The sequence below is a fragment of the Micromonospora sp. C97 genome (assembly GCF_018070385.1).
GTDB lineage: Bacteria > Actinomycetota > Actinomycetes > Mycobacteriales > Micromonosporaceae > Micromonospora > Micromonospora parva.
The window spans coordinates 1-57,531 of the sequence record NZ_JAGPXU010000029.1 but is presented as its reverse complement, the minus strand read 5'-3'; the positions used below and the strand labels follow the sequence as shown (position 1 = coordinate 57,531).

Annotated in this window: 48 protein-coding genes (1 of these 48 only partly in view); 27 read left to right on the top strand and 21 right to left on the bottom strand. The window is 71.5% G+C overall.

Annotation, left to right across the window (positions count from 1 at the left end):
• Positions 1-1,102: the 3' portion of a multiple monosaccharide ABC transporter ATP-binding protein gene (gene mmsA / locus KBX26_RS27250; protein ID WP_030336025.1), read on the top strand. Its footprint begins 437 nt before the window's first position; 1,102 of the gene's 1,539 nt are visible here — the last part of the coding sequence; its start codon lies beyond the left edge, outside the window; its stop codon occupies positions 1,100-1,102.
• Positions 1,099-2,349, top strand: coding sequence for a multiple monosaccharide ABC transporter permease (gene mmsB, locus KBX26_RS27245; RefSeq protein WP_030336023.1), 1,251 nt, complete (start codon positions 1,099-1,101; stop codon positions 2,347-2,349). The genes mmsA (KBX26_RS27250) and mmsB (KBX26_RS27245) overlap by 4 nt, the downstream gene beginning before the upstream one ends.
• Positions 2,350-2,631: 282 nt before the next feature.
• On the opposite strand, the gene KBX26_RS27240 is transcribed toward mmsB (KBX26_RS27245), so the two are convergent.
• Positions 2,632-4,011: a DNRLRE domain-containing protein gene (locus tag KBX26_RS27240; protein WP_210866703.1), complete on the bottom strand. Its 1,380-nt coding sequence runs from the start codon at positions 4,009-4,011 to the stop codon at positions 2,632-2,634.
• 220 nt (positions 4,012-4,231) lie between these two features.
• Here KBX26_RS27240 and KBX26_RS27235 point away from each other — a divergent pair, with 220 nt between their 5' ends.
• Entirely contained in the window at positions 4,232-5,527 is a 1,296-nt protein-coding gene (locus KBX26_RS27235) for an MFS transporter (protein WP_307857918.1), read from the top strand.
• Positions 5,524-6,507: a PD40 domain-containing protein gene (locus KBX26_RS27230; RefSeq protein WP_210866701.1), complete on the top strand. Its 984-nt coding sequence runs from the start codon at positions 5,524-5,526 to the stop codon at positions 6,505-6,507. The genes KBX26_RS27235 and KBX26_RS27230 overlap by 4 nt, the downstream gene beginning before the upstream one ends.
• A 57-nt stretch (positions 6,508-6,564) precedes the next feature.
• On the opposite strand, the gene KBX26_RS27225 is transcribed toward KBX26_RS27230, so the two are convergent.
• The 3 genes from KBX26_RS27225 to KBX26_RS27215 form a co-directional block, all read right to left on the bottom strand.
• Entirely contained in the window at positions 6,565-7,461 is an 897-nt protein-coding gene (locus tag KBX26_RS27225) for an ABC transporter ATP-binding protein (RefSeq protein ID WP_210866700.1), read from the bottom strand.
• Positions 7,458-10,496 (bottom strand): FtsX-like permease family protein, encoded by a 3,039-nt coding sequence (locus KBX26_RS27220; RefSeq protein WP_210866699.1) that lies wholly within the window; start codon positions 10,494-10,496, stop codon positions 7,458-7,460. The genes KBX26_RS27225 and KBX26_RS27220 overlap by 4 nt, the downstream gene beginning before the upstream one ends.
• A gap of 80 nt (positions 10,497-10,576) precedes the next feature.
• On the bottom strand, positions 10,577-11,224 hold the full coding sequence (locus tag KBX26_RS27215) for an ABC transporter ATP-binding protein (protein WP_210866698.1): 648 nt from the start codon (positions 11,222-11,224) through the stop codon (positions 10,577-10,579).
• A gap of 279 nt (positions 11,225-11,503) precedes the next feature.
• On the opposite strand from KBX26_RS27215, the gene KBX26_RS27210 reads away from it, so the two are divergent.
• Both KBX26_RS27210 and KBX26_RS27205 read left to right on the top strand, forming a co-directional pair.
• Positions 11,504-12,670 carry a peptidoglycan DD-metalloendopeptidase family protein gene (locus tag KBX26_RS27210; RefSeq protein ID WP_030336008.1) on the top strand — a complete coding sequence of 389 codons (1,167 nt, stop codon included), beginning with the start codon at positions 11,504-11,506 and terminating at the stop codon, positions 12,668-12,670.
• Positions 12,671-12,732: 62 nt separating this feature from the next.
• Positions 12,733-14,097, top strand: a complete 1,365-nt coding sequence (locus KBX26_RS27205; RefSeq protein ID WP_247681117.1) for an N-acetylmuramoyl-L-alanine amidase — start codon at positions 12,733-12,735, stop codon at positions 14,095-14,097.
• 23 nt (positions 14,098-14,120) lie between these two features.
• On the opposite strand, the gene KBX26_RS27200 is transcribed toward KBX26_RS27205, so the two are convergent.
• From KBX26_RS27200 to KBX26_RS27190, 3 genes are read right to left on the bottom strand one after another with little or no spacing between them, the layout of a single operon-like run.
• Positions 14,121-14,702: a TetR family transcriptional regulator gene (locus KBX26_RS27200; protein WP_030336004.1), complete on the bottom strand. Its 582-nt coding sequence runs from the start codon at positions 14,700-14,702 to the stop codon at positions 14,121-14,123.
• Positions 14,703-14,754: 52 nt separating this feature from the next.
• The gene (locus KBX26_RS27195; protein ID WP_210866697.1) at positions 14,755-15,420 is read right to left on the bottom strand and encodes a hypothetical protein; all 666 of its coding nucleotides are present in this window, start codon (positions 15,418-15,420) and stop codon (positions 14,755-14,757) included.
• 29 nt (positions 15,421-15,449) lie between these two features.
• A complete protein-coding gene (locus tag KBX26_RS27190) occupies positions 15,450-17,855 on the bottom strand; it encodes a PEP/pyruvate-binding domain-containing protein (RefSeq protein ID WP_210866696.1) in 2,406 nt (801 codons plus the stop codon).
• A 150-nt stretch (positions 17,856-18,005) separates the two neighbouring features.
• On the opposite strand from KBX26_RS27190, the gene KBX26_RS27185 reads away from it, so the two are divergent.
• The 3 genes from KBX26_RS27185 (at position 18,006) to KBX26_RS27175 (ending at position 22,139) form a co-directional block, all read left to right on the top strand.
• Positions 18,006-18,653 (top strand): M23 family metallopeptidase, encoded by a 648-nt coding sequence (locus KBX26_RS27185; protein WP_374224334.1) that lies wholly within the window; start codon positions 18,006-18,008, stop codon positions 18,651-18,653.
• A gap of 72 nt (positions 18,654-18,725) precedes the next feature.
• Positions 18,726-18,956 carry a DUF2188 domain-containing protein gene (locus KBX26_RS27180; RefSeq protein ID WP_030335996.1) on the top strand — a complete coding sequence of 77 codons (231 nt, stop codon included), beginning with the start codon at positions 18,726-18,728 and terminating at the stop codon, positions 18,954-18,956.
• 174 nt (positions 18,957-19,130) lie between these two features.
• Positions 19,131-22,139, top strand: a complete 3,009-nt coding sequence (locus KBX26_RS27175) for a fibronectin type III domain-containing protein (RefSeq protein ID WP_210866694.1) — start codon at positions 19,131-19,133, stop codon at positions 22,137-22,139.
• A 77-nt stretch (positions 22,140-22,216) separates the two neighbouring features.
• Here the strand turns inward: KBX26_RS27175 and KBX26_RS27170 are convergent, their stop codons facing one another.
• The 4 genes from KBX26_RS27170 to KBX26_RS27155 form a co-directional block, all read right to left on the bottom strand.
• Positions 22,217-23,200, bottom strand: coding sequence for a hypothetical protein (locus tag KBX26_RS27170; RefSeq protein WP_210859045.1), 984 nt, complete (start codon positions 23,198-23,200; stop codon positions 22,217-22,219).
• A gap of 16 nt (positions 23,201-23,216) precedes the next feature.
• On the bottom strand, positions 23,217-23,762 hold the full coding sequence (locus KBX26_RS27165; RefSeq protein WP_210859043.1) for a hypothetical protein: 546 nt from the start codon (positions 23,760-23,762) through the stop codon (positions 23,217-23,219).
• A gap of 168 nt (positions 23,763-23,930) precedes the next feature.
• Entirely contained in the window at positions 23,931-24,953 is a 1,023-nt protein-coding gene (locus KBX26_RS27160) for a DUF4331 family protein (protein WP_030335988.1), read from the bottom strand.
• 160 nt (positions 24,954-25,113) lie between these two features.
• Complete coding sequence (locus KBX26_RS27155; RefSeq protein WP_210859041.1) at positions 25,114-26,370, bottom strand: glycoside hydrolase family 16 protein; 1,257 nt, start codon at positions 26,368-26,370, stop codon at positions 25,114-25,116.
• A 380-nt stretch (positions 26,371-26,750) separates the two neighbouring features.
• Here KBX26_RS27155 and KBX26_RS27150 point away from each other — a divergent pair, with 380 nt between their 5' ends.
• On the top strand, positions 26,751-27,149 hold the full coding sequence (locus tag KBX26_RS27150) for a hypothetical protein (protein ID WP_210863986.1): 399 nt from the start codon (positions 26,751-26,753) through the stop codon (positions 27,147-27,149).
• Positions 27,150-27,162: 13 nt separating this feature from the next.
• Here KBX26_RS27150 and KBX26_RS27145 read toward each other — a convergent pair whose 3' ends face one another.
• The 4 genes from KBX26_RS27145 to KBX26_RS27130 all read right to left on the bottom strand — a co-directional run bounded on the left by KBX26_RS27145 (position 27,163) and on the right by KBX26_RS27130 (position 31,937).
• Positions 27,163-28,620 (bottom strand): aminotransferase class V-fold PLP-dependent enzyme, encoded by a 1,458-nt coding sequence (locus KBX26_RS27145; protein WP_210866693.1) that lies wholly within the window; start codon positions 28,618-28,620, stop codon positions 27,163-27,165.
• A complete protein-coding gene (locus KBX26_RS27140) occupies positions 28,613-30,343 on the bottom strand; it encodes an ATP-binding cassette domain-containing protein (protein ID WP_210866692.1) in 1,731 nt (576 codons plus the stop codon). The genes KBX26_RS27145 and KBX26_RS27140 overlap by 8 nt, the downstream gene beginning before the upstream one ends.
• A 179-nt stretch (positions 30,344-30,522) precedes the next feature.
• Positions 30,523-31,356 (bottom strand): alpha/beta fold hydrolase, encoded by an 834-nt coding sequence (locus KBX26_RS27135; protein WP_210866691.1) that lies wholly within the window; start codon positions 31,354-31,356, stop codon positions 30,523-30,525.
• Complete coding sequence (locus tag KBX26_RS27130) at positions 31,353-31,937, bottom strand: TetR/AcrR family transcriptional regulator (RefSeq protein WP_030335976.1); 585 nt, start codon at positions 31,935-31,937, stop codon at positions 31,353-31,355. The genes KBX26_RS27135 and KBX26_RS27130 overlap by 4 nt, the downstream gene beginning before the upstream one ends.
• 137 nt (positions 31,938-32,074) lie before the next feature.
• Between KBX26_RS27130 and KBX26_RS27125 the strand changes: the two genes are divergently transcribed.
• The 8 genes from KBX26_RS27125 to KBX26_RS27090 all read left to right on the top strand — a co-directional run bounded on the left by KBX26_RS27125 (position 32,075) and on the right by KBX26_RS27090 (position 42,269).
• On the top strand, positions 32,075-33,253 hold the full coding sequence (locus KBX26_RS27125; RefSeq protein WP_030335975.1) for an alcohol dehydrogenase catalytic domain-containing protein: 1,179 nt from the start codon (positions 32,075-32,077) through the stop codon (positions 33,251-33,253).
• A 546-nt stretch (positions 33,254-33,799) separates the two neighbouring features.
• On the top strand, positions 33,800-35,347 hold the full coding sequence (mmsA, locus tag KBX26_RS27120; protein WP_030335974.1) for a multiple monosaccharide ABC transporter ATP-binding protein: 1,548 nt from the start codon (positions 33,800-33,802) through the stop codon (positions 35,345-35,347).
• On the top strand, positions 35,344-36,642 hold the full coding sequence (gene mmsB / locus KBX26_RS27115) for a multiple monosaccharide ABC transporter permease (RefSeq protein WP_030335973.1): 1,299 nt from the start codon (positions 35,344-35,346) through the stop codon (positions 36,640-36,642). Before mmsA (KBX26_RS27120) ends, mmsB (KBX26_RS27115) begins: the two co-directional genes overlap by 4 nt.
• A 52-nt stretch (positions 36,643-36,694) precedes the next feature.
• On the top strand, positions 36,695-37,798 hold the full coding sequence (locus tag KBX26_RS27110; RefSeq protein WP_210857992.1) for a sugar-binding protein: 1,104 nt from the start codon (positions 36,695-36,697) through the stop codon (positions 37,796-37,798).
• A gap of 112 nt (positions 37,799-37,910) precedes the next feature.
• Complete coding sequence (locus KBX26_RS27105; protein WP_210866690.1) at positions 37,911-39,173, top strand: ROK family transcriptional regulator; 1,263 nt, start codon at positions 37,911-37,913, stop codon at positions 39,171-39,173.
• Positions 39,174-39,314: 141 nt separating this feature from the next.
• Complete coding sequence (locus KBX26_RS27100; protein ID WP_210866689.1) at positions 39,315-40,283, top strand: ATP-binding cassette domain-containing protein; 969 nt, start codon at positions 39,315-39,317, stop codon at positions 40,281-40,283.
• Complete coding sequence (locus tag KBX26_RS27095) at positions 40,280-41,110, top strand: ABC transporter permease (RefSeq protein ID WP_210866688.1); 831 nt, start codon at positions 40,280-40,282, stop codon at positions 41,108-41,110. Before KBX26_RS27100 ends, KBX26_RS27095 begins: the two co-directional genes overlap by 4 nt.
• A 70-nt stretch (positions 41,111-41,180) precedes the next feature.
• Positions 41,181-42,269, top strand: coding sequence for a DNA glycosylase AlkZ-like family protein (locus KBX26_RS27090; RefSeq protein ID WP_030335963.1), 1,089 nt, complete (start codon positions 41,181-41,183; stop codon positions 42,267-42,269).
• Positions 42,270-42,318: 49 nt separating this feature from the next.
• Here KBX26_RS27090 and KBX26_RS27085 read toward each other — a convergent pair whose 3' ends face one another.
• Genes KBX26_RS27085 through KBX26_RS27075 form a run of 3 tightly spaced genes read right to left on the bottom strand, consistent with a single transcriptional unit; the run spans position 42,319 to position 44,623 of the window.
• Positions 42,319-43,308 carry an ABC transporter permease gene (locus KBX26_RS27085; RefSeq protein ID WP_030335961.1) on the bottom strand — a complete coding sequence of 330 codons (990 nt, stop codon included), beginning with the start codon at positions 43,306-43,308 and terminating at the stop codon, positions 42,319-42,321.
• Positions 43,305-44,195, bottom strand: coding sequence for an ABC transporter ATP-binding protein (locus tag KBX26_RS27080; RefSeq protein WP_030335959.1), 891 nt, complete (start codon positions 44,193-44,195; stop codon positions 43,305-43,307). The genes KBX26_RS27085 and KBX26_RS27080 overlap by 4 nt, the downstream gene beginning before the upstream one ends.
• 20 nt (positions 44,196-44,215) lie before the next feature.
• Positions 44,216-44,623, bottom strand: a complete 408-nt coding sequence (locus KBX26_RS27075) for a GntR family transcriptional regulator (protein WP_030335957.1) — start codon at positions 44,621-44,623, stop codon at positions 44,216-44,218.
• A 225-nt stretch (positions 44,624-44,848) separates the two neighbouring features.
• On the opposite strand from KBX26_RS27075, the gene KBX26_RS27070 reads away from it, so the two are divergent.
• Positions 44,849-46,117: an Nramp family divalent metal transporter gene (locus tag KBX26_RS27070; RefSeq protein WP_210866687.1), complete on the top strand. Its 1,269-nt coding sequence runs from the start codon at positions 44,849-44,851 to the stop codon at positions 46,115-46,117.
• A gap of 178 nt (positions 46,118-46,295) precedes the next feature.
• Here KBX26_RS27070 and KBX26_RS27065 read toward each other — a convergent pair whose 3' ends face one another.
• Entirely contained in the window at positions 46,296-46,568 is a 273-nt protein-coding gene (locus tag KBX26_RS27065; RefSeq protein WP_051708766.1) for a hypothetical protein, read from the bottom strand.
• Positions 46,569-46,868: 300 nt separating this feature from the next.
• Between KBX26_RS27065 and KBX26_RS27060 the strand changes: the two genes are divergently transcribed.
• Positions 46,869-47,978: a ricin-type beta-trefoil lectin domain protein gene (locus tag KBX26_RS27060; protein ID WP_210866686.1), complete on the top strand. Its 1,110-nt coding sequence runs from the start codon at positions 46,869-46,871 to the stop codon at positions 47,976-47,978.
• 76 nt (positions 47,979-48,054) lie between these two features.
• Here the strand turns inward: KBX26_RS27060 and KBX26_RS27055 are convergent, their stop codons facing one another.
• Positions 48,055-49,020 (bottom strand): hypothetical protein, encoded by a 966-nt coding sequence (locus KBX26_RS27055; RefSeq protein ID WP_210866685.1) that lies wholly within the window; start codon positions 49,018-49,020, stop codon positions 48,055-48,057.
• Positions 49,021-49,165: 145 nt separating this feature from the next.
• Between KBX26_RS27055 and KBX26_RS27050 the strand changes: the two genes are divergently transcribed.
• From KBX26_RS27050 to KBX26_RS27035, 4 genes are all read left to right on the top strand, one after another.
• Entirely contained in the window at positions 49,166-50,275 is a 1,110-nt protein-coding gene (locus KBX26_RS27050) for an esterase-like activity of phytase family protein (RefSeq protein ID WP_247681116.1), read from the top strand.
• Positions 50,276-50,304: 29 nt separating this feature from the next.
• Positions 50,305-51,354 carry a nitronate monooxygenase family protein gene (locus tag KBX26_RS27045; protein WP_210866684.1) on the top strand — a complete coding sequence of 350 codons (1,050 nt, stop codon included), beginning with the start codon at positions 50,305-50,307 and terminating at the stop codon, positions 51,352-51,354.
• A 67-nt stretch (positions 51,355-51,421) separates the two neighbouring features.
• Positions 51,422-52,513, top strand: a complete 1,092-nt coding sequence (locus tag KBX26_RS27040; protein WP_030335942.1) for an SRPBCC domain-containing protein — start codon at positions 51,422-51,424, stop codon at positions 52,511-52,513.
• Positions 52,514-52,526: 13 nt separating this feature from the next.
• A complete protein-coding gene (locus KBX26_RS27035) occupies positions 52,527-53,162 on the top strand; it encodes a hypothetical protein (protein ID WP_210866683.1) in 636 nt (211 codons plus the stop codon).
• A 55-nt stretch (positions 53,163-53,217) separates the two neighbouring features.
• On the opposite strand, the gene KBX26_RS27030 is transcribed toward KBX26_RS27035, so the two are convergent.
• Positions 53,218-55,245 (bottom strand): glycosyl hydrolase family 28-related protein, encoded by a 2,028-nt coding sequence (locus KBX26_RS27030; RefSeq protein WP_210866682.1) that lies wholly within the window; start codon positions 55,243-55,245, stop codon positions 53,218-53,220.
• A 217-nt stretch (positions 55,246-55,462) separates the two neighbouring features.
• Between KBX26_RS27030 and KBX26_RS27025 the strand changes: the two genes are divergently transcribed.
• The 3 genes from KBX26_RS27025 (at position 55,463) to KBX26_RS27015 (ending at position 57,408) form a co-directional block, all read left to right on the top strand.
• The gene (locus tag KBX26_RS27025; protein WP_030335936.1) at positions 55,463-56,545 is read left to right on the top strand and encodes a PIN domain-containing protein; all 1,083 of its coding nucleotides are present in this window, start codon (positions 55,463-55,465) and stop codon (positions 56,543-56,545) included.
• A 279-nt stretch (positions 56,546-56,824) separates the two neighbouring features.
• A complete protein-coding gene (locus KBX26_RS27020; protein WP_030335934.1) occupies positions 56,825-57,046 on the top strand; it encodes a hypothetical protein in 222 nt (73 codons plus the stop codon).
• Positions 57,047-57,249: 203 nt separating this feature from the next.
• On the top strand, positions 57,250-57,408 hold the full coding sequence (locus KBX26_RS27015) for a hypothetical protein (protein WP_210861615.1): 159 nt from the start codon (positions 57,250-57,252) through the stop codon (positions 57,406-57,408).
• Positions 57,409-57,531 lie beyond the last annotated feature (123 nt).

Below are 57,531 nucleotides of genomic sequence, written 5' to 3'. Positions count from 1 at the left end.
CGTCGGCAAGCAGCAGCTGGTGGAGATCGCCAAGGCGCTGTCGAAGAAGGTGCGCCTGCTCATCCTGGACGAGCCGACGGCCGCGCTCAACGACATCGACTCGGCGCACCTGCTCGACCTGCTGCGGGCCCTCAAGGAGCAGGGCATCACCTGCATCATGATCTCGCACAAGCTCAACGAGATCACCGCCATCGCCGACTCCACCACGGTGATCCGCGACGGGCGCGCGGTGGAGACCCTCGACATGACGGCCGACGACGTGAACCAGCAGCGGATCATCCGGGGCATGGTCGGGCGCGACCTGGACAGCTTCTACCCCGACCGCGAGTCGTCCCCCGGTGACGAGGTCCTGCGCATCGAGGACTGGACGGTGCGGCACCCGGTCCAGGACCGGATGGTCGTCGAGGGCGTCGGCCTGTCCGTACGCGCCGGTGAGGTCGTCGGCATCGCGGGCCTCATGGGAGCCGGTCGCACCGAGCTGGCGATGAGCGTGTTCGGTCGGTCCTACGGGCGCGACATCCGGGGCCGGCTCTTCGTCCACGGGCGGGAGGTACAGGCCCGCACGGTCGCCGAGGCGATCGACAACGGCATCGCCTACGTCACCGAGGACCGCAAGCGCTACGGGCTCAACCTCATCGACGACGTGCGGCGCAACGTGTCCGCCGCCGCGTTGGACCGGCTGTCCCGCCTGGGCTGGGTGAACGGCAACGAAGAGATCAAGGTTGCCGAGACGAGCCGCAAGGAGATGAACATCCGTACGCCGAGCGTCATGGCGGTGGTCGGCAAGCTCTCCGGCGGCAACCAGCAGAAGGTGGTGCTGTCGAAGTGGCTGTTCACCGACCCGGACGTGTTGATCCTCGACGAACCGACCCGCGGTATCGACGTCGGCGCCAAGTACGAGATCTACACGATCATCAACCGGCTGGTGGCGGCCGGTAAGGCGGTGATCGTCATCTCCTCCGAGCTTCCGGAGCTGCTCGGAATGTGCGACCGCATCTACACCCTCGCCGCCGGCCGGATCACCGGCGAGATGCCGGTGGCCGAGGCGACTCAGGAGAGCCTCATGGAGCTGATGACCAAGGACAAGGAGCTCGTCGGATGACCAGCATCAAGACCCCTTCGACGGAGCGCCCCACGCCGCCGGACAGCACACCCACCGCAGCCCTGCACAGCGGGACGAACGACCTGCGCGCGCTGGTGTTGAACAACCTGCGGCAGAGCGGCATCTACGTCGCCCTGGTCGTCATCGTCGCGCTCTTCGCGGTCCTGACCGACGGGGTGTTGCTGAGCCCCGGCAACATCACCAACATCGTTCTCCAGTACTCGTACATCCTGGTCCTCGCGATCGGCATGGTCATCCTGATCATCGGCGGGCACATCGACCTGTCGGTCGGATCGGTCGTCGCGCTCACCGGAGCGGTCTCCGCCGTCCTGGTGATCCAGCAGGGCCATCCCTGGTGGATCGGCGTCGTGGCGGCGCTTGTCGTCGGCGTCGCGGTAGGCGCCTGGCACGGGTTCTGGGTGGCGTACGCCGGCATTCCGGCCTTCATCGTGACCCTGGCCGGCATGCTGCTGTTCCGGGGTCTCACCCTGCGGGTGCTCGACAACATCTCGCTGTCGCCGTTCCCCTCCGAGTACCAGCAGGTCGCGGCGGGCTTCCTCAACGGCCTGCTCGGCGGCGAGGGCTTCGACGCCTTCACGTTGCTGATCGGCGCCATCGCCGTGGCCGGCTACGCGGTCAGCGGCTTCCGCACCCGCGTGGCGCGGATCCGCTACCAGCAGCCGGTCGAGTCGTTCCCGCTGTTCGTCGCCCGGGTCGTGCTGGTCGGCGCGGTCCTCATGTACTTCGCCTGGCAGTTGGCGCACGCCCGAGGCCTGCCGATCGTGCTGATCATTCTGGCGGTCCTGGTGCTGGTCTACGGCCTGCTCACCCGGCGTACCGTCTTCGGCCGCCAGGTCTACGCGATCGGCGGCAACCTGTCGGCGGCGGCGCTGTCCGGGGTGAAGGTCCGCACCGTCAACTTCTGGATGTTCGTCAACATGGGCTTCCTGGCGGCGGTGGCCGGCGTCATCTACTCCTCGCGGTCCAACGGCGCCCAGCCCGCCGCTGGCAACATGTTCGAGCTGGACGCGATCGCCGCGGCCTTCATCGGCGGCGCGGCGGTCACCGGCGGCGTGGGCACCGTGGTGGGCGCGATGGTCGGTGGTCTGATCATGGCGGTGATGAGCAACGGCATGCAGCTCATGGGCATCGACCAGTCGACCCAGTCCGTGGTGAAGGGCCTCGTCCTGCTCGTCGCGGTCGCCTTCGACGTCTACAACAAGCGTCGCGCCGGCACGTCCCGCTGACGCCCTGAGGTACGCCCGTGTGCCCCTGCCCGCGTTCCGGGCGGGGGCACACGTCGTTCGGTCGCGTGCCGTCGGGACTTGACCGGGTCGGCCCTGGCAGCGGATCGCGGCGCCGGACGTGGCGATTTTCGTAGATCTTGGACAGTTTCCGTTCCGGGTGTACGGAAACTGTCCAAGATCTCGCCGTGGAACCGCGCGGGTCGCCGCGATCGAGCGGGCTCCGTCGGCCAGGGGGAGCGAGGGTCCCGCTGCGCCGCTAAACGGCGCAGCGGGACGGCGCGGTCAGTGGCAGGAGGTGGTGCCGGTGTCCGTGTAGGTCTGGCCGGCCACCGGGACGAACTGCCAGTCGTAGCTGTTGGAGTGCAGGGTGAACTTCAGCAGGCCCCACGCCGAGCTGTTACGTGCCTCGCTGTTGGGCTGGATGGTGCCGAAGCCGTAGTGGCCGGCACCGCCCATCCCGGCGACGAAGCTACGCAGCCCCCGACTCGAGTCGGCGGCACCGGCCGGGTTCATCGGGGCGAACCGCTCGTACACGTGGTTGTGCCCCCACACCACGACGTCGGCGTTGTAGTCGTAGAGGGCCTGGTACAGCGGACGCGTCGACGTCGACGGCGCGTGGTTGGAGCTGGACGTGAACAGTGGGTGGTGCCAGTACGCGAGCGTGCACGGCTTGCCGCTGGCGGCCAGGTCCGCACGCAACCACTGCTCCTGCGCCGAGCCGGCCGACATGCTGATGTTCGAGTTCAGCGACACGATGTGCCAGTTGCCGAGGTCGTACGAGTAGTAGCCGCGACCGCTCGGGCCGGCGGACGTACCGAAGTAGTTGTAGTAGCCGGTCGCGCCCGACGTGTTGTAGTCGTGGTTGCCCGGCGACGGGCGGGTACGGGACTTGTGCCGACCCCAGGTGGGCTCGTAGTAGCTGTTGAACTGCGACGCCGTCCCACTGTCGTAGACGTTGTCGCCGGTGGTGAAGACAGTGCCCGGGATGGTGTCGAGCAGCGCCGCCGTGGCACTGTCGCCGGAGCCCGAGTCGGCGATGTCGCCAGCGCCGACGAAGACCGGGTCGCCCGACGGGGGCGGCGTGGTGGTCCCGGTGGTGACCACCAGCTGCGGGGCGTCAGCGCCACTCTCCCGGGTGTCGTAGTAGGCGCCGTCGCCGCTGGCCGAGGTGGCGCCGAAGCTGTACGTACCGTTGCCGGTGACCGCGGCCGTGACATCGACCTCGTACCAGGTGTTGCCGCTGACCGCGCCGATGGTGCCGAGCGTGGCCCCGTCGATGGCCGGCTGGTTGTTCCAGGTGGTGCCGGTCTCCGACCAGGTGGTGTTGGACATCCGGCGGAACGTGCCGCCGGCGTCGCTGCCGCTGTTACCGCTGATCGTGCGCAGTCGCAGCTTGGCGGCGGTCACCGTGCCGCTGACACCGCTCACGGTGAAGCGCAGGAACGAGCGCCGCACCGGTGAGTTGTCCACCACGACCTGCGTGGACGTGCCGTAGTTGGTGGTGGCCGTGTCGCTCTGGACGTAGGTGTCGGCGACCGGCGTGAAGGTCACGCTCGCCGCCGACGCCGCGCCAGCGCCGGTCACGACGACGGCGGCGGTCGCGGCGACGATCACCGTGACCAGCCCCAGCGTCACCGACGGACGGGGGAATCGAATGTCCATCCAGGACTCCTTACCTCGTGGGAAGAGCGCAAGGAATGTAGGAAGGTCGATGAGCCGGCGGGCGACGGGCGGATGAACACTGCGTCCCGGCAGGCGAACACCTCGTTGTTGGAAAGCCGTTCACCCGGCCCTCGCCCGGATGCCACCGACGGTCCGTTGTGTCCACCGCGGCGAGTACGGACGATGGCTGCCCGTCAGCCGTCGATCCGAGGAGATGCGCGTGTACCTGTCGACCGTCTCCCGACCCGTCGCCGACCCGCCCGGACCGGGGCCCCGACGTGGCCGGTTCGCGATGGTCAGCGGCAACGTCATCGCGCTCGGCACGGTCAGCCTGATCACCGACGTGTCGGCCGAGATGGTGGCCGCGGTCCTGCCTCTCTACCTGGTGCTGGGCCTGAACCTCAGCCCGGTGGCCTTCGGCGTGCTGGACGGCGTCCACACCGGCGCCACCGCGCTGTTGCGGGTCGTCGGCGGTTTCGCCGCCGACCGGTTCCGGCGGCGCAAACTGATCGCCGGCCTCGGGTACGCGCTCTCGGCGGTGGCGAAACTCGGACTGCTGCTCGCCGGCCGGTCGATCCCGGCGATCGGTGCCGTCATCGCCGTCGACCGGCTCGGCAAGGGGGTGCGCAGCGCGCCACGCGATGCTCTGATCACCCTCTCCACCCCGCCCGAGGCGCTGGGTCGGGCATTCGGGGTGCACCGGGCGATGGACAGCTTCGGCGCGTTCCTCGGGCCGCTCGCCGCGTTCGCGGTCCTGCTGGTCGTCGGGCAGTCGTACGACGCGGTCTTCGTCACCAGCTTCTGCATCGCGGCACTGGCCGTCGTGGTGCTGGTGCTCTTCGTCCGGGAACGGCCCACCGGCCCGGCAGCCGACGGCCCGGCGGCGGACGGGCCGGACGACCCGAAGGTGTCCGTCCGCGAGGCGGTCGGCCTGCTGCGCGGCGGGCCTGCCCGCCGGCTGGTGCTGGCCGCCGCGATGCTCGGCCTGGCCACCATCGGCGACGGCTTCGTCTACCTGCTGCTGCAACGCCGGATGGACCTCGGCCTGCGCTGGTTCCCGCTGCTCGCGGTGGGAACCAGCCTGGCCTACCTGCTGCTCGCCGCCCCGCTCGGCGCGCTCGCCGACCGGGTCGGTCGCCTGCCCGTGGTGATCGGCGGCTACACCGCCCTCGGTGCGACGTACCTGCTGCTGGCCGGCCCGGTCGACGGCTGGCCACTGATCGCTCTGGCGCTGACGCTGTACGGCGCCTTCTACGCGGCCACCGACGGTGTGCTCATCGCGCTCGCCGGGCCCGTGCTGCCGGCGCGACTGCGGACCACCGGAATCGCGCTGGTGCAGACCGGGCAGGCCCTGGCGTACCTCGTCTCCTCAGTGCTGTTCGGTCTGGCCTGGCAGGCGTGGGGACCGGAGCACGCGGTCCGCGCGGCGGCGGTGGCCGTCGCCGGCGTCCTGGTCGGCACGCTGCTCCTGCTGACCTCCCCGTCCCGACCCACCACCCGGAAGGTGCTCCGATGACCGCGATGTCGACCCGAGTGAAACTCGGCGTGGTGGTCGCCTCGGCCGTGCTGCTGGGCACGGTGGCGGCCGGCTACGCCGCCACGGCCGCGCAGGCTCCCCGGACACCGCCGCCCGTCGGCGGCGAGCAGGCGGTCAGCCTGGCACCCGGGCCGCGTCTGCTGGCGATCACCGACCGGCACGTCTCCACCGTCGCCGCGACCGACCCCGCCGGGCCGCGCACGGTCGGCGGTCTGGAATGCCTGCGGGTCTACGCCGCGGCCGGCACCGGGGTCTGCCTGAAGCCGGAGACCGCGTGGTCGTACCAGGTTGTCGTGCTCGACGCGGAGCTGCGCCAGACCCGGGCGGTCGGTGTACCCGGTCTGCCGAACCGGGCCCGGGTCTCCGCCTCCGGCCGGATGGTCTCCTGGACCACGTTCGTCGGCGGTGACTCGTACACCTCCAGTGGCTTCTCCACCCGCACCGGGATCCTCGACACCGTCACCGGTGCCACTGTGGCGTCGCTCGAAGACTTCGCGATCACGATGGACGGCCGCCGCCACCGCAACCCGGACGTCAACTACTGGGGCGTCACCTTCACCGCCGACGACAACCGCTTCTACGCGACCATGTCCACCGGGGGTCGGCGGTACCTCGTCCGGGGTGACGTCGCCGCCCGCACCGTCGAGACGCTCAAGGAGAACGTCGAGTGCCCGTCGCTGTCACCGGACGGCACCCGGCTCGCGTTCAAGGAGGCGATCGACGCCGACCCGGCGAAGGGCTGGCGGTTGTCGGTCCTCGACCTGTCGAGCATGCGGGTCACCACGACCGCGGAGACCCGCAGCGTCGATGACCAGGCGGCCTGGCTGGACAGCGGAAAGCTGGCCTACACGCTGCGTCGGGACGACGGCCAACCCGACGTGTGGAGCGTCCCGGCGGACGGGTCGGGTACACCGGCGCTGACGATCCCCGGCGCCGAGTCGCCGTCACCGCTCACCTGACCGCGACCGCGGACAACACGGCCCACCGAGCCGAGCGGGGCCGTTCAGACGGCCTGGTCAGGGCGGGTCGCCGACGCTGGTCACCCCGTCGTCTCCGGGGCGGGACGACGGGGTGGTCACGGCGCGCAGGGTGATCGACTGATCGGTGTGCTCGACCTCGAACAACGTCCCGGCGGGGAAGGCCGCCGACGTCTCGGGCGGCAACTGGATCGTGCCGTCACCGGCCACCACGGCGAAGTCCCGGCCGTCACGCCCCTCGGCGCCGACCCGGCCGTCGCGGATGGTGACCGCCCGGCCCAGTCGGGCGCCCACCTCGCCGTCGTGGGTCACCACCACCACTGTGGTGCCCCGCTGGGCGTTGACGGTGGTCAGCGCGGCGAGCACCTCGTCACGACCGGCCACGTCGAGCTGACTGGTCGGCTCGTCGACCAGGAGCAGGCCGGGCCCGGCGGCGAGCCCCTGCGCCAGCGCTGCCCGCTGGCGCTGACCCGGGGTCAGGTCGGCGACCCGCCGCGCGCCGGCACCGCCGAGACCGACCAGCTCCAGGGCCGTGCGCGCCACGGCTCGCTGCGCCAACCAGATGTTGCGCGACAGCGACAGGTACGGCAGCAGGTTGCGTTCGGCGCCCTGGAGCACGGTGCCGACAGTGGTGCCGCGCAGGGCGGCCAGGCCCTTGGCGGGGAGCCGGGACAGCTCGTGGTCGCCCACCTGGACCCGTCCGGCGGAGGGCTGCATGAGCCCACCGAGGATCGCCACCAACGTGGACTTGCCGGAGCCGGACGGACCTACCAGCGCCAGCATCTCACCGGCCGCGATGCTCAGGTCCACGCCGGAGAGAGCGACGACGTCGCCGGTGGCGGTGGGGTAGATGTGGATCAGTCGATGGCAGGTGACGGCCACCCCCTCGGCCGGCTGTGCGGCGGTCACCGGCGCGTCCTGCCGGGCCGCGGTCATCGACCGCTCCGGCGGCGCACCGAGGCGGCGGTGATCCGACCGAGCACGACCGCGGTGAGGGCGAACAGGACGACGGCCGGCACCGCGAACAACAGCAGCCGGTCGACGGTCGGCCAGTCGGGTATCGGGACCGGTGAGCGGCCGTCGCTGAACAGGCGCTGCCCGCCCCGGGTGAGGAGCCAGATCACCAGGGTGACGAGAGCACCCGACCCCACCGCGAACGCGACCGGCCATCCGTAGCCGCCCCGCACGGCGCGTGGCGGCAACCCCTGCCGACGCAGCGCCACCAGCGTGGCCACCCGGGCGCGTTGCTCGGCGGAGGCCGTCGCCACCATGCCGGCCGCCCCGATCAGCACCCCGGCCAGCGCGGCGAAGACGTTGAAGCGCAGCGCCAGGGCCGCTCCCTGTCGATCGAAGTCCGCTCGGACCTGGGTGATCGTCCGGTCGCCCCGCACGACCAGGCCCTGTTCGCGAAGCCGGTCGAGGACGTCGGTGGGAGCCGACCGCGCCAACCAGACCTCCTCGCTGCCGTTCTGACTGGCGACGGCGAGTCGGTCCGCGTACTCCAGGTCGGCGATGAGACCGGACGCGCCGAGCCGCGGCAGGCGGTCGACCAGACCTCGAACCGACCCGTTGGTCGGTGTCCCGTCGACACCGTCGTACGGATGAGACCCGCCGAGGCTCGTCCCCTTCGACCGGGTCAGGTAGATGGGCAGCGGGAACGGCGAATCGAGCACACCGACACCGGCCGGCCTCGCGCGCGGGCCTTCCGCGACTTCGAGGACCAACGCGGCTTTCGTCCCGCTCGCTGTGCTGATGGACGTGTCATCCGTATCGAGCAGCCGCCACCGTTGCAGATCGGCGAGCTGTGCGCCGGTCAGCACGACCGACTCGCCCTCGCCCTCGCCGTCGGCGGTGCTCAGCTCCTCGAACTGGACCGTGAGTGGCCGGGACACCACGGGAGCATCGATCTCGATCTTGACGAGTCGGCATTCCTGCGCGCACTCGGGCACCTGGAGGTCGTAATCCTTCCGGCCGGGCGTGATGTCCTCGCGGGCAAGGGCAACCCGGGTGCCGTTCCGTCCGGAGATCGTGATCGCGAGGCGGACCCGATGCCCGCCGAAGATCTCGGCGTCGAAGTTGGCGGAGAGCGCCATGATGAGCTGCTGACCCCGCAGCCGCACCGGTTGCCCGGGTGCGGGCGGGTGGATGTCTCGGGCGATGTCCGCCAGCGAGGCGCCGTAGGACGGATGCGGCGCGGCCACCGTCGCCAGCCTCTCGGAGTCCACTGCCAGCAGCGGTGTGCCGGCCGCGGCGGGCGTACCCGACACCACGGCGGCCATCGCGAATCTGCCCTCGGGGTCGACCGCCCGCACGGCTGTCAACAGATGTGCACGCGACGTCGCGTCGACCTCGACGACGCGAGGCGCGCCGACCTCGACGACCGACCGGTCGAGGTAGGCGGCCGAGGCGACCTCACTCGTCGCGACGGTGAAGGCGAGCATGGCGACGGCCACGGTGAGCAGGGCGATCAGCGGCCGGAACCGGGGTTGGCGGGCCACCTGCACCAGGGCGAGGCCGACCGCTGTGCGGCCACGCGCGAGCAGCGCCGCGCCCACAGCGGCGCCGGCGAGCATCGCGACCCGCGCCAGCAGCACGCCTGCGGCGAGCGCTCCGGCGATCGGTGCCACCAGCGCCAGACCACTGGGCGATCCGCCGGAGCGCAACTGCACCACGGCGCCCACGGCGATGGACACCGCGACGACGTCGCCGATGGTGGCCCGCCACCCTCGTACCCGGGCCGGCACCCTACGCAGCAGGTCGACGACCGGCGCGGACATCATCCGGGCCTGGGCCAACAGCACCGCGGCGAGCGCGCCGAGGGCGGCGACAGCGGCGAAGACGATCGTCGTCGCGTCCACGGCGACGTCGGCGTGGGCCGGGAGGGTGCGCGCGGCGAGCAGGTCGGCGGCGGCCAGACCCGCCAGGCAGCCGAGGGGGATCGCGACCAGGACGGGCACGGCGTGCTCACCGATCGCCAGCGCCCACAGCCGTCGACGCTGCACGCCACGGAGCAGGAGCAGGCCCTGCTCCGGTCGGCGTTGGTCGGACGCCGAACCGACAGCGACGAAGAGGACCAGCCAGCAGAGCAGGACGAGCAGCCCCGCGCCCAGCACCACGCCGTCGGCCAGCTGCCCGCGTTGCAGTGTGACGCGGTCCAACAGACTCGGCAGGCTGCTGCCGGCCCCGTAACCCTCACGCCCCCCGTCGCGCTCCAGCACCGCGATCGTCTCCCGCAGGTCCGGCACGGATCGGCCGTCCAGCAACCGTTCGGTGGCGTAGAGATCGGCGGTCGACCGGGACAGGATCAGGTCGTCGTCGACGAGGGGTGACGACTCGGCGCTGAAGATGGCGTCCTCGGCGCTACCCGGGATCGACGTGGTGGCCGTGTCCGCGGCGGGCGGCCGGATGAGCTCCTCGCCGAGCCAGTACGGATCCCGCACGTCCAACGGTTGGTAGACGCCGGACACCCGCACCGGCACGGCGCCGAAGGTGAACTGATCCCCGACGCCGACACCGAGCCGCGCCGCGGTGTGCGTACTGACCATGACCTCGGGGACCTGACCTCTCGCTGTGGCCCGGGGGCAGGCGCCGGTCACGGCGACCCGCTCGCAGACCCCCGCCCGATAGGTCAGGTTCGAGGTCACCCTGCCGGCGCGACCGGCGGCGACACCGCCGCTCTGGGCGCCCAGGACGACGTCGAACCCGGCCGGCGTCAACTGACGGACCCTGTCGGCGAACACCGTCCTGGTCGGATCGCCGGGCATCCCCGGATACTCGACGGGCTCGGCGAGTCGCACCCGCCGCTCGTTCGGCTGCGCGGTGGACAGTTCGTAGCGCCACAGGGCCTGCCCGGCCGCGGCGGTGTAACTCGGTGCGGCCGCGGCGGCGGCACTGGCGAGCAACGCGAGCAGGAGCACGGCGGCGGCCTGCGCCCGACGGGCCGCGAGCGCTGCCCAGATGATGGTCAGCATTGACGGCGATGCTATCGGCGGTGCCTTTCGCCCGCCGTCCCGTGCGGATGGACTGAGATCTGCCGGTTATCGCAGGCCCGTCAATCGCGGACGATCTCCGCCCGACCCTCGACGAGATGCAGCTCCGCCTCGCAGGCGGCGGCCACCTCCGGGTCGTGGGTGGCGAACACGACCGCCGCGCCCCGGCGTGCCTCGTCGTGCAGCAGATCCAGCACGCGCTGCCGATTACCCGCGTCCAGCTCGCTGGTCACCTCGTCGGCCAGCAGCACGCCGCCGCGCAGCGCCAGACCGCGAGCGATGGCCGTCCGCTGCTGCTGGCCGCCGGACAGCTCCTCGACCAACTGGTCGGCCTGGCCGGAGAGACCCAGCCGATCCAGCATCGTTGCGGTCTGCTGGCGGGCCTGCGCCGCTGCCACACCGCCGGCGACCAGCGCCACCTGCAGGTTCTCGGTGGCGGTCAGGATCGGGGCCAGACCGTTGTCCTGCGGGACGAGGACGATCCGGTGCTCGACCGCGTGGTCGCGGTCGCGAAGCGCCTGCCCGTCGACTGTCACCGCGCCGTCTCGCGGGCGCAGCAGCCCGGCCATCGCGTGCAGCAGGGTGGTCTTGCCGGCACCCGACGAACCGGTCAACGCCAGCACCCGACCCGGACGGACCGTCACCGACACGTCCCGGAGCACGGTCGGCGCATGGCCGTAGCCGATCGACACCCGTTGAAGAGTCAACATCCGCGCTCGCCCCCTCCGGTAGCGGCGTTCCGCACAGTGCCGCGCCCTACCGCATGGCGCAATTCTCGTTCAGGGGTGGTGCGGCGCGCAGCCCGGCCGAGGCCGGCTCGGGCGCGAATCCAGGGATGTAGAAAACCTTCGATGGGTTCGTTGACTTTTGACGATTTGCTACACAACAATCGGCGTCAATATCGACGGTTGTCTCTCGGTTGTGATCCGGCGGGAGGCATCCGTGGCGGAACTCGACGGTCCGAGAACCCATCCGAAAGTGAGGCCACGATGAGACACGGTCGACGACTGGTCGGCGGCACAGCCGCCGCCCTGTTGATGGTCACGAGCCTGATCGGGGCGGCGCCCAGCGCCGCCGCCGCGGCCGTCACCCCCGCGCTCACCGCCGCGGTGACCGCCAAGCTGCTCGGTTCCGCCGAACTGTCAGTGGCCGGAGCGCGACCGGAGACCCGGGTCACCGTCAGCCGTACCAGCGGCCGGTGGGCGTTCGGCACCGCCGTCGCCCTCGCGCCCCGGCAGGAGGACGCCCACCCCACCGGGTCGATCTTCATCGCCCGGTCCGAGCCCGCCGGGTGGCGGATCGCCTTCGACGGCGAGGCCGCCTTCGGCGCCCTGGCCGCCGAGTCGCCGCTGACGACCGCGCAGGAGAGGGACGTGCTCACCACCACCCCGAGCCCGATGTACGCGGGCGGCGACTACCGGACCGGGATGGCCCTGCCGTTCGGCGTTGGCCAGACGTGGACGCTCACCAGCGGCCCGCACGGCTGGGGTGGAACCGAGTCGCCGTACAGCTCGGTCGACCTGGCCGGCGGCGACCAGGTGGTCCGTGCCGCCCGGGCGGGCGCGGCGTACACGATGTGCCAGGGGTGGATCCGGGTGATCCACGACCGGGGCTACTCGACCGACTACTACCACCTGTGGAACAGCATCTCCGTCAACGGCGCCAGCGTCGGTCAGGGCGCCGTCCTGGGTAACACCGGCACCGACGTCACCTGCGGCGGTGCCGCCTACGGCCGGCACGTCCACTTCGGGCTCCGGCAGAACAGCGCGTACGTGCCGATCGCCGGGCACGACATCGGCAAGTGGGTGCTGGCCAACGGGGCCGCCGCGTACCAGGGCGGGGCACGGCACGGGTCGGCCTGGGCCGGTGCTGGTGGCGGTCTCTACAACTACGGCGCGCTCGGCTTCAACCAGGGGGTGGTCGACGCGAACGGCGGCGGGGCGCTCACCCGACGTGCCGGGCCGGGGACCGGCTACGGCTCACTCGGCTCGGTGGCCGACGGCGCCACTGTCACCATCTCCTGCTCCGCCAACGGCACCTCGCACACCGGCCGGTACGGCACCACGGCGCTCTGGAACCGGTTGAGCGACGGCAGTTGGGTGTCCGACGCCTACCTGTCGACAGGTGTGAACGGTCCGGTCAACGGCTGGTGCTGACGAGCCCGACCCCGAGGTGGGCGGCCCCGCGCCGCCCACCTCCGTCACCGCGAGGAGTGCTGATGTCCGCTCGAACCTCCCACCGAAGCCGCTTCCTGCTCGCCCTGACCACCGCCCTGACCGGGGTCGTCGTGGGTGCCACCCCCGCCGCCGCCGACCCCGGCGGGACACCAGCGACGGCCACCCCGCTGGCCGTCGCGTTCGACACCGCCGCGGCGCGCTACGACGTTCCGCGCGACCTGCTGGTGGCGCTCGGGTACGCCGAGTCGCGGCTGGACATGCACGGCGGCGCGCCGAGCGCGGCCGGCGGTTACGGGCTGATGCACCTGACGAGCAACCCCGAGGTGCGCACACTGGACGAAGCCGCCACGCTCACCCGGCTCAGTCCGGCCGCGCTGCGGACCGACGCTACGGCGAACGTCCTCGGGGCGGCAGCAGTGCTGCGCGCGTACGCCGATCAGGCCGGCCGCACCGCCGCGGACCGCGACGACGTGAACGCCTGGCATCCGGCGCTGGCCCGCTACGGCGGCGCGCACGACCCGTCGGTGGCGCGGCGCTACGCGGACAGCGTCTACGACCTGCTGCGCGCCGGGTTCAGCGAGCGCGGCGAGACGGTGTCGGGCCGACCGGTCGCGCCGCGCCGGGGCACCCTGGAGCGCGCCGGCGGGGTCGGCACGCTCAGCACCGACTACGGGCCGGCCGTCTGGGCGCCGGCCAGCACCAGCAACTACACGGTGGCCAGTCGGCCGGGCAGCCACCCGGTCACCCGCATCGTCATCCACACCGCGCAGGGCTCGTACTCCGGCACCGTCGGCTGGTTCCAGAACCCGGCCGCGCAGGCCAGCGCGCACTACACCTTCCGCTCCTCCGACGGGGCCGTCACCCAGTCGGTGCGGGAGAAGGACATCGCCTGGCACGCCGGCAACTGGACCTACAACACCCAGTCGATCGGCATCGAGCACGAGGGGTACGTCGACAATCCCGCCTGGCTCACCGACGCGATGTACCGCGCGTCCGCCGCACTCACCCGCAGCCTCGCCACCAGGTACGGCATCCCGAAGGACCGGGCGCACATCATCGGGCACAACGAGGTGCCCGGCGCGACGCACACCGACCCGGGCCCGAACTGGAACTGGACCTACTACCTGCAGTTGGTCAACGGCATCACCGGCGTCGGCTCCGGCACGGTGAGCACCAGCGCGAGCACCCTGAACGTCCGCTCCGGCCCCGGTGCCAGTTATCCGATCGTCGGCTCGGTCGCCGACGGCGCCACCGTCGCCGTCTACTGTCAGGCCGTCGGCAGCACTGTCACCGGCCCGTACGGCACGACGTCCGTCTGGAACCGGATCGGCACCAACCGCTACGTCTCCGACGCCTACGTGCTGACCGGCTACGACGGGTACATCCCGAACGTGCCGCGCTGCTGACGGCCCGGTACGACCACTACCGCTCAGGCGGTCGACGACGCGCCGAAGAGCAGGTCCAGCTGGGCGTCCAGCGCGCCCAGCGCCTGCTCGGCGGTGTACTGCCCGCCGAGCAGGTAGACACCCAGCCCTTCCATCAGCGCCAGCAGACCGGCCGCGGCGGCGGCGTCGTGCCGCTCGGGCAGGAGGCCGGCGATGAACTCGGTGAGCTGCCGGGTGCCCTCCCGCAGGCCGGTCGCGGCGGCCGGACGTACCGCCGTGTAGGCGAGGAACGCCAGCGCCACCCGACCGTCGTCGCGGGTGTGCGCGTCGACCGGCAGCAACGCGGCGAGCAGGGTCCGCAGCAGCAGCCGGGGCGGTGGGTCAGCACCCAGCCGGGCCACCGCCTCGGTGACCCGGATCTGGCTGCGCTCGCGGACCACGCTCAACGCGAACGCCATCATCTCGTCCTTGGTCCGGAAGTAGTGCTGGACCATGCCGGCCGACACGCCGGCTGCGGCGGCCACGTGTCGGAGGCTGACCGCTTCCAGCCCCTGAGCCGCGGCGACCCGCATCAACGCGTCCGCGATGAGGGTGCGTCGCTCCTGGTGGTCGACCTTCTTCGGCATGGCCTCGATCGTTTCACAGTGGTTGGCCCGGGTGCCCCGCCAGCGGCGGTGGTTACCGGCTGACGGTGCCGCCCGTGGGGGTGCCCCGGGCGCTGCGCAGCAGGCCGTCGGGGTCGTCGGCGTACAGTCGCAGCTCGTTCGTCGGCGCGGACCCGCCCCTCGGCAGGTCGAAGGTCAGCGGCCGGCGCAGCAGGACGTCGACGCTCGTCTGACTGCCGACGGCGATGGACACCACCCGGCGGTCGCCCTCCTGCTCGACCTGGACCGACCTGCTCGACGGCAGCGAACGGTACCGCTTGCGCAGTGCCTCGACGTCGGTCCACGGGATGAAGATGTCGATGCCCGCGTTGAGCCGCACCCGCAGGCCACTGTCACCCACGACGTGGGGGTGGATGGTCATGCCGGCGTACAGCCCGATCATCCAGAGCAGACCCCAGACGCCGAGGCCGAGCACGATCCAGCGGGCGGGCCGCCAGGGCACCACGTGGGTGACGACGACATCGAAGATCGGGATCTCCACGACCGACAGCCCGATGAAGATGCCCAGGATCGGCTTGACCACGCCGAGGTAACCGAACGGCTCGTCGCCGGGCCCTAGTGGCAGTGCCCGTCGCCGCGCCCACACGTAGAGGCTGCGCCACGTCGCGGCCTCGGCCTCGGCCGCGCGACGCAGCAGCGGGCCCACCCGCGCCCTGGTCGTCGCCGTGGTGTCGCTCATCGTCGTCCTTCTCGGTAGGGGGTGGACGGTCAGTGGACCGTGACGGTGCCGGCGCCGCCGTCGACAGTGACGAGTTGCCCCGTGGTGATCGTCCGGGTGGCGTCCGGCACGCAGATGACGGCGGGAATGCCGTACTCGCGGGCCACCGTCGGGCCGTGCGCCATGATCGCGCCGGTCTCGGTGACCAGCGCCGCGGCGGTGAGGAACAGCGGGGTCCACCCGGGGTCCGTGGTCGCGGCCACCAGGACGTCGCCGGGCTCGACGTGGGCGGTGCCCGGGTCGTGGACGACCCGGGCGGGGCCGGTCACCCGACCCGCCGACGCGCCCACGCCGGCGAGCGTCCCGTCGCCGGCCGCCGTCGCGGGCAGGACCGCCTCGACGTCGGTGCCGTCGGAGAGCAGCGCCACCGGCACCGTCGCGCGGCGTAGCTCGCGGCGGTGCACGGCCCGCCGGGAGGTGACTGTCGCTCGCGGGTCGACACCCTGGTGTACGGCGGCGTGCACCTCGTCGAGGGTCAGGAACATGATGTCGTCGGGTTGGTCCAGCAACCCGGTGCCGTGCAGGTCGGCGCCGATGAGCAGCAGTTGCCGGCGGGTCTCGCGCAGTGGGTACAACCCGGCGAACTTGCCGGCCTCGCGCAGACCGGCCAACGACCGCGCCCGGCGCAGCAGGAAACCGGCGATGGTGCCGCGCACCGGCCGCCGACGGCGGGCTCGCCCGATCAGCTCCGCCAGCGCTCGCTCGGCGGCGACGGCGGCTTGTCGGAAACGTTCGTCGGGGCCCTGGCGTGGATCGGTGACCCGCAGGTAGTTGGCGACAGCGGCGAAGACCGGAGCGGGGTCCTCCTCCCAGCGCGGCACGCCGAGGTCGACTTCGGCGACGCCCCGGTGGCCGTAGGTCTCCAGGAAGGCGGCCATGCCGATGTCGGGCAGGGTTCCGCGCAGGTAGCGCGTGGCCAGCTCGGCCGGCGGGGTGTCGAGCAGGAGTCGGCGGTGCTCGCCCGCGCCCTGGGCCAGCCGCCACAGCGCCAGGTCCATCTCGATGGTGACGTTGTGCGGCATGCCGCCCAGCACGGTGTGGATCTCGTCCGGCCCGGTGAGGCCCTTGAGCAGCGCGGCCGGCAGCGCGGCGGCCAGCATTCCCGCGACGATCGGCCACATGATCGCGTCGGCGCTGTCGTCGGCCTCCTGCGCCGTCTGCACGAAGCGCAGCCGGTCGGCGGCGGTGCGCAGGTCGGCGGGGGCCGCAGACCGGGTCCTCAGCCGCTCGATCGCCTCGAACATCCGAATCCGTGCGGTGTCGGGACGGGCCAGCGCCCGCAGGATCCCGACCATCGCACGCCGGGCCGTCCGCAGCGAGGCGGCCCCCGGGGCCCGGCCGCGGCGGGGGCCGCCGTTGGTCGGGGTGAAGCGGGGGTCGTCCAGCACGTGCTGCATCACCGCCTGGGCGCGCGGCCCGAAGTCGACAGCCATGAGCTTGACCAGCCGTTTGCGCGACGACCGGTCCCGGGCCAGGTCGGTCAGGTCGCCGTAGAGCCGCCCACCGATGTCCACGATCTCCACCCGCACCCCTAGCGCGGCCAGCATGGCGGTGATCTGCGTCCGCAGTGTGGCCATGCCCATCGGGGTGACCGGTCGCAGCATGCCCTGGACGTGACCGAACTCCAGGTAGACCCGGGGGAGGGGCTTGTCGGTGGCCGGCGGCTGCGGAAACATCGTGGTGATCGGCCGGGCCTGCAGCAGCCACTGGACGTCGTGCGCGTCGATCGCCCACTCGATGTCCTGCGGGCAACCGAAGTGGGCCTGCAACCGTTCGCCGGTGGCGCGCAGATCGGCCAGGTGTGCGGAGGTCAGGCAGCCGGTGTCGGCTCGGCTGACGCCGTCGAGGACGTAGTGGTCCACAGTCGCCGCGCCGTCCACCACGGCCGTGCCGAGACCGGGGGCCGCGTCGACGGTCATCTCGTCGCGCCGCCCGCTCAGCGGGTTCGCGGTGAACAGCACCCCGGCCACCGTAGGCGTGATCATGCGTTGCACCACGACGGCCATCCGCACCTGCCGGTTGTCGATCTGTCGGGCGTCGCGGTAGGCGGTCGCCCGGTCGCTGTGCAGCGAGGCCCAGCACTTCTCGACGGCGGCGATCAGCTCGGCGTCGCCGACGACGTCGAGCACGGTGTCGTGTTGCCCGGCGAAGCTCGCGTCGGGCAGGTCCTCCGCCGTGGCGCTGGAGCGCACCGCGACCCGGCCCGCGCCGAGCCGCTGGTACGCGGCGACGACCTCGGCGGCCGGTACCACGCCGAGTCGGTGTGCCTCGGTGGTGACGCAGAAGCCCTCGGGGACCCGTTCGCCGCGCCGGATCAGCTCGCCCAACCCGGCGGCCTTGCCGCCGACCAGGTCGAGCAGGTCGGTGGTCGCCTCGGACAACGGGATCACGTGCATGGGGTCCCACTCTCTTTGCAATACAACTGCATTGAATGCGACGGTACCTCGTTGACGATGCGACTGCAATGTCACCGCTCGCGGTGCGACAGGGCTTTGAGGCGCTGACCCGGCGCCGTGGCGTTGCCGGGATCTGCCATGCTCGGGCCGGTGACGACCGGCCGCCCCGCCAGAGCCCGTACCCACCGCCGTCCCCGACGCCGTGCCATCCGCGTCCTCCTCGCGCTCGTCGCGGTGGCGGCCGTCCTGGGCATCGCGGTGGTGGCGGTGCCGATGCTGCGACCGGCCGGGCCGCGTCCGCTCTTCCAGATGCCGGTGGCCTGTGGGGAGACGTGGCAGCTCAGCACCTATCCCGGCCACGACGACTACGACGTCGACTTCTTTCCCGTCGAGGGCGAGACGTGGGGGCGGCCGGTGCTCGCGTCCTATGCCGGAACTGTCACCGTGGCGGGCGTCAACGGGTCGCTCGGTGGTCGTACCCCGGAGAACCCGGACGGCCCACGGGGACGCGGCGGCGGCTACTGGGTGAAGATCGATCACGGCGGCAAGTGGGAGACGCAGTACCTGCACCTGCTCGAACCGCCGCTGGTCGAGGTGGGTCAGAAGGTCGCCCAGGGCGAACAGATCGGAAAGCTGGGCAGCACCGGCAACTCCGGCGCGCCGCACCTGCACTACGAGCAGCGTCGCGGCTGGGAGAAGGTCGAGACGCACTTCGACGGCGAGCCGTCGGGCATCACCACCGACGAACGCGAACAGATCCTGCGGCGGGTGAGCAACAACTGCCCGGCCGTCTCCTGAGGACGGCGGTTTGCCCGGTGCTTCTCGGGGCACTGATTCGGGGAACAGTTCGGACCCAGGGAGGAGCCGGCCATGGTCAAGGGTGACGTCGACACGTACCACGAGGACGGTCAGTGGAAGAACAAGCCGGAGGGCAACGAGCGGGCCAGCAGCACGCATGACGTGAAGGCCGACGCGCAGGCCCAGGGCCGCGAGATGGCGGCCGACCGCGGCGTCGAACACGTGGTCAAGAAGCAGGACGGCACCATCGGGGAGAAGAACACCTACCCCCGCAGCCGTGACCCCCGCGACATCGAGGGCTGAGCGCCCTCGTCCCGAATCTCGCACGGACCGACCCCCTCGGCAGGAGTGCCGGCGGGGGTCGGTCCGTTTCCGCTGGCGGTCGTCGGCCTGCCGCGGTTATCCGAGTACCGAAATTATGGGTGTTTTGGGGGGTTATAGTCCGAATCGGTGCTGGAGTGAAAGCTGGGAGTGGGCATGTCGTTGTGGAACCGGCGTGGTCCGTCGAGCGCCGGGGCGCTGATCATCGTCGTGCTCGCCGGGATGCTCGTGGTCGGACCACTCCCGGCGTCGGCGGCCGGCTCCGTCCTGTTCGACCAGCCCTTTCACCAGAACACCGCGAACGGCATCGGCGCGGTGTCGCTGCCAGCAGTGCCCGGCACCGGGACTACCAACGCCGCCTGCCTGAGCGCGGCCGGCAACTCCACCACCGGCCCGCTGCTGAGTTGCACCACAGCCACCGACCCGCAGGGTGCGGGCAAACTGCGCCTCACCCCCGCGACCGTCAACCGGCAGGGCGGGGTGTTCGGCGCGGTGAGCGTCCCCACCTCGCAGGGCCTGCACCTGACCTTCAACACCTACCAGTACGGCGGCGGCAACCCGGGCGCGGACGGCCTCGCCTTCGCGCTGGCCGCCGTCGACCCGGCCAACCCGAGGTCGCCGTCCACCCTCGGCCCGTCGGGCGGCTCGCTGGGCTACTCGGCGGCCTTCAACGGCGTGTCGGCGGGACTCTCCAACGGCTACCTGGGCATCGGCCTGGACGTCTTCGGCAACTTCAGCAACAGCACGTACCAGGGCACCGGCTGTACGAACCCGCCGTACATCTCGACCACCAACGCGCGGGTCCCCGGCCAGGTGGTGGTCCGGGGACCGGGCCGCAACGGGGTCGGCTACTGCGCGCTGAACAGCACCGCCGCAAGCACCTCGGCTCCTGCGCTGCCGCTGCGGGCCAGCACCCGAGCGGCGTCGGTGGTGCCGGTCGAGGTCGTCGTCAACACCACCTCGTCGTCGTACACCACCGACACCGGCATCACCGCTCCCGCCGGCCAGTACCGGGTCAGATTCACCCCGGTCGGCGGGCAGGCCCGAACCCTGGAAGGCGCGCTCCCGGTGGTGTCGCCCAGCCTGTACCCGTCGCCGACCTGGCTCAACGCCAACGGCTACCCTCGGCAACTCGCCTTCGGCTGGGTGGGCTCGACCGGCTCGGTCACCGACTTCCACGAGGTCGACGACGCCCGGGCGGTCAGCTTCAACCCGGTACCCGACCTGAACGTGGCGCAGACCAGCGCGGTCGGTGCCACCCCACAGCCCGGTGACCCGGTGACCTACTCGATCACCGCGGGAGTCGACGCCGGCACCGCCGAGACGGCACCGATCTCGGTCGCCCAGACCCTCCCCGCCGGTGTCGTCCCGCGCGGCGCGTTCGGCTCCGGTTGGGTCTGCGGCGCACCCTCCGGTCAGAGCGTCACCTGCACCAACAGCAACGGCCCGTTCGCCGGCGGAACCTTCCTGCCGCCCATCACGGTCACCGCGACCGTCACCGGCACCGGCGTGACGCCGGCACAGATCCAGACCGCGACGGTGGCGACCTCGTCGTCGATCGACGCGAACCCGGGTCTCGCCACCGGCACCACCCCGGTCGCGCCGGCCACCGCACCGAGCGGCGTCACCGTCACCCCGGCGCAGAGCACGGTCTCCGGAGGCATCCCGGTCACCGTCGGCGGCAGCAACCTCACCGCAGCGACAGCGATCACCATCGGTACGGCCGCCGAGCAGCAGGCCGGCACGTCGGTGCTGCTGGTGCCGTGCACCTCCGGCCCGGCCGCCGGCTGCTTCACCGTGAACCCCGACGGCACCCTCGGCATCTCCGCCATGCCCGCCCGGTCCAGCCCGGCGACAGTCACGGTCAGCGTCGTCACCCGAGGCTCCGCCGGATCGGCGAGCTACGTCTACGCGTCCGCCCCCGGCACGCCGAGCACGCCCACCGCTGTCGCTGGTGGCGCCAGCGCCACCGTGAGCTGGACCGCGCCGGCGAACAACGGCAGCCCGATCACCAGTTACCTGATCACCCCGATCCGGGACGGCGTCACCCAACCGACAGTCACCTTCGACGCCTCCACCACCAGTCGCACCCTGACCGGGCTGACCGTCGGCGCGTCGTACACCTTCCGGGTGGCAGCGGTGAACGCCTACGGCACCGGTGCGGCCAGCCCACCCTCGGCGGCGGTGGTCCCGTACACGGTGCCCGCGGCCCCGACGAACACCTCGGCCACCGCGGGCACCAACGCCGCCACGGTGAGCTGGACGGCCCCGGCCAACGGGGGGTCGCCGATCACCGGTTACACGGTGACGCCCTACCTCGGTGCCGTGGCGCAGACCCCCCGGGTCTTCACCGGCACCGCCACGACCCAGATCGTCACCGGGCTGACCGCCGGTGCCTCGTACACCTTCCAGGTGGCCGCGACGAATGCCGCCGGGACCGGTCCACAGTCGCCCGCCTCCGCGTCGGTGACCGTCAACGCGCCACCGACGCTGACCTTCCCACCGCCCCCACCCGGCAAGGCGTACGACCCGTACCAGTACCAGCTGACTGTCACCGGCGGCACGGGCCCGTTCACCTGGGCGGTCAGCGCGGGGAGCCTGCCGGCCGGGCTGACCCTCGACCCGCTCACCGGGCTGCTCTCCGGCACGCCCACCGAGGCCGGGACGTTCCCGTTCACCGTCCGGGTGACCGACTCGTTCGACCAGTCCGCGACCCGACCGGTCGACCTGGTCATCACCCCGCTCGGCGGGCTCTCCATCAGCGTCCCGGCGGTCTCCGCACTCGGCACCGTCACCTCGGGCACGACCGGCGTCTCAGGCCAACTCGGTCCGGTGACCGTCACCGACGACCGGGGGCCGTTCTCCGGAAACTGGGTCAGCGTCGTCTCCAGCACGAGCTTCACCACGGGTTCCGGCTCGGGCGGCGAGACCATCCCCACCAGCAACATCACGTACGCCTCCGGGCCCGCCCTGGCCAGCACCGGGATCGGCACCTTCGTGCCGCAGCCCGGGGCGTCGCTGTCCACCCCGCGTACCGCCGCCGGGTGGTCCGGCCAGGCGGGGGGCCCGAACGCCGCGACATGGAACCCCACCCTGTGGGTGGCCATCCCGTCCGGAGTGGTGGTCGGCGACTACGTGGCGGTCGTGACCCACTCCGTCATCTAGGGTCGCTTCGCTGGCGGGACGCCGCTGCCCGGCCGTTGGAAGGCAACGGCCGGGCAGTCTCTGCGGTGGTGCGGGCGTCAGGCCAACCGGGTCCGGTGCCTGCGGACGAGATGCCAGCCACCAAGGGTGCCCAGCACCAGCAGGGCGATCCCGCCGACCAGGTAGACCAGCCAACTCGGCCCGCTGGAGGCCGAGACCGTCATCGGCGCCGCGACGGGAAGGACGATCTTCCCGGTCGCGGTGCGCTGCACAGTGCCGCTGGCGAGCGTCGCGTGCACGTCCCAGGTCCCCGCGGGCAGCGTCTGGTTGACCTCGATCCGAACCTGACCGCTCTGGCCGGGCAGGATCGTCACCCCGTTGGTCACCTTGAACGGTCCGGCCTGGACCGCGGTCTTGGTCAGCGACAGGGTGCCGGTCATGTCCAGCGCGCGTTCACCGGTGTTGGTGACCTTCGCGGTGACGACGGGGAACTCGCCGGTGCCGGGCTCCGCGGCCAACCCCTCGATCCGGAAGTCCGTTGGCGGCTCACCACCCGGACCGACGTCGAGGTAGACCCGGATGCCCACCCGGTGGATCTGGGTGACGTTGCCGGCGCCTTCCGTCGCGCTGGTGACCTGTGCCCAGATCGCGGCGTACCGCTCGCCCTTCGAGGCCTTCTCCGGCACGGCGACCTCGACCTCGACCGGTCGTCGCTCGCCCGGGTCCAGCCGCATCGCGGCGGTCCTCAGCCGGATCCACCCGCTGAGTTCGTTGCCGGTGCGCCCCTCGGGCACGGTGAAGGCGTTGTTCTCGACCGACGCGGCGCCGGCATAGAACTCGATCTTCTGCGTCTCGGCGGAGGTGTTCTGCACCTCGACCCGGCGGTTGATCGTCGCCCCGGGCTTCAGGTGGTCCACGATGTAGACCCGGGCGCGGGGATCCTGCACCCGACTCGCCGGGATGTCCAGCATCCGGATGCTGATCGCGGCCTCCTCGGCCGGATCGTGTCGCTGCTCCCGCACGGCAACGGCTGGTGCCGCCGAAACCCCGAGCGCCACGAGGGCGACCGAGGTCAGCAGCACCAGCCGGCCGAGCGGCTCAGAACACCGAATGTGTCACCGTCCCGGTGTAGACACCCTGGACGGTGCCGACGGGCACGTTCACCACCAGGGTGGGGTTCCAGGTGGCGAAGTTGTTGCCGGTGCCGCCGGTGTGGGTCATCGCCGTCCGGGGCACGTTGATGACCACCGCGTCGGCGGAGGTCGGCTGGCCCGGTGTGAAGGTGCCGCCGCCGGCGGTCGCCGTCGCGGGGCCGGACCAGTACAGGACGTTGATGTTCGGGATCGTCTCGCCGGAGCTGCCGCCGCCGGTGGTGAAGTCGGTGGAGATGACGTTGGCGGTCCAGTTGGGGGTGAGCGACCCGCGTTGGTCCAGCACGGTGACCGGGCCGAGTTGACCGGAGACGGTCGTGCCCTCCACGCCGTTGCCGATGTTCGCCGTCGACGGCACAGTGATCGACAGACCACCGGCGGCGTCGACGGTGAGGGTGACGACAGTGTTGCCCGTGGTGTCCGCGGCGGCGGGTCCGGCGAGCGCGGCGACGGCGGCAACGCCGGCCAGGCCCGCGAGAATCTTTCTGCGCATCGAGTCTCCTTCGTCCTAGAAAACCTGGGAAGCGCTTCCGAGACTAACTACGCAAAACGCCCATAACGGGCTGAACGACGCGAACGTCACCCGGTCGTCGGCCGGTGGTCGTGTTCGGTCTCGGCGAGGGGCCGGCGCCCTGCTGGCCGCCGAGCCCCGCGAGCAGCCTCAGGCCGGAACCACGTACGGGAACGTGGCGGAACGGGCCGCCTTGGTGACCTCCGAGGTGAGGCCGGAGGTGGTCGCGGTGTTGAGAACCAGGGAGAACATCACCTCGGGCGCGTTGTCGGCCAGGCCCCGTCCGTTGCGGCCCGCGAAGCCGAAGTTCGCTGCCGTGCCGACCGTGTACGACAGCAGGTCGGGGTAGAGCTGCCGGGCGACGCTCCAGCCGTACGCCTGTGGATCCGGCGCGGTGCCGTTCGCCTTGACGACCCCGGCGACCGCGTTCGCGATCTCCTCGCCGCCTTCGGCGAGGTCGCTGCCGGGGTGCCGGAAGTTGGCGGGGTCGGAGAAGTCGGTGTCGTGGGGCCAGAAGATCGGCCACATCATGGGGTGGCCGGCGCGGTTGATCTGGCGCCAGCCGCCGGCGTCGGTGGCCAGCAGGGTGCGACACCACACGCCGATCTCGGTGCCCTCGCGCAGCAGTGGCTCGTCATGGGAGACCTCGAGAACGATCGACTCGACGGTGGTGCCGGCGAAGCTGTTCCTGGCCTGGTCGGCCCGCCACGCGGAACGGTCCACCACTGAGCCGTTCTTGACCGCGCCGTTGATGGTGGCGAGTTCGTCGAGGTCGATGAAGAAGGGGTCGGTGATCCGGCCGGCCCAGACCCGCACGTTGCCGCCGGCCGTGACCTCGCCGGTCCGCCCCTCGACGATGGGGGTGCCCATCGCGGCGTCGTCGCGGGCGTCGGCCCCGGTGAGCTCGTACAACTGGAGGGCCTGCCGGGCGTCGCCGTCCGGTTCGCCGAAGGCGAACCGGTAGGTCAGGTCCTCCGCCTCGGCGCCATTGATGTGAATCTTGATCTCGTAGCGCGCCTCGGCGTGGAAGCCGCGCTTGATGTCCGCCTTGGTCACCGAACTGTTCACGTCCATCACGAAGACAGTGGCGCGGTCACCGTTGAAGACGAACAGGTCGTCGATGTACAGCTGGCCGCCCTGGGCGGCGAGGGGCGTATCGAGGTGGTGCGACATGAGCTCACTCCCGGAACTGGCCAGATTATGGATTAATCCGAACATAGAGGGCGCAAGCCTGGCCGCTGCGTTCATCGCGCCAATCGGTCTGCCGGGAACGCGGACACACACCGGTGGGCCGCCCGAGCTGCGCTCGGACGGCCCACCGGTGAACGGGTGGTCAGATGCGAGACCACTTCTGGTTGGCCGCGCCGAGGCAGTCCCAGAGGTGCAGCTTGCCGCCGTTGTTGGGGTTGGCCTCCCGTACGTCCACGCACTTGTTGGCGTTCAGGTTGACCAGGTCGCCGGCGGCGTTGAGGGTGAAGCGCTGGGCGCTGTTGCCGTTGCAGCTGACCAGGTTGACCTCGGTGCCGTTGGCGGTGCCGGCCCAGGCCGGGTCCATGCACTTGCCCATCGCGCGGAGGGTCCCGTCGGAGGCGAAGGTCCAGCTCTGGGCCGCCGTGGTGTTGCAGTCCCAGATCTGGAGTTTGGCGCCCTCCACCGGGTTGGCGCCGGGGATGTCGATGCAACGACCGCTCTGCGCACCCCGGATCCGGCTGGTGCCGGCCCCCGGGTCGCCCCCGCCCGAGGTGTAGCTGGACACCCGGACGTAGTCGACGAGCATCTGCTGCGGGAACTGGGTCGAGCCGTCCGGGTAGCCGGGCCAGTTACCACCGACCGCCACGTTGAGGATCATGAAGAAGGGGTGGTCGAACACCCAGCGGTTGCCGCCGAGCCGAGCGGGATCGACCCGGTGGTACTGCACGCCGTCGACGTACCACGTGATCACGTTCGGTTCCCAGTCCACCCGGTAGGTGTGGAAGGTGTCGGCGAGCGGCGCGCCGAGGGTGCGGCTGCCCGTGATGCCGCCGCCGCCGGAGTAGCCGGGCCCGTGCACGGTGCCGTAGACGGTGTTCGGCTCCCGGCCGATGTTCTCCATGACGTCGATCTCGCCAGCGTCGGGCCACCCGCCGCCGGTGCCGAGCATCCAGAAGGCCGGCCAGATGCCCTGGCCGCGCGGGATCTTGATCCGGGCCTCGAAGCGCCCGTACGTCTGGGTGAAGGTGGCCGCCGTCAGCAACCGCGCGGAGGTGTACTCGCAGCGCCCGTAGTGGCACTGGTAGTTGGCGGGGTTGTCCCGACGGGCGGTGATGACCAGGTTGCCCTGGCCGTCGTGGACGGCGTTGCTGGTGCTGTTCGTGTAGTACTGCCGCTCGTTGTTGCCCCAGCCGCCGCCGCCGATGTCGAACCGCCACTTGTTCTGGTCGACGGGGGTGCCGGCGGGGGAGTTGAACTCGTCCTGCCAGGTGATGGGGCCGATGGCGGCCTCGGCCCGGTCGGGGTGCGCCGGGAGGACGAGCGCCGTCGTGGTCGCGACGAGGGCGACCGCCAGGAGTACGAGAGGGCGGAAGCGGAGGCTGGGCCGGGCTGTGAACACGGGAGGCTCCTCAGCGTGGGGGTGGTGGAGGCGCTTGACCAGGATAGAGAGCGCTCTCTGGAGCGAAGTATGTCGATATCGTGGCTTTCTGTCAAGAGTGTTTCCAATACCACGACCGTCCGTTACCGCCCGATGCTGACCAGTGAGCGGCAAGCGCCGGACCGCTGTCGTTGACCTGCTGTCGATCGATGCCTCCGAGATGGACGGCGCTGACCCGTCGACGGAGTTCGGCGGCGGCACGACTGTTACTCGATAGCGGTCGAATCGACCCTTCCTATTGCCGTGGGGCGTCCACCCGCGACAGGATGGCGAGGCGTGCCGGAAACGTTTCCGTAACCTGCGCGCTGCTGGTCTCTGTCACAAGGAAGTGGGAGTCAGTCATGAGCGAGGCGTCGACGGCGCTGGGTGTGCGCCTTTACCCGGACCTGGTCGAGCGGGGTGGCCTGGCCCCCGCGCTCATCGACACCGCTGCCCGGCACGGGCTCGATGTCGGCCGGGTGACCGCGCCGGAGCAGGGGCGGGCCCGGTTCACCTGCGCCGAGCTGCACTCCGACGAGGGCGTGGTCTGCGTGGGGCTGGGATCGCAGGCTCGATACTTCATGATCGACCTTCGGGTCTCGGGCGAGGTTCTCGCGCGCGGTGACGTCATGGACCTCGCGCAGGTCGCCCACGTGGCCGCGGCCTGGCGGGCCGGCCTGACGATCGCCGAGCTGACCGCCCGGTTCCCGTTCATGGAGGAGATCAAGCACCGCCCGGCACCGGTGGCCCAGGTCGGCTGACCGGCCGGCCCGGTCAACAGCGCAGCCGAGGTGGCAGTGGTGACTCGGCGCCGGCCCCACGGTTGAGGTAGGTCGACTGGACGAAGGCGACGAAGCGTTCCGCGTCGGTCGCCGTGGACGCCAGTCCGAACGAGACGCGGACCGCGCCGCCCGTCGGCAGCCGCAGCGCCGCGAGGTACTGGTCGATCGTGTCGACCCCCGCCAACAGTCGCTGCCGCGTCGCGGCCCGGCTGATCCCGAACGCGCCCTCGCCCGCGCCGGGATTGCAGAAACAACCGGTACGCAGGGAGATGCCGGCAGCTGCCGCCTCCCGCGCCACGAGCCGTTCGTCGACCACCGTGCCGTCCGGGTGGCGGAGGTTGAACGTCACAGTGCCGCCGCGCCCCGCACCCGTCGTCGGCCCGTACACCTCGACCAGCGGCCCGCCGGTGTCGTGCCGCAGGGTGGCCAGCCGCTCCAGCAGCCAGGCGGTGAGCAGGCCGACCCGGGAGTGGACGAGGTCCACGCCGATCGAGTCGAGCCAACGCAAGCCGAACTCCACGTCCGGGATGCTCAGGAAGTTGAGCGTGCCGTCCTCGAACGCCGACTCGTCGTCCATCGGCCGGTGCCAGTCACCCTGCACACTCACCGCCCGGATGGTGCCGCCGGCGAACCACGGCCGGCGCAACCGGGCCAGCGCCGAACGGCGGGCCAGCAACGCGCCGACGCCGGTCGGGTAGCCGAAGAGCTTGTACCAGCTCAGGCACACGAAGTCCGGCCGTACGACGCTGAGGTCCAGCCGGTTCGTCGGCGCGAAGGCGGCAGCGTCGAGCAGCACGTCGTAGCCCCGTTGGTGGGCCAGCTCCACCCAGCCCAGCGGGTGCTGCACGCCGGAGAAGTTGCTCTGTGCCGGATAGGCGAACAGCCCGCGCCGACGCGACCGACGGGCCAGGCGGCCCCGGCCGGCGTCGAGCGCCGCGACCAGGTCCGACTCGGCGACCCGCAGCTCCGGCCCGTCCAACGGCACATAGCGCACGGACCCGCGGGCGGACCGGGCGTACTCGCGGATGCCGTTGACCGAGTTGTGGTTGTCCCAGGTCAGCACCAGTGACGCGGTCCTGCCGAAGTGGTACGCCTCGCCGACCAGCCGGCAGGCGCCGCTGGCGTTCGGGGTGAAGACGACCGCGTACTCGGCCGGGTCGGCGCGGAAGAAGTCGAGCACCGCGCGTCGCGCCGACTCCACCAGCGAACCGGCCGCCGCGCTGGTCGGGTTCTCCGAGTGCGGGTTGCTGTACAGGCCGGCGAGCAGCCGATCGTGGTGGGCGCGCACCTGGGCCTGGGCCGTCACCCCGGCCCCGGCGTAGTCGAGGTACACCCGCCCGTCGGCGTCCAGGTGTCGGTACTCGGTGGCGCGCAGCTCGTCGATCCGGCCGGTGGCGGCGTATCCCGGCAGCGCGGTGGGGGAGGTGTGCGGGGCCGGCTCACTACGCACGACGGAAGTCCCTCCGCACCAGCACCGCCCAGGCCGCGCCCAGGAAGAGCAGCACGAAGCCGCCGAGCACCAGCCAGTCGACCCACACCGGTCGGGAGAAGCTGTCGCCGTACGTGGCCAGTAGCGGCGGGCCGAGCGGGGAGCCGCCGTCGCGCCAGAGCCGCTCCACCCCGGCGGTGTGCCCCAGGCCCTCGAACGCCCACCGGTTCGACATCGCGTAACTGAGCCACTGACCGCCGACAGCCATGGCCGGCACCGGCAGGATCGCGCCGACGAACAGCACCTGCGGGAAGCAGAGCATCGGCAGCATGAGCGTCGCCTGCGCCGCGTCGGACACGGCCGCCGAGCAGAGCAGGCCGAGGGCGAGCGCCGCCGCCGAGGAGAGCAGCAGGGTCGCGTACAGGGCGGCGAAGTCGGCGCCGCCGACCGGCGGGAGCCGGTCCATGCCGCGCAGCACCCCGAGCAGCGCCAGGTCCACCAGGGCGAGCAGTGGCAGCAGCACCGCGACCTTCGCCAACAGGTACGGGGCCAGCCGGACACCGGCCAGCCGCTCCCGGCGCAGGATCGGCAGCTCGGTGCAGATCTGGAGGAGCCCGTAGGTCAGCCCGAAGAAGAAGCCGCCGAACGCGATCCAGAAGAGGATCATCACGGTCACCGTCGGGCTTGGTCGGCTCGGCTCGAACGCCCCCGGCCGGAACAGCAGCGCGAACATGCCGAGCACCATCAGCGGGGAGCCGAGCAGGATCGCCAGCGTCAGCCGGTTGCGGGCGACGATCTCCGCGTTGCGCGCGGTGAGGACCGCCCACTGGCGCAGCCGGCCGGCGCGCCGGGGTGGCGGCACGGCGCCGCCGTCATCGTCGGTGCTCCGGGCCGGCTGCTCGGCGGTGCTCCGGGCCGGCTGGTCGGTGGTGCTTCCGGCCGGCTGGTCGGCGTCGCGCTGTTCGGCGAAGCGGTCGGGCCACTCGGCGGGCCGGGTGGTGTCGTCGAGTCGGAGGTGCAGCTCGACGAGGGACCGCAGGCCGAAGAACTCCCGGGCGGCGGCCGGGGTGCCGCTGAAGGCCAGCCGGCCCTGACGGGTCAGCACGACGACCCGGTCGCAGTGGTCCACGTCGGTGACCTGGTGAGTGGTCAGCACGACAGTGGCTCCCGTGTCGGCGAGCGCGCGGAGCACCCGGAGCAGCTCCACGGCGATCGCCGGGTCGAGTCCGGAGGTGGGTTCGTCCAGGAAGAACACGCCGGGTCGGGTGAGCAACTCGACGGCGATGCTGGCGCGCTTGCGTTCACCGCCGCTGAGCAGGCCGACCGGCGTGCCGGCCCGGTCGGTGAGTCGCAGCTCGGCGAGCACCTGTGCGACCCGGTCACTGATCTCCTCCGGCTCGGTGGCGGAGGGGAGGCGTAGTCGAGCGGCGTACCGCAGGGTGCGGGCCACTGGCAGCTCCCGGTGGATGATGTCGTCCTGCGGCACCACCCCGATGGCGCCGGTAGCGGCGGTGCCGTCGTACGTCACGGTGCCCGCTGTCGGGTGCTGCACCCCGGCGAGAATCTCCAGCAGGGTGGTCTTACCGGCGCCACTGGCGCCGACGATCGCGACCAGCTCGCCCGGCGCGATGCTCAGGGAGATGTCGGCCAGGATCTGGCGGCCGCCTCGCACGCTCTGGCCCAGCCCCTGAGCGGCGATGCCGACACCGGCTCGCGGGGGAGACGTGGTCTGCTCGGTGGTCATGGCGAGTGCTCGATCCGGTCGGGGAATGGTCCGCCTGAAAATCGTGACTCGTCGATGCTACTGAGTGACCGCGCAGTGTTGCCCGGAGTGGACGGTCAGTGACCGTTGTCCGGTCAGCCGATGGTGGTCCGTGGCGGCGGCCGGTGCACCACCGGCCGCCGCCGTGCGGGCGGGTGGGGTCAGAGCGGCGGGGCCTCGGCGAAGAACTCCCGCAGCGCGTCGGCGACCAGGGTGGGCGCCGTCATCGTCACGAAGTGCGACTGACCTGGCCAGACGAGGTAACGGGCCGCCGGGATCGTCGCCGCGAGGGTGGCCATCGTGGTGGGCATCGGCTCCCAGGTGTCCGCGCCGGCCATGAGGAGAGTCGGTACGCCGATCGAGGACCACCGGCTGATGTCCGTGCTGTCCTGCGCGAGAGCCTCCAGGTCGTGCAGCCAGCCGACCGCCGAGCGGCGCGCCTCGACCGGGTCGGGCACCCGGTCGCCCGCGCTGGCGGCGATCGCGGCGACGACCTCGGCCGGAACCCGGGTGACGTCGTTCAGGGCCGCGGCCATCGCGGCGGCGTCGTCGCGCTCGAAGGCGGCGCGGTACCGGTCGAGCGGCGGCGCGATCTCCGCCCCGGCCGCGAAGAGCGGCGGCTCGAAGACGGCCAGCGAGCGGACGGGGCGCGGATCGGCCAGGACGGTGTGCAGCGCCGCTGTCGCTCCATAGGACGCGCCGACGAGATGGACCGGTCGGCCTGAGGATCGGCGGGCCGACTCGGTGACGGCCATCAGGTCGGCGGTCTCGTCCCGGAAGGACTTGGTGCCGGCCGGGACGTCACTGGGACCGTAGCCGCGCCGGGCCGGCAGCCACACCTCGTGCTCGTGGGCGAGGTGCTCCGCGACGGCGGCCCAGGAGTGCAGCCCGCCACCCGAGCCGTGCACCAGGACGACGGGGTCCCCGACGCCCAGGCGTCGTACCACCAGGCGGGTCCCGTCGGTCGACTCGATCGACTGGTCGTGGCTGTTCACTGCTGCTCCCGGGTCTCGGTCGGCCAGTTGCTCAACGTGGTGTGCACCGCGTCGAGGATCGACTGCCACGACGCGTCGACGCTGCGAGGATGCCCGAAACCGTCGACCGTTTCGAGGCTGGTGAAGCCGTGGAAGGTGCTGCGGACGAACCGCACCGCGTCGGTGAGTGCCGGTTCGTCGAGCCCGTACCCGCGCAGCATCGCGTAGCTCAGCTCGATCAGGCGCAGGTGCCCCGCCGACCGGGTGCCGACCTCGGGCGGCAGCTGAAGCTGGGTCGCCGCGTACTGCCCGGGGTGCGTCACGGCGAAGGCGCGCCAGGCGTCGGCGAACCCGATGAGGGCCTGGTGGCCGGCCCGCCCCGCCACCGCGAGCGCGAGCGCGTCGGCGAACGTGGCCGCCGCCCGCACCGCGACGTGTTCGATCAGCGCGTCGCGGCTGCGGACGTGGACGTACAGGGCGGCGTCGGAGACCCCGAAGTGTCGGGCGACGGCCGCGACGGTCAACCGGGACAGGCCGACCGCGTCCGCCAGCTCGGCTGCGGCGGCCGAGACGCGCGCGCTGGTCAGACCCTGCCGTGGCATACCGAACCTTTGTCTCGTTAAGCGGAAACTTAGGGGTCCTAAGATAGCACCGGCGGCCCGCCCCGTGGGGCCGGCCCGGCATGAACGGCGCAGCCGGGGGAAGACCGCCGGGCCCAGCGCCGAACAGGAGATCCGTGATGAGAGCCGTCGTGTACGCCGACGTCCGGACGGTCGAGGTGCGCGAGGTGCCCGACGCGACACTGGAGGCGCAGACCGACGCGCTGGTGCGGATCACCTCCACCGCCCTGTGCGGCACCGACCTGCACATGTACGACGGACGAACCAGCGCCGAGCCGGGTCTGGTGCTCGGGCACGAACCGTTGGGTGTCGTGCAGGAGGTGGGCGCGGCGGTGCAGACCGTGCGGCCGGGCACCCGGGTGGTGATCCCCACGCACCTGTTCTGCGGAACGTGTGTGATGTGCGCCCGAGGGCTGTCGGCGGCCTGCCTGCGGGCCCGGGCCGAGGGGCCGGGCGCGGCGTACGGGTACGCGGGGATGGGTCCGTACCGGGGTGCGCAGGCCGACCTGCTGCGCGTGCCGTGGGCCGACGCCAACTGTGTGCCGCTGCCCGGCGAGCCGGGGGACGCGTACGAGGACGACTTCGTGCTGCTCGCCGACGCGTTCGTCACCGGCTGGCACGCCGCCGCCACCCTCGCCGAGGTCGAGCCCGGCGACACCGTGGCGGTCTTCGGCGCCGGCACCATCGGTCTGCTCGGCGCCTACTCGGCACTGCTGCGCGGCGCCCGGGTGGTGTACTCCGTCGACGGCGTCGACGCCCGCCTCGACAAGGCCGGCGAGGTCGGCGCGGTGCCTGTCGACTTCCGCCGGGGCGACCCGGTCGAGCAGATCCGCGCCGATCGGGCCCGGGCCGGGTTGCCGCTCGGCGAGGAGAAGCTGGGTGGGGTCGACAAGGTCATCGACGCGGTCGGGTTCCAGGCACGTGACCGGGAGCACCCGGACCGGGAGCGTCCGAACCAGGTCATCACCGACGCCGCCCGGCTGGTCAACGCCGCCGGCGCGATCGCGGTAGCCGGTGTCTACCCGGACCGGGACCCGCACCCCGCCCCCGGTGCTGACGGCCAGGAGGACCTGGTCGCGCCTTGGGGGGCGCTGTTCGCCAAGGGGGTCGCGGTCCGGTTCGGTCGCACCCACGACCGCCGGTACACCACACTGCTGCGCGACCTGGTCGTCGCCGGTCGAGCGCGGCCCAGCATGATCGTCACCCATTGCGGCACCCTCGCCGACGCCCCGGAGTTGTACCGGCGCTTCGACCGCCGGGAAGACGGGGTGATCAAGGCCGTGCTGCGCCCGTCCTGACCGGCAGGCACCGCGCGGGCGCGGTGCTGGCGAACCGCCCCGATTCGCCCGTAAGGGACGTTGGAGAGCAGTCCACTTCCTGGTCCGGGGCCTGACGAGACGATCATCGTCGATTCGGCCCGTGCGCAGAGGCGTGGGTCACACCGGCGGCCGACGGCTGTCGTGCCGTCCTGGGGGCGTCGACCGCCCTGCGGCTCGATCAAGATCATTCAATGCTGGCCGATCGCGTCGCCCGCTGCCCTCTTCGGGCGCCTGGCGGGGTCGTGCCTGGTGGCGGGCCTGGGGAGGGTGGCAGGAGTCGATAGCGGCGTCGCGCTCCATTTGACAACGTTGCCACCGACAGGCGAAGGTGCCCGGAGGGGCTGCTGAGGTGGCTGTGACGGGCGAATACTCTGCTACGTCTATATTGCCGGATTGTTACTTTTTCAACAGTCTCTCGCCTTGCGGATAGCCCTCCGGCCGCAATACGTTGCCGTCAACAACAAAACCAAGTGAAGGTTCAACCTTCCGGAGGCAACCGATGACGTTGGCGAGGTGGTACGAGCTATGAGCGACGTGCCGATCCTCCTTGAGATGCGCTCCATCACCAAGGAGTTCCCCGGAGTCAAGGCCCTCTCCGACGTCAACCTGGTGGTTCGCGCCGGCGAGATCCATGCCATCTGCGGCGAGAACGGTGCGGGCAAGTCCACCCTGATGAAGGTGCTCAGCGGGGTCTACCCACACGGCAGCTACGACGGCAAGATCATCTATCAGGGGTCGGAGAGCAAGTTCTCCGACATCCGGGCCAGCGAGAACGCTGGCATCGTGATCATCCACCAGGAGCTCGCGCTCATTCCCGGGATGTCGATCGCCGAGAACATCTTCCTCGGCAACGAACCGCGCAAGCGGGGCGCGATCGACTGGAAGGCCGCGAACCGGATGGCGCTGGACCTGATGGCCCGGGTCGGTCTGGAAGAAGACCCGGACACCCTGATCAAGGACATCGGGGTCGGCAAGCAGCAGCTCGTCGAGATCGCCAAGGCGTTCGCCAAGGACGTGAAGCTGCTCATCCTGGACGAGCCCACGGCGGCCCTGAACGAGGCCGACTCCCGTCACCTGCTGGACCTGCTGCGCGGTTTCCGGTCCCGCGGCATCACCTCGATCATGATTTCGCACAAGCTGAACGAGATCGAGGCGATCGCGGACCAGATCACCATCCTGCGCGACGGCCGGACCGTGGAGACCCTCGACGTCAAGGCGGACGGGGTCGACGAGGACCGGATCGTGCGGGGCATGGTCGGCCGCGAGCTGAGCAGCCGTTTCCCGGACCACACCCCGAAGATCGGTGACGTCTTCTTCGAGGTCCGCAACTGGAACGTCCGGCACCCGATCTCCGCCGACCGGCAGGTCTGCAAGAACGAGAGCTTCGTGGTGCGCCGCGGCGAGATCGTCGGCTTCGCCGGTCTGATGGGCGCGGGCCGCACGGAACTCGCGATGAGTGTCTTCGGCCGCTCCTACGGCGTGTACGAGTCGGGCACCATCATCAAGGACGGCAAGGAGATCGTCCTCAAGTCGGTCGCGGACGCGATCGACAACGGGCTCGCGTACGTCAGCGAGGACCGCAAGGCGATCGGCCTCAACCTGCTCGACGACATCAAGTCGTCGACGGTGGCGGCCAAGCTGTCCAAGATCTCGCACCATGGCGTGCTGAGCGAGGTCGAGGAATACCAGGCGGCCGAGGCGTACCGCAAGGAGTTGCGGACCAAGGCCCCGACGGTCGACGAGAGCGTCTCCAAGCTCTCCGGCGGCAACCAGCAGAAAGTCGTCCTGGCGAAGTGGATGTTCACCGACCCGGACCTGCTGATCCTCGACGAGCCGACGCGCGGCATCGACGTGGGCGCCAAGTACGAGATCTACGGCATCATCCAGCGGCTCGCCGACCAGGGGAAGGGCGTCGTCGTCATCTCCTCGGAGCTGCCTGAGCTGATCGGGCTCTGCGACCGCATCTACACCGTGTTCGAGGGCGCCATCACGGGCGAGATCGCTCGGGCGGACGCGACCCCGGAGACCCTCATGAAGCAGATGACCTCGACGAAGAAGTTGGCCACCCGATGAGCCGTATCAAGGACCTTCAGAAGAACCTGTTTGGAGGCACGACCTCCAACGCTCGCCAGTTCGGGATGATCTTCACCCTGGTGGCGATCGTCGTCCTGTTCCAGATCCTGACCGATGGCCTCACCCTGCGGTCGGACAACCTGATCGCGCTGTTCCAGCAGAACTCGTACATTCTGATTCTGGCCATCGGCATGCTCATGGTGATCGTGGCCGGGCACATCGACCTCTCGGTCGGCTCCGTCGCCGCCTTCGCGGGCATCCTGGTCGCCAAGTCGATGGCCGACTGGTCGCTGCCCTGGCCGGTCGCCATCCTGTTCGGCCTCGCCATCGGCGCGATCATCGGCGCCTGGCAGGGCTTCTGGGTGGCGTACATCGGGGTGCCGGCGTTCATCGTCACCCTGGCCGGCATGCTGCTGTTCCGTGGTGGCAACCAGTACATCGGTAACGCCAACACCATTCCGGTGCCGGAGGGCTTCCGGGAGATCGGCTCCGGCTTCCTGCCCGAGTTCGGTCCGAACACCGGCTACAACAACGCCACGCTGCTGCTCGGGTTGGCCGCAGCGGTAGCAGTGGTGTGGCGCGAGATCCAGGCCCGCAAGACCCGGCGGGCGATGGACGCCGACCCGGCGCCCATGTGGATCTCCATCCTGCGGATGGCCATCATGGTCGGCGTGATCGCCTTCGCGGCACTGCGCTTCGCCAGTGGTCGCGTCGGCACCAGCTTCCCGATCTCGGGCATCATCCTGCTGGTCCTGGTGATCGCGTACTCCTTCTACACCCGCAACACGGCCGGTGGCCGGCACATCTACGCGGTGGGCGGCAACTCCCGGGCGGCCGAGCTGTCCGGCGTGAAGCTCAAGCGGGTCAACTTCTTCGTCATGATGAACATGTCCGTCCTGGCCGCGCTGGCCGGCATGATCTTCGTGGCCCGTTCGGCGGCCTCCGGACCGCAGGACGGCAACGGCTGGGAGCTGGACGCCATCGCCGCGGTCTTCATCGGTGGTGCTGCCGTCTCCGGCGGCATCGGCACCATCAGCGGCTCGATCGTCGGCGGTCTCGTGATGGCCGTGCTGAACAACGGCCTGCAGCTGATGGGCGTCGGCACCGACCGGGTGCAGATCATCAAGGGCCTGGTCCTGCTGCTGGCCGTCGCGATCGACGTCTACAACAAGAGCCAGGGGCGCTTCTCCATCATCGGGAGCCTGATGCGGCCCTTCCGCCGCGACGACTCCGCCCCACCCGCCTCACCGCCGGACGCGGAGCGCGAGCCCGCCAAGGCAGCGGTGTCCGGCTGACGGCCACCGACCTCACCACCCTGTTACACCTCAAGAAAGGCAAGTCCTCACCATGCGTAAATTCTTCGGCACGTCGGTGGTCGCGGTCAGCGCCGCCGCCATGCTGGCCCTCGCTGGCTGCGGCTCCGGCCGTGACGGCGACAGCGACTCCGGCGGCGAGGCCGCCAAGGGCTTCGCGGCCAACTCCCTGATCGGCGTGGCCCTCCCGGCCAAGACCTCGGAGAACTGGGTCCTCGCCGGCGACCTGTTCACCAACGGTCTCAAGGAGGCCGGTTTCCAGGCTGACGTGCAGTACGCGGGCGCGTCGACCACTGTCGCCGACCAGCAGGCCCAGATCACCGCCATGACCACCAAGGGCGCCAAGGTCATCGTCATCGGCGCCACCGACGCCGCGCAGCTGTCGACCCAGGTCGCCGCGGCGCACGCCGCCGGTGTCAAGGTGATCGCGTACGACCGGCTCATCACCAACACGCCGGACCTCGACTACTACGTCGCGTTCGACAACTTCAAGGTCGGCCAGCTCCAGGGCCAGGCCCTGCTGGACGGCATGAAGGCCAAGAAGCCGAACGGCCCGTACAACATCGAGCTGTTCTCCGGCTCGCCGGACGACAACAACGCCGGTGTCTTCTTCAACGGCGCGATGGACGTGCTCAAGCCGGAGATCGACAAGGGCAACGTCGTTGTCGCCTCGGGTCAGAAGGACGTCAAGCAGACCGCCATCCAGGGCTGGAAGGCCGAGGGTGCGCAGGCCCGCATGGACCAGCTGCTGACCTCGACCTACGGCAACAAGGAGCTGGACGGCGTCCTCTCCCCGAACGACACCCTGGCCCGCGCCATCCTGACCTCGGTCAAGGGTGCCGGCAAGCCGATCCCGGTGGTCACCGGTCAGGACTCCGAGGTCGAGTCGGTCAAGTCGATCGTCGCTGGCGAGCAGTACATGACGATCAACAAGGACACCCGCAACCTGGTGAAGGAGACCATCAACATGGTCAAGGCTCTCCAGGCCGGTGACAAGCCGCAGGTGAACGACACCGAGTCGTACAACAACGGCAGCAAGGTCGTCGACACGTTCCTGCTCCCGCCGGTCGCCGTCACCAAGGCGAACGCGGCTGAGGCGTACGCCAACGACCCGAAGCTCGCGCCGCTCACCAAGTAATCACCGCACGGTAGGTAGCAACGCCGATGGGTCCCGGGTCTCCTCTTCCGGGACCCATCGTCGTCAGTGCACCCCCGCACCAACCGGCATCGACCCGGAAGGAGGTCTGACCGTGGCGGCACCAGTACGGTCCAGGCCAGCCGGCGTCGGCCGCAACGCTGAATCCCCGCTGCCGTCGCTCCCCGGCGCCAGCCAGGAGGAGATCCGGCGGCAGAACCTCGGCGCTGTTCTGCGCTACGTCCACCTGCACGGACCGACGTCCCGCGCCGAGCTGACCAGCCGGCTCGGGCTCAACCGAAGCACCATCGGCGCCCTCGCGGCCGACCTGGTCACCAGCGGCCTGGTCACCGAGGAGGCGCCGGCCACCACCCGCCGCGCCGGCCGCCCCTCACTGGTGGTCAGTCCCCGCTCCGACCGGGTCTACGCCCACGCGTTGAGTATCGACGCCGACCGGCTGCGTGCCGCCCGGGTCGGACTCGGCGGGCAGATCCTCGATCGGCGGGAGCTCCCGCGACCCAGCGGCATGTCGGCGATCGACGCCGTCGGACCCCTCGCCGACCTGGTCCGGGACATGGAACGCGCCGTGGTGGGCGACGCGCTGCTGGTCGGCGGCGCCGCCGGGGTCACCGACACCACCCGCGACCCGGACGGCAGGATCCGGATCGCCAGCATGGACGAGACGCTCGGCGCCGCGCTGGGGGCGGAGTTCAGCGCCGGCCCCGGTTTCGTGGCCGGCGACCTTGCCGACATCGCCGGCCTGGCCGAGCACGTGCGCGGCGTCGCGGTCGGTGTCGACGACGTCATATACCTGCACGGCGACCTCGGCATCAGCGCCGGCATCATCATCGGTGGCCGACTGGTGGTCGGCCACCGGGGTCACAGTGGCAAGGTCGGCCACATGGTCGTCAATCCCAACGGCCTGCCCTGCGGCTGCGGTTCACGCGGCTGCTGGGAAACCGAGATCTCCGAAGCCGCGCTGTTGCGCCACGCGGGCCGTGACCCGAGCGACCGCGCGGCGGTGGCCGAGGTGCTGCGCGCGGCGGCGGACGGCGACCCGACCGCCCGCGCGGCGGTCGAGCAGGTGGCGGACTGGCTCGGCTTCGGCGTGGCGAATCTGGTCAACGTGGTCAACCCGGACCTCGTGGTGTTCGGCGGCGCGCTGCGCGACATCTTCACCGCCGGGGCGGACGTGGTCCGGGACCGCCTGGACACCATGCCACTGCCGGCCTCCCGTGAGCACCTGCGGTTGCGTGCGGCGGCACTCGGGCGCGACGCGGTCCTGATCGGTGCCGCCGAGTTGGCGTTCGACAAGCTCCTGGCCGACCCGCTGAACGTCGGCGTCGCGGGCCAGGTAGGGACCAACGAGCCCGGCTAGCCGTGAAGTGCCCGCCGGCTCCGGCGGGCTCCCCCTTCTCACCTCCCTCGCTGTGCTGCGGGCTTCGACGCGCTCAGCATTCCCGTACGCTCTACCGTATGTTGTACGGTAGGCGTGTTGACAACGTGGTGAGGGAGCGCTGTGACGACAAGAGGCGACGCGATAGCGGCCGAGGGGCTGCGCAAGCGATACCGGGAGCGGTACGCGCTGGACGGCTTCGACCTGCGGGTGCCGCAGGGAACGGTGTGCGGCCTGCTCGGCCCGAACGGCGCCGGCAAGACCACCTCGGTACGGATCCTGTCCACACTGCTACGGCTGGACGAGGGTCGTGCCGAGGTCGCCGGGTTCGACGTGACGAACCAGCCCGACCAGGTGCGCTACCGCATCGGTCTGGTGGGGCAGCATCCCGCGCTCGACGAGGCGCTCAGCGGTCGGCAGAACCTGGTGCTCTTCGGCCGGCTGTTCCACCTCGGTCGCCGGCGGGCCCGGCAGCGGGCGGCCGAGCTGCTGGAACGCTTCGGTCTCGCCGACGCCGCCGAGCAGCCGGTCAGCACGTACTCGGGAGGGATGCGCCGCCGGCTCGACCTGGCGGCCGGCATGATCCTGGCCCCCGCGGTCCTCTTCCTCGACGAGCCCACCACCGGGCTGGACCCGCGCGGGCGCAACGAGGTGTGGGAGTCGGTCCGGGAGTTGGTGCGCACCGGCACCACAGTGCTGCTCACCACCCAGCACCTGGACGAGGCCGACCAACTCGCCGACCGGATCTCGGTGGTCGAGGCCGGCCGGGTGATCGCCGAGGGTACGCCGGACGACCTGAAGACCCGGCTCGGCGGCGACCGGATCGAGGTGGTCGTCGCGGCGCCGACCGACCTCGCCGTCGCCGTCGCCGAGGTCCGCCGGGCGGTCGAGGACGAACCGACTGTCGACGTGGACCGGCGGATGGTGAGCGTCCGGGTCGGTCACCGGGCCGGTGCGCTCGTCGACGTGTTGCGGGCGCTCGACGCCGTGAACGTCCCGGTGGCGGACGTCGCGCTGCGCCGACCGACCCTGGACGACGTGTTCCTGCACCTCACCGGAGACCGGGCACCGACCGCCGAGGTGGTGGCATGAGCGCGGTGAGCATGCCGGCCCCGGCGGTGGATCTGACGCCCGGCCGTCCCGCCCTCCTGGCCGACAGCGGCACCCTGATCTGGCGCAACCTGGCCCGGTGGCGACGCGACCCCGGCCCGCTGATCGCCTCGCTCGGCTTCAACATCCTGATCGTGCTGATGTTCGCCTACCTGTTCGGTGGCGCGTTGCAGGTGCCCGGCGGCGGCAGCTACCGGGAGTTCCTGATGCCCGGCATGTTCGTGATGACCATGGTCTTCGGCATCAGCCTCACCACGGTGGCCGTCGCCGAGGACCTGGAGCGCGGCGTGACCGACCGGCTCCGATCGATGCCCGTTTCCCCGCTGGCGCCGCTGGCGGCCCGGGCGGTGGCCGACATGCTGTTCGCGCTGGTCACCCTCGAAGTCCTGCTGCTGACCGGTCTGGCAATCGGGTGGCGGGCGCACGGCGGGGCCGCGGCCACGCTGGCGGCGGTGGGGTTGATCCTGCTGCTGCGCTTCGCCCTGATCTGGGTCGGCATCTTCCTCGGGCTGGTCACCCGTGGACAGACGGCCGTGGTGGCCGTGCAGACCCTGGAGTTTCCGCTCGGCTTCCTCTCCAACGCGTTCGTGGCACCGTCCACCATGCCCGCCTGGCTCGGTGCGGTGGCCGCGTGGAACCCGCTGTCGGCGACCGTCGGCGCCACCCGCGAGCTGTTCGGCAACCCCGGTTGGGGTGGTGACTCCTGGGCTGCGCAGCACTACCCGTGGCTGGCGGTGCTCTGGCCGCTCGTCCTGGTGGCGGTCTTCCTGCCACTCTCGGTCCTCCGGTACCGGCGGCTGGCCGACTGAGCACGAGCCGCTGAGCAATCCGACTCGCTGGGCCCGGTCGATGTCGCTGAGCGCCGTTAGGCTCGCCGGCGTGGACGTGCACCGACTCGATCGGGCCCAGGCGCGGCGGATCGCCATCCGGGCCCAACTGCTGGCCGCCCCGCGCCCGAGCGACCTTCTCACAGTGGTCCGTCAGTTGACCCTGGTGCAGCTCGACCCGACGGCCGCCGTCGCGCCCAGCGCCGATCTCGTCTGCTGGAGCCGGCTCGGTTCGTCGTACCAGCCGACGCAGTTGCGCGACGCCCTCGAACGGGACCGGACGCTGTTCGAACACCAGGCGATGGTGCGTCCGATGGACGACCTGGGGCTCTTCCTCGCGGCGATGGCGGCGGCGCCCGGTCACGAGCGCCACCGTGAGTGGCTGCGCGCCAACGACTCGTTCCGGCGCGACGTGCTCGACCTGCTCGGCCGCTCCGGTCCGCTGCTGTCCCGCGACATCCCGGACACGAGCGTCGTGCCGTGGCCGTCGTCAGGCTGGACCAACAACCGCAACGTCACCCAGATGCTGGAGTTCCTGGTCCTGCGCGGCGAGGTCGCGATCGCCGGCCGCCAGGGCCGACAGCGGCTCTGGGACGTGGCGGAGCGGGTCTACCCGGCCGGCGTGCCCGTCGTCGAGCTGGAGCAGGCACGCCGGCTCCGCAACGAGCGACGGCTGCGGGCGCTGGGCATCGCCCGGGAGAAGGCGGTGGTGGTGCCCGGCGAGCCGGCCGAGGTCGGTGACGCGGGCGAGCCAGCGGTGATCGAGGGAGTCGCGGGCCAGTGGCGGGTTGACCCGGCCGCGCTCGGGCAGCCCTTCACCGGTCGTACGGCGTTGTTGTCGCCGTTCGACAGGCTGGTGCACGACCGGGTCCGCCTCGCGGACCTCTTCGCGTACGACTACGTGCTGGAGATGTACAAACCCAGGGCGGGTCGGCGGTGGGGCTACTTCGCGTTGCCGATCCTGCACGGCGACCGGCTCGTCGGAAAGCTGGACGCCACGGCCGATCGTCGGCGCGGCATCCTCACCGTGCACGCCATCCACGAGGACGTGCCCTTCACCCCCGACGTGACCACCGCCGTGCACGACGAGGTGCACGACCTCGCGTCCTGGCTGTCGCTGACCGTGGACCTTCCCCGCTGACGGGTGATCGCCGAGGCCCCCGCCGCCCCGACGAGCACCCGTCAACCGGTTAGGCGATCCGGCGGACCCGGCGGACGGCGAGATAGAGCAGGAGCAGGGCCAGGGCGACGAAGATGCCGGTCTCGATGCCCTGGAACAGCCAGAACCGGTCCGCCGGCTGGTACAGCTGCCAGTTGTACGCGCCCGGTTCGAGGCCCAACTCGGCCCCGCAGACCCGGCCGTCCGGGGCCTTCCCGCCCGGCGGGCACTGGATCCGGGTGTCCTCCGCGATCATCGTCCCGTCCGGGTTGCGCACACCCTGGGTGAGGATCCAGTCCCCCCGGCTGACCTCCGGTGGCCCTTCCCCCTCGATCGGGAAGGTCTGGGTGCGGGCCGGCTGGTAGTGCGGTCGGGCCAGGATCTCCACCGCCGCCCGTACGCCGATGAACCCGGCGAGGGTGATGCCCATGGCGGGCAGCATCCGCTTCCACATCGTGCCGGCGAAGATGCCGAGCGCGACGGCGAAGAGGGTGTAGCCGATCGGCGCGATGCCCTGCAGGTCGAAGACGATCATGCCGAGCCGGCCCTCGTACGCGGCCTGGGTCAGCGGGTCGACCCACCACGACATGCCCAGCCCGTAGACCGCCGCGAGAACCAGGACGGCCGCGCCCACCAGCCCGAACTTCACGAGGGCCCAGCGGGTCCGGCCGACGCCCTGGGTCCAGACGAACCGGTGCGTGCCGTGCTCCACCTCGCGGGCGACCAGTGGTGCACCCCAGAACAGACCGACCAGCACCGGCAGGGAGACCAGCAGTACGGCCACCAGGTTCAGGCTGCTGTACTGGTTGCCGAAGCGGCGGAAACCCGCGTCGCAGGCCTCCCTGGTCGCCGCCGTCACATTGGTGTCCGCGAGCTGACGTGCGCAGTCCGCCAGCCCAAGATCGGAGAAGGTGTGCCGCATCGACAGACCGATCGGCACCAGCATGGCGGCCAGCGCCGCGAGCGCCAGCACTGTGAAGAACGCCTGCTTGCGGTGTTGCCGCCAGGTCAACCAGATCATGCTGCCACTCCCCACTCGCTGTGACTGGTCTGCGTGGTGCCGTCGGCCAGGTAGGCCAACACGACGTCCTCCAGGCTGACCTCGCGGATCGTCCAGGCCGGATCGGTGACCGGCCCGTCGGTGCGGACCAGCAGGGTGGTCTGCCGGTCGGTGTGGCTGGCCCGGATCACGGCGGTGACGCCCCCGATGACGCCGCCGTCGTGACGGGGGCCGACCAGCTGCCGGTGCTCGGCGACCAGGTCGTCGACCGCGCCGGTGAGCTGCACCTGGGAGGCGTTGAGCACGATCAGGTAGTCGCAGACGCGTTCCAGGTCGGCCAGCAGGTGTGAGGAGAGCAGGACGGTGGTGCCTGACTCCGCGACGCTGCCCATCAGCGACTGGAGGAACTCCCGTCGGGCCAGCGGGTCGAGGCTGGCGACCGGTTCGTCGAGCAGCAGCAGCCGTGGCTGCTTGGCCAGTGCCAGGGCGAGCGCGACCTGGGCCCGTTGACCGCCGGAGAGCTTGCCGACCGGCTTGTCCGGCGGTATGCCGAGCTGGGCCAGCCGCTTGCGGGCCAACCCCGCGTCCCACCGTTTGTTCAGCTTGCCGCCGGCGATGACCAACTCGGACGCCGTGAAGTCCCGGTACAGCGGGGTGTCCTGGGCGACGAAGCCGATGTCGGCCAGCCCGTCCGTGTCGCCGTAGGGAGACCGGCCGAACACCCGGACCGTGCCCTCGGTGGGCTTGAGCAGCCCGACGGCCAGGTGCAACAGCGTGCTCTTGCCCGCGCCGTTGGGCCCGACCAGCGCGGCGATCCGCCCGGCCGGCAGATGCAGTGAGCAGTCCCGTAAGGCCCAGGTGCTGCCGTACCGCTTGCCGAGCCGGTCTGCTTCCAAGACCATGTCCATCCCTTGTCCTCTCGTTGCGTTCACGCGGGCTCCTTCTGCGGGGCGTCGTCGGCGAGGGTGGCGCGCAGCGTCGTCTCCACCAGGGCGATGACGTCCTCGGCCGTGAGGCCGGCGGCCTGCGCCCGGTGCAGCCAGGCGACCAGGTCGTCGCGCAACTCGGCCTGATTGGGCAGGGACGCCCCGGCCAGGGTGCGTTGGACGAAGGTGCCCACCCCGGGCCGGCCGCCGACCAGACCCTCGATCTCCAACTCCCGGTACGCCTTCAGCACCGTGTTCGGGTTGATCGCCAGGGATTGCGCGACGTCCCGGACCTTCGGCAACTGGTCTCCCGGCGTCAGCAGGCCGACCCGCAGCGCCTGTTTCACCTGCTGCACGAGCTGCATGTAGGTGTTCACCTTCGACCGGCTGTCCAGTACGAACTCGATCACTCGCGATGATCCTTCCTGTTGTCCTACGACAGTAGGACTAATAGACAGCTTCATCGTTGCCCGGTGAGCTGTCAAGCCCGCCCCGGCCCGTTCACCCCCGCGCGCACTGTCGGCTCGCGGGTGCCGGGCCGGCCCAGGTGGCACCGGCAGGCCAGCGGTTGGCCCCGACGGGCCAGCCCGACGGGAAGGGACCGGCAGCGATCCGCGTGGAGGGGGAGGGGTTCGATGGTCACCAACGAACTGACGACGTCGAGGACGACTCCACTACAGGCCGCTCGCGCCCGGGGCCGGGTACGCGGCCGGCTGATCCTGCTCGGCCCGGCGTTCGTCGCCGCCGTCGCCTACGTCGATCCCGGCAACTTCGCCACCAACTCCGCCGCCGGTGCCCGCTACGGCTATCTGCTGGTCTGGGTCGTGGTGGTGGCCAACCTGATGGCGATGCTGGTGCAGACCCTCACCGCGAAGCTGGGTCTGGCCACCGGGCGCAGCCTGCCCGAGCTGTGCCGGGAACGCCTGCCCCGGCCGGTGAACCGGATGATGTGGGTGCAGGCCGAGCTGGTCGCCATGGCCACCGACCTGGCCGAGGTGATCGGTGGGGCGGTGGCCCTGTACCTGCTCTTCGGCATTCCCCTGCTGCCCGGCGGGATCATCATCGGCACCGCCGCGTTCGCCGTGCTCGCGCTGCGCTCACGCGGCTACCGCGCCTTCGAGGTCGCCATCGCCGTCCTGCTCGGGGTGATCGTGCTGGCCTTCGCCGCCAACCTGCTCGCCTCCGGCTCCGATCCCGGCTCGGCGATGGCCGGTCTGGTGCCGCGCCTGCAGGGCACGGACAGCGTGCTGCTGGCCGCCGGCATCCTCGGCGCGACAGTGATGCCGCACGTCATCTACGTGCACTCCGCGCTCACCCGGGACCGCATTCCCGCCGCCGACGACGCCGAGCGTCGGATCCTGTTCCGCGGTCAGCGCACCGACGTCCTGCTCGCCCTGAGCGTGGCCGGCGCGGTCAACCTCGCCATGCTGCTGATCGCCGCGGCCAGCTTCCGGGGCGGTGGCCCGGGCGGTGCGGACAGTCTGGAGGGGGTGCACGCCGGGCTCGGCCAGAGCATCGGGACCGCCGCCGCGTTCGGCTTCGCCGTCGCCCTGCTGGTCTCGGGGCTCGCCTCCACGAGCGTGGGCACCTACGCCGGAGAAGTGATCATGCAGGGCTTCCTGCGGCGCCGGATCCCGCTGCTGCTGCGTCGGCTGGTCACCCTGCTGCCCGCACTGGGGGTGCTCGCCATCGGCCTCGACCCGACCCGGGCGCTCGTGCTGTCCCAGGTCATCCTCAGCTTCGGCATCCCGTTCGCGCTGATCCCGGTGGTCGCCTTCACCCGCCGCCGCGACCTGATGGGCAACCTCGTCAACCACCCGCTCACCACCGCCGCCGCGTCCCTGGTGGCCGTGCTGGTGGTCGCGCTCAACGCGTTCCTCCTCTGGCAGGTGGCCGTCGGCTGAGCCGGCCGGTCAGCGCCGTCGGCTGAGCCGGCCGGTCAGCGCCGTCGGCTGAGCCGGCGGGCCGCCTGGGTTCGACTCCCCACGAGCATGATGCCTGTGGGTCATCTTTATGACCCACAGGCATCACCCGTTGAAGACCAGGTCGGCTGGGCCCGTGTGGTGGCGGGGCGGGCGTGGCTCAGGTGCGACGTCCCTCGTCGCGGGCCGGGATCTCCTGACGCTGTTCGAGGGCGTCCGCCGGGTTGGCGTCGGCCGGCAGCGACGTCACCTCCTCGAGCGTGCCCGCCGGGAAGGCGCCCTGCTCGGCCAGGTCGGCCTCGGCCGCCTCCGGGTCCACGTCACCCGACACCCGGTCCGGCGGGCCGACGTCGAACGCGTCCTGTCGTTGCTCAAGGGCGTCCGCCTCCGGAGGAGGGATCGTGCCGCCCTGTTCATCCCGGTACGTGCTCATCGGAGCCTCCCACCCGGCGGGTATGGATATGCCGCCGGGCCGCTGCCTACCCATCACAGCCGCACTCAGACTGCCACGCCAGCCGAGATCTGGCGGTTTCCGGGAGGTGCTGCCTCCACGGCGACGGGCCCGGGACCGCTCGGCGCAGCCAGCTCGGCGTTTGGCTCGCGTCCGCGCCGCAGTCGGTCCAGCCGGACGAATTGATTGTCCATCATCAATGAATGCGTCTGGAGTGGTCGTCGTTTCGGCGGGACAGGCACCGCTGACGGCCCGGACGACCTTCGAGGAGAGGGATCAACAATGCGATGGAACGCACGACGGGCCGCCGCGGGGGCCTTCGGGCTCGTCCTCGGCGCCGTGCTGGCGCTGACCCAGGTCGCACCCGCCCAGGCCGAGTCGAACGGCGGCGTACGCGTGATGCCACTCGGTGACTCGATCACCGATGGCTACAACGTTCCGGGCGGCTACCGGATCAACCTGTGGCAGCGGCTGGTCGGTGGCGGCTACACCGTCGACTTCGTCGGCTCGGGGTTCAACGGGCCGGCCAGTCTCGGTGACCACGACCACGAGGGCCACTCCGGCTGGCGCATCGACCAGCTCGACGCCAACATCGTCACCTGGTTGCGGGCCACCGACCCGCGTACGGTGCTGCTGCACATCGGCACCAACGACGTGAACCAGAACTACGACCTCGCCAACGCTCCGGCACGCCTCTCCGGTCTCATCGACAAGATCAGGTTGACGGCTCCGCTGGCGGACGTCTTCGTCGCCACCATCACCCCCGAATCCGACCCGAACCGGGAGGCGCGGGTGCAGGCGTACAACGCGGCGATCCCCGGCATCGTGGCGCAGAAGGGCAGCCGGGTGCACCTGGTCGACATGCACGCCGCGCTCACCACCACCGACCTCGCCGACGGCGTCCACCCGAACGCCGGCGGGTACGACAAGATGGCGGCCCGCTGGTACGCCGCGCTGCAGTCGGTGCCCGGCAGCCTGGTCCCGGCGGGCGGACCGCCGGTGGGCACCGCCGTCGGCCTGGTCAACCCCGTCTCCGGGCGGTGCCTGGACGTCTCCGGAGCCAGCACCACGACCGGTACCCCCACGATCATCTGGGACTGCCATGGGGGCACCAACCAGCGTTGGACCCGTACCGCCGCCGGGGAGCTGCGGGTCTACGGCGATCGGTGCCTGGACGTGAACGGCGCAGCGAGCGCCGACGGCACGAGGGTGCAGATCTGGACCTGCAACGGCACCGCCGCGCAGCGCTTTACGTTCCGGACGGACGGCACGATCGTGCTCACCTCCGCCGGCAAGTGCGTCAGCGTGACCTCCGCCGGGACGGCCAACGGCACGACCACGCAGCTCTGGACGTGTGACGGCACCGGCGCCCAGCGCTGGTCCGTCCGCTAGCCGACGCCCAGGGTCCGGCCCACGTCGTACCCCGGCGGGGCCGGCCCTGGGCGTGCCCGGACCGGTGCGACGGCGGTCAGCCGGTCGCCGCCTCGGGTGTGGTGCCCCGACGGGGTCCGGCGGCCAGCCCCAGCGCCAGCAGCGCGCACCCGGCGCCGACCAGGAAGAGCAGCGAGGCGGTCGGCTGGCCCAACCACTCCCAGTACGGATGCCAGGCCGGGTGTGGCTCGTCCCGATGGTGCCCCAACAGGACGGGGACGCTCAGCGGCACCGGCAGCCACCACAGCACCGTGGCCACCCCGACCAGGCCGTTCACCGCGCCCCGGCGTCGACGCCCCTCGGTGCGACGGCTGACCCAGCCGAAGACCATCCAGCCGGCCACCGCGCCGAGCACCGTGGCGAGCACTCCGGCGGGGACCACCAGGGGCGGCGGCGCCCGGTGCAGCTCGACCGAGAGGTACGTGGCGTCCACGGCTGTCTGGGAGGAGATCGAGGCATTCAGGATGGTGTCGCCACGTCGGGCGGTCAGCGCGGTGTCGCTGATCGCCTCCGGGGTGGTGCAGAACTTGTCCGCGCAGCCGACCCGGTCGGACACCTGAGGGTCGTACACCCGCCAGCCGGCACCGGTCAGGCGCTCCCTGGCCACCGCGACGATCTGCGCGGCGGGCACCGGTGGCGCGCCGAAGGCAGCCGCGCCGGTGGCGCTCTCCTGATATTCGCCACCGTCACCGAACAGCAGTGTCTTGACGGTCTTCAGACGCAGCGCGTGCCCGTAGACGACGAAGAGGGCCGGCGGGGTGTCGATCTCACCGAGGTCGTGCCCGGGAAAGACCTCGGTGAGGATGGCGGCGGCCTCGGCCCGGTCGGGTTGCGGCCGAGACGTCTCCCAGGCGGCCCGGCTCGCCAGCGCGCCGGTGAAGAGGCCACAGATGACCGCGGCGAGCGGCACCCACGCGACGGCGGCGCCACCGGCCGGGCGGCCGAGGCGGCGCAGCAGCCGTCGCCCGAACCGGTCGGCCGGCCTGGTGTCGCGCACGGTCATGGACATCCTCCGGCTGCAGAATCGGGCGCAGCGACAGTACATCGACCAGGGGTCCGGGTGCGTCCCCCGGATGACCGCCGCCGCTGGCCGGGATCGGCCAGGATGGGCGGGTGGCCGCTGACGGCCGCGACGAGGAGGGTGGGCGATGCGGGTACGCGGACGGTTGACCTGGGGGCGGCGTGCTCGCGCGCTGGCGGTGCTGACCGTGTTGCTCGCTGGCGTGCTGCCGCCGGCGGTGGCGCTGGTGCCAGGCACCGCCTCGGCGGGCGCGGCGGCGGGCACGCCGGTCTGCGAGGTGCGGGACAACCGGCTCCGCGAGATCTCCGGGATGGTCGCCACCGACGACGGGTACGTGGTGATCAACGACGGGGCCGACGACGAGGCGCGCCGCCGGATCTTCTTCCTCGACCAGCGGTGCGCGGTGCGGCGAACTGTCTCCTTCCCGTCCCGGCCCCGGGACACGGAGGACCTGGCCATCGGCCGGGACGGCACCGTCTGGGTCGCCGACATCGGCGACAACGACCGGTCCCGGCCGACGGTCGGGGTGTGGCGACTCGCGCCGGGGGCGGAGCAACCGGTGCTGCACCGGATGACCTACCCGGACCGTCCGCACGACGCCGAGGCGCTGCTGCTCGACGCGTCCGGTCGGCCGCTGATCATCACCAAGGGCGGCAGTGGCACCGTCTTCCTGTACGCGCCGACCACCGCGCTGCGGGCGGACGCGACGACGCCGTTGACCGCGTTGGGCCAGGTGACACTGCCGACGACCACGACCAGCAACCCGTTCTCCTTCCTGGGGCGCGGGGTGATCACCGGCGCGGCGGCCGCCCCGGACGGACGGCGGGTGGCGCTGCGCAGCTACGCCGACGCCTTCGAGTACGACGTGCCCGACGGCGACGTGGTCCGCGCGTTGACCACCGGCACCGCGCGGATCACCCCGCTGCCGGACGAGCCCCAGGGCGAATCGATCACCTACAGTCGCGACGGCCGGTCGTTGCTCACCGTCTCCGAGGCCGCCGGCCAACCCACCAGCCGCCCGACGATCCTGCGCTACCCGGCCACCGCCACCACGGCCACCGCCACTCCCGCCACGGAGTCCGTCGACCCGGTGTCGCCCACGGCGGTCCGTCCGGCCGCCGGGGAGATCGGCGGCGCGGGTGGGCGGACGTGGCCGCTGGTGGCCGGAGCGGGGACGCTGGTGCTCCTGCTCGGGCTGGCCGGCGTGCTGCGCTGGAGGCACACCGCGCGCCAGTGAGCGGCCCGGGCCTGCGGCAGGATGGGAGGATGTCCGTCCTGTCCACGTTGCGCCACCCGATCATCGCCGCCCCGATGGCCGGCGGCCCGTCCACCCCCGCGCTCGTGGCCGCCGTGTCCGCGGCGGGCGGACTGGGCTTCCTCGCCGCCGGAATGATCGACACCGAACGGTTGGTCGCCGACGTCGCCGAGGTCCGCGCCCGCACCGACCGGCCGTTCGGTGTCAACGTCTTCCTGCCCGACCCCGGCGGCGTCGACGAGGCGGCCATCCAGGCGTACGCCGAACGGCTCGCCCCGCAGGCCGGGCAGCGCGGGGTGAGCCTGGGCGAGCCGGTGGGAGGCGACGACGCGTACCCGGAGAAGCTGGCCGCGCTGCTCGCGGACCCGGTCCCGGTCGTGTCCTTCGTGTTCGGTCTGCCCGACCGGGCGGCGGTGACCGCCCTGCGCGAGCGGGGCACCGAGGTGTGGGCCACCGTCACCCGCCCGGACGCCGCGACCGCCGCCGCCGACCTCGGTGTGGACGCCGTGGTGGTGCAGGGCACCGAGGCCGGTGGGCATCGTGGCGGCCTGCCGGACGACGACGACTACGGGGTGCTGCCGCTGCTCCGGCTGACCGCCGCCCGCTGTGACCGGCCGCTGGTGGCCGCGGGCGGCCTCGTCGACGGTCCCGCGGTGGCCGCCGTGCTGGCCGCCGGCGCCGCCGCCGCGCAACTCGGCACGGCCTTCCTGCGCTGCCCGGAGGCGGGCAGCTCGCCGATGCACCGGGCGGCGGTGGCCGGTGCCACGCCGACCGCGTTGACCCGGTCGTACACCGGTAAGCGGGCCCGTGGGGTGGCCAACGACTTCCTGCGCCAACACGACGCGGTGGCACCGCGCGGTTACCCCCAGGTGCTCCACCTGACGCGCCCACTGCTGGCCGCCGCCCGGCGCGACGGGGACGCGTCGGTGGCCAACCTGTGGGCCGGGCAGGCCCACCCGCTGGCCCGGGACCTGCCGGCGGCGCAGGTGGTCGCCGAGGTGAGTGCCGACGCCCGGGCCGCGCTGGCCACAGTGGTCGCACGGTCCGCTCGCTGGGGCTGATCAGGGCGCCGGCAACCGGCTCGGGCGGGCGGGACAGGCCCGGCGGGCAACCGGTTAGAGTCTCGCCGTGATCGAGATCGGTGCGCAGGTCGACCTGTCCCACCCGGCTGAGCGGGTCTGGCTCGCCCTGACCGACCGGCAGTTGCTCGGCCGGTGGTTCGCCGAGGCCGAGACGGTCGAGGGCGTGCCGGACCGGCTGCTGCTGCACACCGCCGGCCTGCCCGGCTTCGACGCCAACGTCGAGGTCGAGGTGACCGAGCGACAGGAGCCGGACCTCCTCGTGCTGTCCTGCGACGAGGCTGGCCGGCTCAGCGAGCTGACCTGCACGGTCACCGCCACCAAGCAGGGCTGCCGGTTGGAGCTCCGGGAGGTCAGCACGCACGGCGCGTGGTCCGGCGAGCAGCACGAGCCCCGTGAGCAACAGCTGCGGCAGGCGCTCACCGTGCGGCTGCCGGCCATTCTCGACTGGCTCGCCTTCCAGCAGGTCGACCTGCGCCGCGCCGACGGTGGGATGACAGCGGAACTGCCGGTGCTCGGCGTACGCGGCGGGGCCGGCCGCAACCCCCGCCGGCGTCGCACGCTGGTCGCCGTTGTGGCCGGGGCGGTGCTGCTAGCGGGGACGGCGGCCTGGGTGACGTTGCCGCCCGACCCGGAGCCGGTCGCCGCGCCCGCACCGGCCCCCAGCGCGTCGCCGACGGTGACCCCGGCCCGGAGTACCGTCGCGCCCACGGCGACCCCCTCGGCGCGCCCCACGCGGGTCACCGCGTCACCGACCACCCGGCCGAGCCGGACCCCGTCGGCGAAGCCCTCGCGCACCACCGAGTCGGCTGCGCCACCCCCGCCACCGACGCCCATGACGGCCCGCTACCAGACCGACTCCAGCCGGCTGTTCGGCTACACCGGCGAGATCGTGGTCGGCAATCCCGGCACCGCCGCGGTGGCGGACTGGGCGGTGGTGGTCACCCTCGCCGAGGGCACCACAGTCGACGACGTGGACGGCGCGAACTGGCGACAGGACAAACGGGTGATCACCTTCACCGGAACCGCCGTGCCGGCCGGGGGATCCCAGACGATCAGCTTCGACGTCCGCGACAGCCGGCCGAAGGCCCGGGAGCCGGAGAGCTGCACGATCGGCGGGCAACAGTGCGCCGGCCTCTGACTAGGCTGCCGTCATGGCACTGCTGCACAGGGCGACCCTGCACCCCACGAAGCTGAACCTGCTGACGGCCTGGCTGCCCGACCGACAATGGTTCGCCGGACCGACCGGCGTCGAGGTGGTGAGCCGGGGCGCCTACCGCTTCGACGACCCGGCCGGCGAGGTCGGCATCGAGACGATGCTGGTCGCCGCCGCCGACGGGCCGGTCCACCAGGTCCCCCTCACCTACCGCGCCACCCCTCTCGACGGTGCCGAGCAGTGGCTGGTCGGCACCACCGAGCACTCGGCGCTCGGCCGACGCTGGGTGTACGACGGCTGCGCCGACCCGGTGTACGCCGCCGCGCTCGCCCACGCGATCCTCACCGGTGGCGGCCAGGCGGAGCAGTACTTCGAGGTCGACGGCCGGCGCGAGGTACGCGAGCCGACGATGACGATCGAGGTCAGCGAGACCGGCAGCGACAACCCGCCCCCGGTCGGCGCCCTGCGCCGGGTCGTCGACGGGGACAGCACGCTCATCAGCACCGACACCGTCGAACTGGTGGTCGTCCGGCGGCCCGGGGCCGGGACCGACGGGGCCACCGGGGCCACCCTGAGCGGCAGGTGGGATGGTCAGCCGACGAGCGTGCCACTGGCGTACGCCCGGGTGCGCTGACCCGCCTGTCCCGAGTGTGCGGTGGGCGGCCCGGATGCCGGACCGCCCACCGCGTTCACCACCGCGCAGGAGGCGGGGGCGGCGACACGGGCGGCCGGTCGTCGCAGGTGATGGTGTTGGGCAGCAGCCACGGTGCGAGCCACCCGCCGTCGTTACCGCCGAGGTCGGTCACTGTGAACTCCGAGCCGGCCGCGGTGAAGTGGAACGATCCGCAGTTGTTGACGCCGACCGCGCCGACGTTGCGGGCGTCCACGTTGGCGAACGAGGCGGACCCGGCCGTGCGGGCGCTGACCACCGAGGTGCCGGTGCCGTCGACCCGGACGTCCCGGAACCGCACGTCGGAGATCGAGTAGAGGTCCTTCACCGGCCAGTCGCTGACCAGCATGATCGCGTTGTACGTGTTGTCCAGGTACGCGTCGCCGGTCACCTCGATGCCCGCCTCGATGCTGCGATCCAGGGCGAAGAGCCAGATCGCCCCCAGGCCGATGTTCCAGTTCAGCTCGTACGTGCCGGCGCGGGCGGTGGTGTTGTTGGTGAACCGCAGGTGCCCGGTGAACGGCTCCGCGCCGAAGCGGGACCCGGCGTGCAGGCCGCTGCCCTCACGTACCGGGTCGGCGACGAGGTTGTGCGAGACGGTGGTGTCGGTGCCGCCGTAGATGGCGATGCCGTTGGCCAGGGTCGGTGACTGCACGGTGTTGTGGTCGAACGTGTTCCGCGCGTTGGCCGTCTTCTCCGACCACATCGCCAGGCCGTCGTCGCCGGTGTTGCGGACGAAGTTGTGCGCGACCAGGGAGTCGGTCACCCCGGTGTGGAAGTTGAGGGCGTCGGCGATCTGGTCGACGATGATGTTGTTGGTGACCCGGACGTTGCGCATCGGGCCGTCGAACCACAGGCCCGCCTTGGTGTGGTGCAGGTAGAGCCCGTCGATGGTGGAGTCGCTCATCGCCCCGCCGATCGCGTTGACCTGGTCGGTGTCGATGCGCTCCCGCACGTCGCCCTCGATGGCGAAGCCGGAGAGGTGCACGTTGCGGCTGCCGCCGTCGGCGGCGTCCCGACCGTAGAACCCGACTCCGGTGTGCACCGAGCCGTCCGGCGCGGGGGCCGGCAGGGCGACCTCGCGGCCCTTGATGATGGTGTGCCAGTTGCCGGCGCCCTCGATGGTCACGTCGTCGACGATGACGTGCCGGTTGACCTGGTAGGTGCCCGGCGGGAGGTACACGGTGAGGTGGGCGCGCCGGGCGAAGGCGATGGCCCGGTCCAGCGCGTCGGCGGAGTCCCGCCGGCCGGTCGGGTCGGCGCCGAAGGCGAGCACGTTCGCCGCGAGCAGCCGGACACGCGGCGGGGCTACCAGTTCGGAGTCGAGCAGGTCGATGACCGTCCAGGCGGCGGCGCTGCCGGGCGGCGCGGTGAGCCGGACAGTGTCGCCGGCCCGGTACGTACGCCCGAGCAGGAGCCGCTGCTCGTCGTAGAAGTGGGTGGGCCGGAACGGTGTGCTGATGCTCGGGTACGGCGTGGTGGCCGACGGCACGCACTGGCACTCGGTGATCCACCAGTCCGGGTGCAGCAGCCCGGCCTGCGGGTCGTTGGTGAAGGGGTACTGGTTGTAGAGCCACGAGTACTGCGAGGTGAGCGTCATGGTGCGCAGATGCTTGCCGTTCACCGCGACCTTCAGCGGCGCGGTGATCCCACCTCCCTGCGGCGCGTCCGGGATGCTGTACCGCACGGTGATCCCGTTCGCCGCGCTGGGCAGGACGAACTCCACGTACTCCCCGGGGGTGAGCCGGACCGCCCGGCGGCCGGAGGCCTCCGCGGGCAGGGTGTAGGCAGACCGGTCCGGCCCGATGATCTCGCCGTTGGTGCGGGCGTTCTCCGCTTCCTGCTCCAGGAAGTCGACGTCCGCGCCGCGCCCGGCGACCAGCGCCGGGTCGAGGGCGGCGCGGGTGACCACCGGCCGCGCGCCGGCGGACCCCGGTGGACTGGCGGCGGCCGAGGTGGGCCCGGCGACCAGCACGGCGAGACCGGCCGCGAGCGCGACGGCGGTGCCGCCGGGCCGTCCCCGCGTCGGCGTGAGGCTGCGAAACATCGGTGACCCTCCTGAGTGGGTGGTGGTGGAGGTCCGCCCGGCGCCCCCGACGCCCGACATTGATCGTCATGATGCAGCACCGAACATGGCACTGCAAGACACCTATCGAACAACGAAAATAAACGACTATGAGGCCGCAAGAAATGGACGGTTGTCGAGTTGAGGTGTCGCGCGTCGCCCGCCCCGACCAGCTCGCGCCCGGCGTAGGCTGATCTGCGTGGATCAAGAAGACCGGATCGCCCTCTTTCTCGACTACGAGAACCTCGCGCTGGGCGCGCGTGACCATCGCGGCGGCGTCGCCTTCGACTTCCGGCCCATCGCCGACGCGTTGGCCGAACGGGGCCGGGTGGTGGTCCGCCGGGCGTACGCCGACTGGTCCTACTTCGACGAGGACCGCCGGATGCTCACCCGCTCCCACGTCGAGCTGATCGAGATCCCGCAACGGATGGGCGCCTCCCGCAAGAACGCCGCGGACATCAAGATGGCCGTCGACGCGATCGAGTTGGCGTTCGAACGCGAGTACATCTCCACCTTCGTGATCTGTAGCGGTGACAGCGACTTCACCCCGCTGGTGCACAAGCTGCGGGAGCTGAACAAGCGGGTCATCGGCGTCGGGGTCGAGGGGTCCACCTCGGGGCTGCTGCCCCCGGCGTGCGACGAGTTCCTCTACTACGACCGGCTGGAGGGCGTGGACATCCCGCCGGCTCGTGGTGGGCGCGCGCGTTCCGCCGCCCGGCAGGCCGGCGCGGAACAGCGCCCGCCCGAGCCGGAGCAGGAGGTGGACCGTCGACCGCAGGAGGCGGAGCCCGACCGGGACGCGGACGCGCTCGCCGTACAGGTCGCCCAGTCGGTCGCCGGCCTGCAGGGCAGCGCCAACGGTGAGGTCACCGCGTCCCGGCTCAAGCGCACCCTGCTGCGCAAGGACCCGACCTTCAGTGAGTCCGACTACGGCTTCCGCACCTTCGGTGAGCTGCTGCGCCACCTCGCCGAACGCAACGTGATCGAGCTGGCCGAGGGGCCGGCCAAGGGTGACCCCGAGGTGTCGCTGCCCGAGCACGGCGACCGCGAGGTGGCGTTCGGCCTACTCCGGGGCGTCGTGGCGGACCTGGGCAGCGGCGGCAACCCGGTGGCGCTGTCCGGGCTGAAGAACCAGGTACGCCGGGCCCGCCCGGACTTCAGCGAGAAGAAGCTCGGCTACCGCAGCTTCCTGCAGTTCTGCAAGGCCGCCGCCACCGCCGGCGTACTGGACCTCCGCTGGAGCCCCGAAGCCGACGACTACCTCCTGACAACCCACCCCTGACCCGCTGCCCCTGCCCTCCCTTGTTGATCAAGAAGTTTGCGTCATCGACGGCGCGATTGGTGACGCAAAGTTCTTGATCAACAGCGGTGGGCGGTGGGAGTTGCGGGGGCGGGGCAGGGTGGGGTTCTCCTGATGCGCAACTCAGGAGCGGGAGAACCGCCCGTTATGGTTTCGAACCGTCAACGGTTGGGCGGAAATGCGCCCGGATTGTCACCCTTGCCCCGGTCCGGTCATACCTGCGCCGTACCCTCGGCGCGGGAATTGCTATACGGTCGGCGAATGAAGGTGGAGGAGCACTGGTGGAACGGAGACACGACCCCGCGCGGGCGCCGGGACGTGTACATCCGTACTGACGGGCAGGGTTGGGAGGTCCGCGCCCAGATCGGTGGGGCGTCGGGTCGTGAGCGGGTGCAGCAGTGCCCCAGCCGGGCCTCGGCGGCCATCCTCGCCGACGCCTGGCGCGGCACCCACCCATCCTGGCGCGAGCTGAAGCAGCGCTGATCCGGCACCGGGCCGGGTCGGCAACGCTCCCGGGTTCCAGCCCGGCGCGCCCGCCGACCGGCCCGGCGCTCGGTACGTCGGTGCCGACAGCGCGCAGCGGTCACCCACCGGCCACGCCGCCTCAAGAGCGGGCGGGCCCTCGTGTCCCCGCCGTCAGTTCGGGTACTCGCAGGGCTGCTGGTCGCGCCCGATGGAGGTCGCCCATGTCGCAGGGCCCCGACGAGGAGAACAGCAGGCTCGACGAGGAGATCCGGGAGGCCGAGCGCCGGCTCGCCGACCTCACCACCTCGTCCGACGACGCGCTCACCGACGACGACGCCCGGGCACCGGACGACGCCCCCTCGGAGAGCAACGCCGACTAGGGCCTGTTTCATAAGGGCGGTCGAGCCGAGGCGGAGTCCGGGCGGCGATCCGGCAAGGCGCGGTTTCGTCCGGATACCGGTGTCGTATCCGGACGAAACCGCAACGCCGCCGGTCGTCGTCCG

Excerpts from the sequence above, each read along its gene's own strand:
- KBX26_RS27110 (WP_210857992.1), top strand. The coding sequence starts at position 36,695 with ATGCGTAAATTCTTCGGCACGTCGGTGGTCGCGGTCAGCGCCGCCGCC.
- KBX26_RS27190 (WP_210866696.1), bottom strand. The coding sequence starts at position 17,855 with ATGCACGTGATCCCGTTGTCCGAGGCGACCACCGACCTGCTCGACCTG.
- KBX26_RS27020 (WP_030335934.1), top strand. The coding sequence starts at position 56,825 with ATGAAGGTGGAGGAGCACTGGTGGAACGGAGACACGACCCCGCGCGGG.
- KBX26_RS27150 (WP_210863986.1), top strand. The coding sequence starts at position 26,751 with ATGAGCGAGGCGTCGACGGCGCTGGGTGTGCGCCTTTACCCGGACCTG.
- KBX26_RS27160 (WP_030335988.1), bottom strand. The coding sequence starts at position 24,953 with ATGTCGCACCACCTCGATACGCCCCTCGCCGCCCAGGGCGGCCAGCTG.
- KBX26_RS27225 (WP_210866700.1), bottom strand. The coding sequence starts at position 7,461 with ATGACCGCGGCCCGGCAGGACGCGCCGGTGACCGCCGCACAGCCGGCC.
- KBX26_RS27205 (WP_247681117.1), top strand. The coding sequence starts at position 12,733 with ATGTCCGCTCGAACCTCCCACCGAAGCCGCTTCCTGCTCGCCCTGACC.
- KBX26_RS27055 (WP_210866685.1), bottom strand. The coding sequence starts at position 49,020 with ATGACCGTGCGCGACACCAGGCCGGCCGACCGGTTCGGGCGACGGCTG.
- KBX26_RS27095 (WP_210866688.1), top strand. The coding sequence starts at position 40,280 with ATGAGCGCGGTGAGCATGCCGGCCCCGGCGGTGGATCTGACGCCCGGC.
- mmsA (WP_030335974.1), top strand. The coding sequence starts at position 33,800 with ATGAGCGACGTGCCGATCCTCCTTGAGATGCGCTCCATCACCAAGGAG.
- KBX26_RS27240 (WP_210866703.1), bottom strand. The coding sequence starts at position 4,011 with ATGGACATTCGATTCCCCCGTCCGTCGGTGACGCTGGGGCTGGTCACG.
- KBX26_RS27195 (WP_210866697.1), bottom strand. The coding sequence starts at position 15,420 with ATGAGCGACACCACGGCGACGACCAGGGCGCGGGTGGGCCCGCTGCTG.
- KBX26_RS27060 (WP_210866686.1), top strand. The coding sequence starts at position 46,869 with ATGCGATGGAACGCACGACGGGCCGCCGCGGGGGCCTTCGGGCTCGTC.
- KBX26_RS27140 (WP_210866692.1), bottom strand. The coding sequence starts at position 30,343 with ATGACCACCGAGCAGACCACGTCTCCCCCGCGAGCCGGTGTCGGCATC.
- KBX26_RS27165 (WP_210859043.1), bottom strand. The coding sequence starts at position 23,762 with ATGCGCAGAAAGATTCTCGCGGGCCTGGCCGGCGTTGCCGCCGTCGCC.
- KBX26_RS27030 (WP_210866682.1), bottom strand. The coding sequence starts at position 55,245 with ATGTTTCGCAGCCTCACGCCGACGCGGGGACGGCCCGGCGGCACCGCC.
- KBX26_RS27085 (WP_030335961.1), bottom strand. The coding sequence starts at position 43,308 with ATGATCTGGTTGACCTGGCGGCAACACCGCAAGCAGGCGTTCTTCACA.
- KBX26_RS27045 (WP_210866684.1), top strand. The coding sequence starts at position 50,305 with ATGTCCGTCCTGTCCACGTTGCGCCACCCGATCATCGCCGCCCCGATG.
- KBX26_RS27070 (WP_210866687.1), top strand. The coding sequence starts at position 44,849 with ATGGTCACCAACGAACTGACGACGTCGAGGACGACTCCACTACAGGCC.
- KBX26_RS27230 (WP_210866701.1), top strand. The coding sequence starts at position 5,524 with ATGACCGCGATGTCGACCCGAGTGAAACTCGGCGTGGTGGTCGCCTCG.
- KBX26_RS27065 (WP_051708766.1), bottom strand. The coding sequence starts at position 46,568 with ATGAGCACGTACCGGGATGAACAGGGCGGCACGATCCCTCCTCCGGAG.
- mmsB (WP_030335973.1), top strand. The coding sequence starts at position 35,344 with ATGAGCCGTATCAAGGACCTTCAGAAGAACCTGTTTGGAGGCACGACC.
- KBX26_RS27200 (WP_030336004.1), bottom strand. The coding sequence starts at position 14,702 with ATGCCGAAGAAGGTCGACCACCAGGAGCGACGCACCCTCATCGCGGAC.
- KBX26_RS27050 (WP_247681116.1), top strand. The coding sequence starts at position 49,166 with ATGCGGGTACGCGGACGGTTGACCTGGGGGCGGCGTGCTCGCGCGCTG.
- KBX26_RS27035 (WP_210866683.1), top strand. The coding sequence starts at position 52,527 with ATGGCACTGCTGCACAGGGCGACCCTGCACCCCACGAAGCTGAACCTG.
- mmsB (WP_030336023.1), top strand. The coding sequence starts at position 1,099 with ATGACCAGCATCAAGACCCCTTCGACGGAGCGCCCCACGCCGCCGGAC.
- KBX26_RS27080 (WP_030335959.1), bottom strand. The coding sequence starts at position 44,195 with ATGGACATGGTCTTGGAAGCAGACCGGCTCGGCAAGCGGTACGGCAGC.
- KBX26_RS27220 (WP_210866699.1), bottom strand. The coding sequence starts at position 10,496 with ATGCTGACCATCATCTGGGCAGCGCTCGCGGCCCGTCGGGCGCAGGCC.
- KBX26_RS27175 (WP_210866694.1), top strand. The coding sequence starts at position 19,131 with ATGTCGTTGTGGAACCGGCGTGGTCCGTCGAGCGCCGGGGCGCTGATC.
- KBX26_RS27125 (WP_030335975.1), top strand. The coding sequence starts at position 32,075 with ATGAGAGCCGTCGTGTACGCCGACGTCCGGACGGTCGAGGTGCGCGAG.
- KBX26_RS27180 (WP_030335996.1), top strand. The coding sequence starts at position 18,726 with ATGGTCAAGGGTGACGTCGACACGTACCACGAGGACGGTCAGTGGAAG.
- KBX26_RS27015 (WP_210861615.1), top strand. The coding sequence starts at position 57,250 with ATGTCGCAGGGCCCCGACGAGGAGAACAGCAGGCTCGACGAGGAGATC.
- KBX26_RS27215 (WP_210866698.1), bottom strand. The coding sequence starts at position 11,224 with ATGTTGACTCTTCAACGGGTGTCGATCGGCTACGGCCATGCGCCGACC.
- KBX26_RS27210 (WP_030336008.1), top strand. The coding sequence starts at position 11,504 with ATGAGACACGGTCGACGACTGGTCGGCGGCACAGCCGCCGCCCTGTTG.
- KBX26_RS27130 (WP_030335976.1), bottom strand. The coding sequence starts at position 31,937 with ATGCCACGGCAGGGTCTGACCAGCGCGCGCGTCTCGGCCGCCGCAGCC.